This window comes from Rahnella bonaserana, assembly GCF_019049675.1.
Lineage (GTDB): Bacteria > Pseudomonadota > Gammaproteobacteria > Enterobacterales > Enterobacteriaceae > Rahnella > Rahnella bonaserana.
In genome coordinates this window covers 56769-98843 of record NZ_JAFMOW010000051.1, presented here as the reverse complement: position 1 = coordinate 98843, position 42075 = coordinate 56769, and the positions used below count along the sequence as shown (strand labels likewise).

The 42075-nt window shown below is 43.2% G+C and carries 25 protein-coding genes and 4 pseudogenes; 10 read left to right on the top strand and 19 right to left on the bottom strand.

What is annotated here, in order from left to right:
• Positions 1-189 precede the first annotated feature (189 nt).
• Positions 190-1875 carry an NAD-dependent malic enzyme gene (locus tag J1778_RS03835; protein WP_420804062.1) on the top strand — a complete coding sequence of 562 codons (1686 nt, stop codon included), beginning with the start codon at positions 190-192 and terminating at the stop codon, positions 1873-1875.
• Between the two features lie 1889 nt (positions 1876-3764).
• Here the strand turns inward: J1778_RS03835 and J1778_RS03830 are convergent.
• The 3 genes and pseudogenes from J1778_RS03830 to cfa all read right to left on the bottom strand — a co-directional run.
• Positions 3765-4219, bottom strand: a pseudogene (locus J1778_RS03830) (IS3 family transposase); the annotation flags it as partial.
• Positions 4220-4237: 18 nt separating this feature from the next.
• A complete protein-coding gene (locus J1778_RS03825) occupies positions 4238-4600 on the bottom strand; it encodes a helix-turn-helix domain-containing protein (protein WP_217172062.1) in 363 nt (120 codons plus the stop codon).
• A 178-nt stretch (positions 4601-4778) separates the two neighbouring features.
• Complete coding sequence (gene cfa / locus J1778_RS03820; RefSeq protein ID WP_217172061.1) at positions 4779-5927, bottom strand: cyclopropane fatty acyl phospholipid synthase; 1149 nt, start codon at positions 5925-5927, stop codon at positions 4779-4781.
• A 315-nt stretch (positions 5928-6242) separates the two neighbouring features.
• Here cfa and J1778_RS03815 point away from each other — a divergent pair.
• The 3 genes and pseudogenes from J1778_RS03815 to J1778_RS03805 all read left to right on the top strand — a co-directional run.
• Positions 6243-6428: pseudogene (locus J1778_RS03815) on the top strand (IS6 family transposase); the annotation flags it as partial.
• Positions 6429-6504: 76 nt separating this feature from the next.
• Positions 6505-7706: pseudogene (locus J1778_RS03810) on the top strand (IS3 family transposase).
• A gap of 872 nt (positions 7707-8578) precedes the next feature.
• Positions 8579-9367 carry a YoaK family protein gene (locus tag J1778_RS03805; protein WP_217172060.1) on the top strand — a complete coding sequence of 263 codons (789 nt, stop codon included), beginning with the start codon at positions 8579-8581 and terminating at the stop codon, positions 9365-9367.
• Between the two features lie 1159 nt (positions 9368-10526).
• On the opposite strand, the gene J1778_RS03800 is transcribed toward J1778_RS03805, so the two are convergent.
• Both J1778_RS03800 and aspT read right to left on the bottom strand, forming a co-directional pair.
• Positions 10527-12110, bottom strand: a complete 1584-nt coding sequence (locus tag J1778_RS03800) for a bifunctional aspartate transaminase/aspartate 4-decarboxylase (protein WP_217172059.1) — start codon at positions 12108-12110, stop codon at positions 10527-10529.
• Positions 12111-12128: 18 nt separating this feature from the next.
• Positions 12129-13814, bottom strand: a complete 1686-nt coding sequence (gene aspT, locus J1778_RS03795) for an aspartate-alanine antiporter (protein WP_217172058.1) — start codon at positions 13812-13814, stop codon at positions 12129-12131.
• 545 nt (positions 13815-14359) lie between these two features.
• Between aspT and J1778_RS03790 the strand changes: the two genes are divergently transcribed.
• Together J1778_RS03790 and J1778_RS03785 are read left to right on the top strand one after the other, a co-directional pair.
• Entirely contained in the window at positions 14360-16120 is a 1761-nt protein-coding gene (locus tag J1778_RS03790; protein ID WP_217172057.1) for an ATP-binding protein, read from the top strand.
• Between the two features lie 14 nt (positions 16121-16134).
• On the top strand, positions 16135-17448 hold the full coding sequence (locus J1778_RS03785) for a sigma-54-dependent transcriptional regulator (protein WP_217172056.1): 1314 nt from the start codon (positions 16135-16137) through the stop codon (positions 17446-17448).
• Positions 17449-18679: 1231 nt separating this feature from the next.
• On the opposite strand, the gene J1778_RS03780 is transcribed toward J1778_RS03785, so the two are convergent.
• Together J1778_RS03780 and J1778_RS03775 are read right to left on the bottom strand one after the other, a co-directional pair.
• Positions 18680-19807, bottom strand: a complete 1128-nt coding sequence (locus J1778_RS03780; protein WP_217172055.1) for an alpha/beta fold hydrolase — start codon at positions 19805-19807, stop codon at positions 18680-18682.
• A 100-nt stretch (positions 19808-19907) separates the two neighbouring features.
• Positions 19908-20105, bottom strand: a complete 198-nt coding sequence (locus J1778_RS03775; protein ID WP_120508645.1) for a hypothetical protein — start codon at positions 20103-20105, stop codon at positions 19908-19910.
• A gap of 360 nt (positions 20106-20465) precedes the next feature.
• On the opposite strand from J1778_RS03775, the gene J1778_RS03770 reads away from it, so the two are divergent.
• A complete protein-coding gene (locus J1778_RS03770) occupies positions 20466-21113 on the top strand; it encodes a DsbA family protein (RefSeq protein ID WP_217172054.1) in 648 nt (215 codons plus the stop codon).
• Positions 21114-21225: 112 nt separating this feature from the next.
• Here J1778_RS03770 and J1778_RS03765 read toward each other — a convergent pair whose 3' ends face one another.
• The 10 genes from J1778_RS03765 to evgA (J1778_RS03720) form a co-directional block, all read right to left on the bottom strand.
• Positions 21226-24768: an ATP-binding protein gene (locus tag J1778_RS03765; protein WP_217172053.1), complete on the bottom strand. Its 3543-nt coding sequence runs from the start codon at positions 24766-24768 to the stop codon at positions 21226-21228.
• Between the two features lies 1 nt (position 24769).
• Positions 24770-25459, bottom strand: coding sequence for an acid-sensing system DNA-binding response regulator EvgA (gene evgA, locus J1778_RS03760; RefSeq protein WP_217172052.1), 690 nt, complete (start codon positions 25457-25459; stop codon positions 24770-24772).
• 56 nt (positions 25460-25515) lie between these two features.
• Positions 25516-26427, bottom strand: a complete 912-nt coding sequence (locus tag J1778_RS03755) for a tetratricopeptide repeat protein (RefSeq protein ID WP_217172051.1) — start codon at positions 26425-26427, stop codon at positions 25516-25518.
• A gap of 43 nt (positions 26428-26470) precedes the next feature.
• Positions 26471-27184: a fimbria/pilus chaperone family protein gene (locus J1778_RS03750; RefSeq protein ID WP_217172050.1), complete on the bottom strand. Its 714-nt coding sequence runs from the start codon at positions 27182-27184 to the stop codon at positions 26471-26473.
• A gap of 19 nt (positions 27185-27203) precedes the next feature.
• Complete coding sequence (locus J1778_RS03745; RefSeq protein ID WP_217172049.1) at positions 27204-29618, bottom strand: fimbria/pilus outer membrane usher protein; 2415 nt, start codon at positions 29616-29618, stop codon at positions 27204-27206.
• Between the two features lie 72 nt (positions 29619-29690).
• Positions 29691-30365, bottom strand: a complete 675-nt coding sequence (locus tag J1778_RS03740) for a DUF1120 domain-containing protein (protein WP_217172048.1) — start codon at positions 30363-30365, stop codon at positions 29691-29693.
• A 265-nt stretch (positions 30366-30630) separates the two neighbouring features.
• Positions 30631-31359, bottom strand: coding sequence for a fimbrial protein (locus J1778_RS03735; RefSeq protein WP_217172047.1), 729 nt, complete (start codon positions 31357-31359; stop codon positions 30631-30633).
• 70 nt (positions 31360-31429) lie between these two features.
• Complete coding sequence (locus J1778_RS03730; protein WP_217172046.1) at positions 31430-32053, bottom strand: DUF1120 domain-containing protein; 624 nt, start codon at positions 32051-32053, stop codon at positions 31430-31432.
• Between the two features lie 203 nt (positions 32054-32256).
• Positions 32257-35844: a response regulator gene (locus J1778_RS03725; protein WP_217172045.1), complete on the bottom strand. Its 3588-nt coding sequence runs from the start codon at positions 35842-35844 to the stop codon at positions 32257-32259.
• Between the two features lie 4 nt (positions 35845-35848).
• On the bottom strand, positions 35849-36463 hold the full coding sequence (gene evgA / locus J1778_RS03720; RefSeq protein ID WP_217172044.1) for an acid-sensing system DNA-binding response regulator EvgA: 615 nt from the start codon (positions 36461-36463) through the stop codon (positions 35849-35851).
• A gap of 199 nt (positions 36464-36662) precedes the next feature.
• On the opposite strand from evgA (J1778_RS03720), the pseudogene J1778_RS24840 reads away from it, so the two are divergent.
• The 3 genes and pseudogenes from J1778_RS24840 to J1778_RS03705 form a co-directional block, all read left to right on the top strand.
• Positions 36663-36893 (top strand): annotated as a pseudogene (locus J1778_RS24840) (transposase); the annotation flags it as partial.
• 707 nt (positions 36894-37600) lie between these two features.
• Positions 37601-38650: a RepB family plasmid replication initiator protein gene (locus J1778_RS03710; RefSeq protein WP_217172043.1), complete on the top strand. Its 1050-nt coding sequence runs from the start codon at positions 37601-37603 to the stop codon at positions 38648-38650.
• A 616-nt stretch (positions 38651-39266) separates the two neighbouring features.
• Complete coding sequence (locus tag J1778_RS03705) at positions 39267-39962, top strand: SOS response-associated peptidase family protein (protein ID WP_217172067.1); 696 nt, start codon at positions 39267-39269, stop codon at positions 39960-39962.
• Here J1778_RS03705 and J1778_RS03700 read toward each other — a convergent pair.
• Both J1778_RS03700 and umuD read right to left on the bottom strand, forming a co-directional pair.
• A complete protein-coding gene (locus J1778_RS03700) occupies positions 39959-41224 on the bottom strand; it encodes a Y-family DNA polymerase (protein WP_217172042.1) in 1266 nt (421 codons plus the stop codon). The two genes, J1778_RS03705 and J1778_RS03700, sit on opposite strands and share 4 nt — an antisense overlap.
• The gene (gene umuD / locus J1778_RS03695; protein WP_101079546.1) at positions 41224-41646 is read right to left on the bottom strand and encodes a translesion error-prone DNA polymerase V autoproteolytic subunit; all 423 of its coding nucleotides are present in this window, start codon (positions 41644-41646) and stop codon (positions 41224-41226) included. Before umuD ends, J1778_RS03700 begins: the two co-directional genes overlap by 1 nt.
• Positions 41647-42075: the final 429 nt, after the last annotated feature.

Genomic DNA, 42075 nt, shown 5'->3' with positions numbered 1-42075 from the left:
TTAGCCCCCCCCCCCCCCCCCTTGCGTGATATAAAAACTGGCAATAATAAAAAAATTTCCGGCTGCTATGCGTCACCTTTTATATTTTTCATTCTTATTCGAATGTTTATAAGATTAAACTGCGAGGCATCCTGAAGCGAAAAAGTCACGCTGAGGGAAATCACTGAGTTTAAACTCTAAGGCTTAATGATGTTAAACAAACGCCCTCTCTACACTCATTACACAGGTTCGCTGTTACTCGAAAATCCACTGCTGAACAAAGGTTCGGCCTTCAGCCGCGAAGAACGTCTGGCGCTTAATCTGAACGGATTGCTGCCAAATCAGGTGGAAAGCATCAGCGAACAGACCGACCGTGCATACACCCAATTTTCTGAATTCAAACGTGATATCTCCAAACATGTTTATTTACGCAATATTCAAGACACAAATGAAACACTCTTCTATAGCCTGATCAATTCTCATTTGGAAGAAATGCTGCCGATCATTTACACCCCGACCGTTGGCGAAGCCTGCGAGCATTTCTCTGATATCTACCGCCGCGCCAGAGGGTTGTTTATCTCCTACCCGGATCGTGACCACATCGATGAAATGCTGCAAAACTTCTCCAAAAATGACATTCAGGTAATCGTCGTCACTGACGGTGAACGTATTCTGGGGCTGGGCGATCAGGGCATCGGTGGGATGGGTATTCCTATCGGTAAACTGTCTTTGTACACCTCTTGCGGCGGAATTAACCCGGCCAATACATTGCCGATCATGCTCGACGTCGGCACCAATAATGTGCAACGCCTCGATGACCCGCTGTATATGGGTTGGCGCCACCCGCGCATTACCGACTGCGAATATAATGAATTCATGGATATATTCATTCAGGCGGTGAAAACACGCTGGCCGGACGTGTTACTTCAGTTCGAAGATTTCGCGCAAACCAACGCAATGCCCTTGCTGGAGCGTTATCGTGAAGAGCTTTGCTGCTTCAATGATGATATTCAGGGCACTGCAGCTGTCACGCTAGGTTGTCTGATTGCCGCCAGCCATGCCGCCGGAACGCAACTACGCGACCAACGCGTAACTTTCCTTGGCGCGGGTTCTGCCGGCTGTGGTATCGCAGAAAAAATTGTTGCACAGATGATTGCCGAAGGCGCCACAGAAGATGAAGCGCGCAGCCAGGTCTTTATGGTGGATCGGTTTGGCCTTCTGACGGATGACATGCCGAACGTGCTCGGTTTCCAGCGTAAGCTGGTCACGCGTAAAGCCAACATTACCCACTGGAAAGTAGATGCACAAAACATCTCGTTGCAGGACGTAGTTCACAATTCTAAACCGACAATTCTGATTGGCGTTTCCGGGCAACCGGGACTGTTCACTGAAGAAATCATCCGTGAAATGCACCACAACTGTCACCATCCGATCATTATGCCTCTGTCGAATCCAACGTCCCGCGCAGAAGCCCGCCCCCAGGACGTGATTGCGTGGACCGAAGGCGCCGCGCTGATGGCCACCGGCAGCCCATTTGCGCCAGTTTATTATCAAGACCGTACTTACCCGATCCCGCAATGTAATAATGCGTACATCTTTCCCGGTTTAGGTTTAGGGATTCTGGCCGCCAAAGCGCGTCGCGTTACTGATAGTATGTTGCTAGCCGCCAGTCAAACGCTGGCGAGTCTTTCCCCGCTGGCAACCACTGGCAAAGGTTCACTGTTACCGGCTATCGCCGACATTCAGTATGTGTCGAAAGTGATTGCCGCCGAAGTCGCCCGTGTGGCGGTGCAGGAAGGTGTGGCGCCGGAAATGTCACCAGAGACGTTGCAAAACCGTCTTGATACTGAATTCTGGAAGCCAGAATACCGGTCTTACAAGCATTCGTCGTTCTGATCATTTGTTTGGCCGGAGAGATACCGGCCTTTTTGGATCTTGGTATAAGTCCTGGTAATAAATGTTAAAGTTCAGCATTCTGCTGGTTAGCAAAACCGACGCGCCCGACAACGGAAAATGCAGTGCTGAGTCTTAAATCTCCCCAGATTCATCCGAAACAGATTCACTTCAACACCTTCTTCAACGGCAAGCGTGATGCCTAAATTCCCAGCACTGAAACCTTCACACCACGCCAGCAAGGCGGCAACCAAGCGGATTTGTTATCCCGCGATAATCTTTACCAATGGCGTTAGGGGTATATCAAGTTGCAGATTTGGCACTTCACGATCAGTGTGCGCTATAAACATATTGCTGTGGGACCTCCGGGCGAACGTATGAGTATGCGGATAGGAATAACTTTTTATCGCCGCGATAATCTTGGGGATTATCGCTTAAGCCTGAGACCCACGATGGTCGATCAGTAAATTGGGCTTTGAGCCAAACAAATAAACGTCAGAGATAGCATAATGTGTAAACGTCGTTTCGCCTTCACGTTTCATGGATGTACTGCCATCAGCCCCCGCCAGCCATACGTCGGCGCCGCAAATATCTGGATAATCGAAGTACTAAGCAGTTTGACCGGATCCAGCATATTACCAGCAGAATCGCGACGCGCCGTCGTCCAATTCTGGCTGCCATGCCCCGTTTTAGTGTGCGCCTCCCCAGCATAGCTATAACAAAATGCCAGCAATAAAAAACATTAAAAACATTAAAAACATTAAAAACATTAAAAACATTAAAAACATTAAAAACATATAGTTAACAAGTTAGCGGCAATATTTTCACTCACTATTGTCTGCCATTTCGAAAGAACATAAGCACGCCTGCAGCAGTAGCGTGGCAGTTTTTGCCATCACCGTTATTTACCCCTACCCTCTTTTATACTGTTTACATATATACCCCCGGGTCCGCTAATCTACTTTTCCTTTTGTGAATAAAGCTACATCCATTGTTTCCCCTTTAACAAAATCACCGTATGTTGCGGTTTTTGCCAGCCTATCGTGTGGAGATTTTCTGTAGACGTCAAAGAGAGGGTTTTCTGGTTGCTGTGTTATAATGTATTTGGATTCAGCGGCTTGCATACCGTCTGGTCCGGTCGGGCGGCAGCGACGGGGGCGTTGCTGACCGCCCTATCTCCCCTCCGCCCGTTGGGCTTTTTCCTGTATACCGGCCCCCCAAAACGACCGATCACCATTTTGGTATTTATTCCGCTCGATAGCGCCAGTGGTTTTCAACATTTTGTGTTTAATGACTGGGAAATCGCTGACACTTCTATTCTATTGTGTGGATTAATCCACGCCGGTGCAGCTTAACCTCCGTTATTTCAGGCCTTCCTAGGAAAGTCTGCAACGGCCTGTAAAACCGCCATCCTCTTCGAATTTTGTCAAATAATCCCAGCTCTCATTGAAAATGAAACCATGCCGAATACTAGAAGATGTCCGCAGTATAACCAGTAGAAGGTTTGTAGCGGTAAAAAGCGTTTCTCTTTCATTTTAGTGTTACCCGTTAAAGTAAGCATAAATAGCGGTAAAAACAGCGTGGGAGTAATTTGCGAAAACGACCACTTTTAGCAGTGATGCGAAGCATTTAAACTGATCAGAGATAAAATCCCAACAAGTAGTAATGCCTTTCCCGGCATGACGCAGGCTAACATCAGAACTGAGATCAACACAAAGGCAATGCCAGCTAAGTCATAACTGGCAAGTGAGAGTGGCCAAGCGAAGATTGTGATAAGAAGAATGCTTTTCATCCAACAATAATGTGTCCTGGGATAGACCCAGGCGACCTGTTGACTTCATACTGCAAAGACGAACAATATGTTCAATGCAAACTAGGACTGATGATCATAATTTGTACAAACCCGGGACGCTCACGCCTATGTTTTGAGCAACTTTAAGGGCGGTTCTGCTTCGATTGCAGAGCTCACGGACGGCTTGAGCTCTTTCTTCCTGACTGAAGCATTTATTTGTAATTGAGCGGACAATCAGAGGGCGCCGGTTGGATATATTTCTACAATCCAGCGCTTACGTAATACGTCGCTGGGATATCCGATGGCTCGCCGAGCAAACGCCAGACAACCACCCTGCGTCAGATTATGTTCCACAGCAGCGATTTTTTTCATCTGTGAGTATCGCTGTCTCGATTTTAATTCTCTCGGTAATTCGTCAGTTTCTTCATAAATTCACACCCAGCGACCGAGCTGTTTTATGGATGGATATCCCAGTTCTCTGATGACCGCAGAGGCTTTTATGCCATATCGATAATAGAGTTCAACAGCCTCAACCCTGTCATCATATGAATGTATTAACTCTCTCCTGAGAGTCTAAAAAATCGTTCGCATCCCCACATCCTCTCTACTTTTATGTAGATGCTTTTTTTTCCATTTTGCAGGGGATATTTTAAATTTTTTAGTAAATGAACGCGTGAATGTTTGTGGAGAATCGAAACCGTATTTCAAAGAGACAGACAAAATAGAATTATTATTGAGAAGTTCCAAGGAAGCTTTCTCTAATTTACTGTCATTTATATATTTGGCGAGTGTTTTGTTAGTATACTCTCTAAATATACGCTGCAAATGCCATTTGGAATAGCCTGACTTTTTAGCTACTTCAGAAATATTTAACTTTTTCTCAATATTAGAATCAATCCAATCCATCAAAGATTGTACAAAAACTTGGTGATTCATAGTGATAAACACTCTTATTTGACTCTAAAAAAATGAATGTACAAATCTGGGGGAGAACTTACCCCAGACTTTATTATTCAACCTTTAATCACATAATTCTATGAGCTCAATGTGAACGAACGAGTGGTTCTACTCCATAAGTTTTTAAGCGTCATCGACAAAACTGATTAAATTCAAACTATCGTGTTACGCGAAGCCCACCTTCGATGCCATGTGTAAACACGAACTGCCATAACTGAATATTTCTCGACCTGAAAGCGCCTGCGCATGATTTAAGATAATAACTAAACATACGATAAAAGCGTTCAGAATATTTATCTTCAATTTCTGGCCAAAACATTTCAAAACGATCATGCCATGCCATCAACGTTTTGTCATAATCATTACCGAAGTTATGCAAATCCTCAAGGACGAACCAAGGTTCACTGGCTTTTGCAACGTGCAATATAGAAGGTAAGCAGCCATTAGGAAATATATACTTGTTAATCCACGGGTCGACATTGATACTTGTTTCATTCGAGCCAATAGTATGTAGCAAGAAAATTCCATTTTTTTTGAGGTTCTTACATACTATATGGAAATACTCTTCATAGTTCTTTGGCCCCACGTGTTCAAACATACCAACCGATACAATCCGATCAAACTGCATATTTAAGTCACGGTAATCCTGCAGGACTATTTTAACGTCCAAACCTTTGCAACACTCTTCTGCAAGTTTTTTCTGTTCTTGAGATATAGTAATTCCAGTTACTTTCACCCCATAATTTCTTGCAGCATAGCTTGCAAGTCCACCCCATCCGCAGCCAATATCTAGGAGGGTCATTCCTTCAACTAAGTTTAGCTTTTCGCAAATGAGTCTAAGTTTATTTTCTTGTGCTTGAAAAAGATCTTCTGCCGTATGCCAATAACCGCATGAATATTGCATCCAAGGGTCCAGCATTAAACTAAATAAGTCATTGCCAAGATCATAATGCTCCCTACCAACGATCCATGCCCGATTCCGGGATTGTAAGTTGAAAAACTTCGCACTCATTATGCGAAGAATATCTTTAACATCCCTGCTTAAAGCACTCCTTACGTCAGCTTTCATTATACGACTAATAAACTCATCAAGAGCTTCGCAATCCCACCAGCCATCCATATAGCTCTCTCCAAGACCTAGGGAGCCATCTTTTAATACTCGTTTATAAAAAGAATTATTATGGACTTTGATATCAAAAGGTCTTGTTCCATTAATTTTTATGTCCACCTCTGCCAGTAAATTATGGCAAATATGCTGCCAAGGTGTCACCTTAATGTTACTAACTTCGGACTTTAAAGAACTCATTATGTTATTCCAAAATAAGAAATCAATAAACAAGTACTATAAGTACGTGTTTAATATAATTTCATTGTTTTTATTAATATGTTCTGTTGATTATTTTACAAACTATTAACTATCATTTAATTAATCATAATATCATGAATGAACAAGTTGCAATCTTCATACGAAAATACAATAAGTATTCCTTATACGCTATAAGATGAAATATAATATTTTGTAGGACGAGTCTTACATTTGGAAGGAAAGTGAGGGCTTTAGGTTCTGTCGCAGTAAAACTGCCGACAGGTAACATGCTGTTTTTTTTCATGTTGACTGCTCATGCCTCTGATACGAAAAGCTTATAAACACCTGCATTACTCCATTGTTTTTTTTGCCCAATATGTTTGTTGATGTCTGGCTTGTACCCTCAGCCTATGTAATCTCGAAGAAATGATGGCTGAGCGCGGCGTTATCGTTATCCATTCTACGCTTCACAGCTGGATTATCCGCCTGGTGCCGCTAATGTATTGAAGTGGAATACTTAATCTGGCCACCTGAATAGAGGTGATATCATCGCCTCATAGTCAAAACAGGTGACATTATGACCCGACGTAACAGACGTAATTTTAGCCCCGAGTTTCGCCCCGAAGCTGCCCAGCTTGTACTCGATCAGCACTACACCGTTGCCGCCGCTGCAACGGCAATGAATGTCGGTAAATCCACGATGGATAAATGGGTTCGCCAGCTTAAAGAAGAACGAGCAGGGAAATCCCCAAAGGCCTCTCCGATGACGCCTGAGCAACTTCGCATTCGTGAATTAGAAAAACGACTGTAATGTGTTGAAATGGAAAACGATATATTAAAAAAGGCTACTGCGCTCTTGATGTCAGACTCCCTGAACAATTCTCGTTAGTTGAGAAACTCAGGACGCGGTTTCCTGTTGCCTTTATTTGCAATGTGTTCGGGATCCATCGCAGTAGCTATCGGTACTGGCTAAGCCGACCGCAGAAACCTGATGCAAAACACATCATTATACTAAGCCTGGTTCGTGAAGTTTATCATGTCAGTAATGGCTCTGCGGGGGCCCGGAGCATTGCCGGTATGGTCAACGCAAAAGGTGTTCCGTTGAGTCGCTGGCGGGCCAGTAAGATAATGAAAGAGCTGAATATTGTTAGTTACCAGCAACCGGATCATCGCTACAAAAAAGCCACAAAAGAGCATGTGGATATCCCTAATCATCTGGATCGCCAGTTTGCAGTAACGGAACCTAATCAGACCTGGTGCGGCGAAGTGACCTACATCTGGACGGGCAAACGCTGGGCTTATCTGGCGGTTGTTCTGGATGAATTTTCCCGCAAGCCAATAGGCTGGACGATGTCGTTTTCTCCGGACTCAGGTCTGACAGGAAAAGCATTAACGATGGCCTGGGAAGCCAGGGGGAAACCGGCTGACGTTATGTATCATTCTGACCAGGGAAGTCACTATACCAGCAGGGAATTCAAACGGTTACGGTTACTGTGGCGTTATCGTATAAAGCAAAGCATGAGTCGCCGTGGAAACTGCTGGGACAACAGCCCAATGGAACGATTTTTTCTCAGCCTGAAATCAGAATGGGTACCGAACAGTGGATACGCTAATTTTAGCGAAGCATATAGATCAATAATGAATTACATCATTGGTTATTACAGCCAGCTAAGACCCCACCAATATAACGGTTGCTTAACACCCAATGAATCAGAGCGATTGTTCTGGAAAAACTCTATAACTGTGGCCAGTTTTTGCTCACCACTTCATTCAAAATAGTTTGCATTGAATAGCATCCTTTCAAGCACAACCACATTTCTAAATCATTAATAGAATTCATAAAATAAAGCAAAATTTAGAAAAAATCGTAGCAATACGTACTTACCCGCTGCGTTCTCATCCCTCTCATCTATTGTCATTCATCGATTCATTTTCTACATTCCATTTAACTACATTAACTAATAAAAATTGAGTTTGAAATAACTTTTTCGCATAAGGTGCTGCAGAGTTTCTTTATGTTTACATTCTAACAAGACGTCACTTTTAGAGAGTTTTATATAAAGTTGATTCGGTATCCCGAAATTCGGGTTGGTAAAGCTAACGGCATTCCGAACAAAAAAATGAGGGGTGCGATTATATCTTCACAATTGATATTAAATTGACCAATGTCATGAATGAAATAAAATAAGTTCGAATATAATTTAAGGATCGCTCACAATGCGCGTATGAAAATAACGTATTGAGTTACATGATTGTAAAATTATTATATCCTTTAAAAGGAGGTGGAGTTATTTTTATCAAAAACCAACACTCGATTTAACAGCCATTTAAAAATAGCATTAAAAACCAAGGAAAAAATCTTCTAAAATAATTTATTTTATTTAACATTGAAAAATAGCACATGAAGACAATCAGTAAACTATTACTAAAGGCTTAACAACGCCATAAACTCTCGCTTTAACATTTAGTCCAAAAATCCAATTGTTATGGGTCTCCAGACATTAAATTTAAAAGGGGTACACTCATAGGATACAAAATTAATTCTTAACAATGACTTATTAGTCCGAGTTTTAGATGTAATTAATTGTGACATGTACATTTGAATATATGGCACTCCTTGCGAAATTAACTATTAAACTATCAAAAATACTATGAAAAAGTCCGCATCCTGCATATTCACTTCCATCAACCATCAAATACACTATGCAATGAGCTTTATTGGCGGGGGGGTTGAAGTAATTAGTTTTATATTCTTATTCAAAGCATTGATCGGATTTATGACCTCGAATTTAATATTCGGCATAAACACTTTCGCTAATGGCAAATTTGACTATATTTCATTATATCATATTGGCATCGTAGTTACCTGGATGCTAATTGCAGCAATTCATCAGTTATGCATGATTAAATTCACGAAATTCAGAAAGAGGACGCCTTGGCATGGGTATGCAATTTCATTAACCATAAATTGTTTTTTATTAACTTCTTTTATTTTTGTAGGGCAATACATGCTAACTTCTGGTGTCTTAGGTAGCCTGCCAACCCCCGCAATAACACCGCTTATAATAATAGGACTTATGTTTATGTATATCCAAAACTACTTAATTAAAAGTGGAGGAACAAACTATCCTACGACGACATCTGTCGTGACCACTGTATATGTCCTAATGACAACAAGTCTTGTGAATTATTTAAATCATAATATTTCAAAATCAAAGCGGCAGGCTTCACTTAGAGAAGGCTTGCATTATCTGCTTGTTCTTATCCATTTCTCAGCAGGTGCATATATTACTGCGAAATTAAGTTCGCACTTTGGATTTTATAGTTTATTTTTAATGTTGTTTATTCTTATTGCAGTAACAATGAACACATGGTTCGCTCACAGCCGGTTTATTTGCTCCGGCAGTGATGAAAATTTAAACGACAAACCACTCAAATAAATTAATTAGATGCCAGCCTTTGTGTTCTAAAAAAAATTTTAGAAAAAAATCTGGCATCTTCTCAAACCTTAAATATTCATTCGTGATTTATATATTCTCTAATAGAGAGAATAACAAATAGATTTCCTCAACCGCTTACCCTTGGCATATTCTTTCCATACGTAGTTTTGGTCAGGGCTCTTCTAACCGGCTTCAGTATTGGATTGCGCGTTTAGTTAATTATACCATTACCTGTATGCTCATCCTTTCTACAACCCGTCACAAATTGAGAGAATATATGAGAACGCTTCCTGGAGGGACGGTAATCATTATAATTTTTAGATATATAGCTGATCACTGAACTGGTTGAATCAGAGTTATTTTATGTCTTCACTGCGATTGTGCCACTTAAAACCATCAATAATCTTAAATCTACATCGTTATATCATCCAAACATTTCAGACACTTGGCCACGCATTAATACGAAATTCATCGCTCAAGTCAGACTGGAGGGCATCGTACACCTCGGCAGCAATAGTCTTGTCAACTGTGCTTACAACGTCGTAATTACCTTCTACCCAAGCCATTAGCTGATAAAATCGGAGCACATGCTTTTGATTAATATGAAATCCTTCAGAAGACAATAGATACCCTGTGCGACGATAATCAACATCCTTATGCTCTAAGGCAAATTCGGTGATAGGAACTCATCAATGTGCATTCGGCATTGTGCCTGCAAGCATAGTTCTATTGAGACCATCCCGGGAACCTGGAGACACAGCGGTGCGATAGAATGTCCGCATGACACCATGCCATTTTCACACTTCTTGTCTTTCTTCTCATGTACGGGGAGTTTGTTTTTTTGAGCTGTGCATACAATATATGATGCCGCAATAACTCAGACTATTACTGACTAAAAGAACATTTGTGGGTTATTGGTAGAATTAGCAGCACAAAGCCGCAAAAATGAAGACTAAATTGATTAAAGAGAGGTTACAGATTTTTTATCAGTAAGCGCCGAAACCCCTTCCTTTTGAACTGAATCGGAAAAAACAGGCAAGAGAAAATGAAAGTATTGGCGTTAAGTAGGGGGTTCTCACCGTGTGACATGAGCAATATGTGCGGATACTCAATAAATTAGGATGGGGCGAACAGGTTCGCCCCATGATACTTAGCGCTATCAGCTTTTTTTATATAACAGATAATATTCGCTAGCCATTTTCTTCAACATGCGCCCAATTTGGGCATATTGATATTCGTTAAGATTTGCTAAAGACACGCGACCTGATGGATGTTGGCTACCAAACCCTTTACCCGGCAGTAGCACGATCCCAGTTTCCGACGCAATGCGGAAAAACAATTCATTATGAGAGAAGTTATTACGTAACCACTGGGCAAAGTCTGAATCAAACAATTCGGTTGCGATGCTTTCTAAATCTAGCAAAGTGTAATAGTCAACAGAGTACGGATCTTGTGGGATTGATACGCCAAGTTCACGATAAAGGGTGCACTGACGCTTACGGATAACTTTCTTCAGTACATTTTTGTAAAGATCATCTTCATCCATTAACGCAAATAATGAAAACATCACCATCTGAATTTGCTGTGGTAGTGAGAGACCCGCAGTATGGTTGAGGGCGACTGCACGGCTATCGGCTACTAGTCGGTCGATAAAGTGCAGCTCTTCTACATTAGTAATAATTGAGTTGTAACGGCGATTTAACTGTTCCTTCGTTTCCGCAGGTAAGTTTTTCAGTTTTTCATCGAGCACATTGTCTTTATGGATCGCAATGGTACCCAGACGCCAACCGGTAGCGCCAAAGTATTTTGAGAATGAATAGACGAGAATCGTATTTTGCGGACAAACTGCAAAGAGAGATATAAAGTCATCGGCAAAAGTACCGTAAACATCGTCTGTAAGAATAATAAGGTCCTTTCGGTCATTATCAACAATGCTCTTGATTGTATCCAAACAGCGTTCATCGAGTCTAACCGAAGCAGGGTTGCTTGGGTTAACACAGAAGAAAACTTTGATCGCAGGGTCTTTCAACTTCTCAAGTTCAGCGTCAGTATATTGCCAATTATTTTCTGCATAAGAATTGATCTCTACAATTTCAAGACCGTACTCTTCAAGTTCCGGAATTTCAATATAGGGAGTAAAGACAGGCATTCCGATAGCCACTTTGTCACCCTTTTTGACAAGGTTATTCTCTTTAAGTGAATCGAATATATACGCCATGGCAGCTGTACCACCTTCAACGGCAAAAACTTCAATATCATCAGTTGAAGCATCACTTCCTGACATTTCACGCAGTAGATAATGTCGAACTATTTGTTCACTGATTTTTAACATACGTGAAGGAACCGGATAATTACAACCCAGGATACCTTCTACAAGTTCTTGAAGATAACCTTGTGCAGATAAGCCGAGCTGATCTTTAACATAGCTTATGGTACTGCGTAGGAAGTTAACTTCTGGAAGGTGTCCATTTTCGTTAGTAAAACGTTCGAAACGGTCCATCATTCCTTCACCATCTGGAATGCCACCAATGTCTTGCTTCATATAGGAATAAGAAAGCTCAGATTCACTGGTAGCAAATAAACCTAGCTGAAAGAAAGCTCGGCGTGGCAACGTGGCCAAAAAGTTAGGATTACCACGACCCGCATTTAACATAGTATGATTTTTATCGCTTGAAGCGTGCTGGATAAGCTCATCTTTGAGTTCAAATGGGCTAAGTTGAGCAAGTTTTTTTAAATCAGTCATAATATAGTCTCTTTATATTTAAACAAGTGCAACAATTAATGGGCCTAATAATGTTAAGAAAACATTAGCCAAAGCATAAGTGATCGCGAATGGAACTGTAGGTACTGAATTTCCTGCTTTAACCAATATTTCACCAAATGCTGGATTGGCACTTCGCGTACCCGATAATGCACCGGCGAAGATTGCGGTATTGTCATAACGTAAAATATATTTACCCACCAACATCGTTATGATTAAAGGAATGATGGTCACCACCACACCAATAAAGAATATTGAGATGCCACTGTGTGCTATTGTATGTATGGCTTGTTGACCAGACTGAAGGCCTACGACTGCGACAAATCCTGCTAGTCCGAGGTCTTTCAATAGGCCAGATGCTGCTGTGGGCATATTCCCCATCACCATATGACGGGTACGATACCAACCGAAAATCAAACCAGAAAATAGAGCGCCTCCCCCTGCACCTAGAGTTAATGGGATCGAACCAATATGAACAACAGCCAACCCAATTAATAAACCAACGGCTACACCGATACCGTGATAAATAAAATCAGTTTTCTCACTGACCGCGATGACAGGACCAATTTCCTGAGCGAGACGTAGAATATCTTCATTCAACCCATAGACAGTAACAATATCCCCAGCCTTAATGGTCGTTGAACTTGAAAGAGGGATACGTTTCTGCCCTCTTGCAAGATTTAAGAAATAGATGCCATGTCGTAGAGCCTTACTGGTAGTTTGTAGTTGCGAGATGGTTTTGTTTGCATAAATTTTGTTAGAAATGACGATATCCCGGGTGACTACAACCATTTCCATCCCGTCAGTATCGGTCGTTTCTGGACCAATTAGTTCATCGAGATGAACCATGCCAGCCCGTCTACCAACAATTAACAAAATATCTTCATTTTCCAAAACTAAATCGGAGCTTATGCCTAGAATGCCCCCACGACGTTTTACTCTTTCAACAGTAATTTTCCCTGCCAATGCAGAATCTTCAATTTGCGAAACAGTTTTACCCGCAGCATAAGCAACTTTAAAGACGCGTCCTACCAAATCGGGAAGCGCTGGTGTTTCACCAGGTTCGTATTTTTTTTGCCCACTTAACAAAGCGGCTTCGGCTTTAATCGCATCCTCACGCAATCCACGGCGCATAAACCATGGGAGTATGTTGACACAAATAATGATGGCCCCAAGGGAGCCGAAGATATAGGTGACCGCATAACCAATAGCTACATTTGACTGTAAGTGTTGAGAGATGTCTGGCGCTAAGCCTAATTTATCTATAGCTGAACTGGCTGTGCCAATAATCGCTGACTGAGTAAGTGCGCCTGCAGCGATGCCCGCTGCGGTACCTTTGTCGAGATCAAACATTCTGGCTAAGATCACAACGGTCATTAAACCACTGACAGCTAAGACAACTGCAAGAACAATCTCCTTAATGGATTTCAGCCCCAGTGAACTGAAAAACTGCGGGCCGCTTTCAAAGCCAACCGCATAAATAAACAGTGCGAACAATACTCCCTTGATACCATCATCAATAGTCACGCCGAACTGGCTTAAAATGACTGAAATGACTAACGCACCAGCTACACCACCTAATTGAAACTTGCCAAACTTAAATTTTCCAATCCATGTGCCCAGAGCGAGCGCAATGAATAGCGCTATCTCGGGGCTCAAATGGAAGATTGAGTGTATAAAATTCACGACCTATAATTCCTCATGAAGAATAAAGTATAGATTGATTTCACTTACCAAAATGATAAATGAATATTCTGATCCCAAGTCAATAATATTACTTAGCACACTTCAACCCTACAGTTGCTCTGCGCTTTTGGAGGCTGAATTATATTGCTCTCACAGAGCAAAAAATAATGACCCAGATCAATCAAAACTGCCTAGGTTGATTTTGTTAAGGTTAATTATTATAAGTTTCCGGATTCCCGAAAGATATTAGTAGTGATATTTCGGGAATCCGGAAATCTGTATTTTATATTTATTTATTTTCATAACTAATAATCGCATGGGGAATTTTATACTCCGGTTGTTCTTTTATACGCAGGTAGTGAGCATGACCAGATGTATGCTATAATTTCATAAATCTACATCACATCCGATCTATCGATACCCAACATGGGTTTGATCATCGAACGATTTGTTGAGGTTCCATGAGGCGTATCCTTTCGACATTTTCAGAGGCTCTCTCGCTAAAGAGGTCCATCAATCTTCGTCAAGCTCTGATTGTACTAATAATGATAATCATTACCTATTTTTCTTCTGCTGGGATTCTTATTTACACTGAGCTTAAACATCAAATTGATTTTTTGAGTTATCAAATCAATCAAAAAAGTCTTGAGTTAAAACTTCGGGTAAAGCGATACGAGTTTATTCCCTATTCACTTTCACTTGATGACAAGATCACGCATTTCCTCCTTAAACCCAAGAGAACCAGTAAAGAACAGGAAACGTTGAGCCATTATCTGCATTCAATACAGCAAAATACAGGTGCGTTGGCGGTCTATCTTCTTGATGATCAAGCATCTGTTGTTGCTGCCAGTGATATTGGCACCAAGGCTAGTGCGATAGGTAAAAATTTATCATATCGTCCCTATTTTAAAGATGCTAAACAGGGTGAGACCCTGGGCTATTATGCTGTCGGGACCACGAATTCAGTTTCCGGCTACTATCAGGCGCATGGCATTTTCGTTGAGGGGGTTAAAATTGGAGTCATTGTAGTTAAGATAAACTTGAATGAGTATCTTAACAATCGCACCGTTGGCTACCAGACCGTTTTACTGGACAGAGACAAGATTGTTGCCTGTTCTTCTAATCCTGAGTGGTTCTATCATGCACTTAAGACGTTACCGGAATCAGAGAGCAATAAAATCAACCTGGAAAAAAGGTATTACAATAACAATATCAAATATACTGAAGTCAAGCATAAAATGTTCCTTGGCGACAAAGCAGGGATAATTCATTTCAACAAAAAGTATTTTATTTATACTTATCAATGCATCCCTGAATTCAAAATGGTAATAGCTACCCTACTACCTCTAGAAACAGTTATAATGAACACGCTACCTGATGCGATTATTATAAACTTAATTTTAATTTTAATTGTCATCTTAGTATTTATCGCAAAACAAAGAAATCAGATTTCTAAACTTAAGCTTGAAAAGCAACAGGTTCTCGAGCACCAAAACGAAAGACTGGAATTTTTGATTGCTGAAAGAACAAAAGAGTTAGAAAATAAAAGCATATTTCTCGAAAATGAAATAAAAGAACGAATTAAGACTGAAGCTATTCTGAGAAATACCCAAAATGAACTGCTACATAATGAAAAACTTGCCGTCATAGGACAATTGTCGGCCGGCTTAGCTCATGAAATCAATCAACCATTATCAGCTATTAGCATGATGTCCGCTAACACATTAAAATTTATGGATATCGGTGAGATGGATGAGGCGAGAGAAAATATAAAACGTATTTTACGCTCTGTTAATTTTATTGGTCAACTCAGTAACCAGCTTAGAACTTTCTCCAGAACGGGAGATGATACCGTAAACCCTGTATCGGTAAAGATTAGCATTGATAATGCAATGCTGCTTCTGAGTCATAGGTTTAAAAAAATAGGCTGCACCTTTGTCAAAGCTACCCAAGACGTTTGGTGTATGTGTAATAATCTAAGACTTGAACAAGTACTGGTAAACCTCATCAGTAACGCCCTTGATGCTGTCATGGTTAATGATTATGACCGAGTCATTTATGTGAGGGCGTTTATTGCGGGGAATTATGCCGTCATAGAAATTGAAGATAACGGGCCAGGTATCCCCCCAGAGATCAACGAGTCTATATTTGAACCCTTCTTTACTACCAAGAAGACCCATGGTTTAGGATTAGGGTTGGCCATCTCTGCCGATATCATCAAGTCTTACCATGGTACCTTACGCGCAAGTAATGGTGAGCGCGGTGCATGTTTTACCTTACGCCTACCACTGGAAAAAAAATCATAGTAAGGAGTGAAATGATGAATAACGTCGATGTTTTGGTAATAGAAGATGATTTGGATGTTCAGCTTGGCTGTGTCCAGGCTTTAAAACTTGATAAAATTCATGCAGTGGGAGTTGGTTCAGTAGAAGATGCTCGCTATTTTCTTCCGGCTTTGCGTCATCATGGTGTCATTGTGACAGATATGCAATTACCTGGCATGAGTGGTTTTGCCTTTCAGAAAAGTTTTAATCAGACTGACCGAGATGTACCTATCATCATTATTACCGGTCATGGAGATATCGAAACCGCCGTTGAGGCAATGCATAATGGTGCCTACGATTTTCTTCAAAAACCTTTTAGCCCTCAACAACTCACGAATATCGTCAGACGAGCACTCGATAAACGTAGATTGACCGATGAAAATCGCCAACTCCGCCGCAGACTTATAGATGCCAGTGTGCTGGAGAGCCGCATTATAGGTAACTCGGTAGCCATTACAGAAGTAAGAGAAAAAATAAAAGATGTGGCAACGATACCCGCAAATATCATGATTTATGGCGAGACGGGAACGGGTAAGGAGTTGGTTGCCAAATGTATCCATGATCTCAGTGAACGAACCGGCCCTTTTGTCGCACTAAATTGTGGAGGAGTACCCGAACATTTATTTGATAGCGAGATATTCGGCCATGACTCAGGTGCATTTCTTGGTGCTTCCAAACAACGTATTGGTAAAATTGAGTATGCCGATAAGGGAACGCTGTTCCTTGACGAAATCGAGAGTATGCCGTTAAATTTACAGATTAAATTACTGCGTGTTTTGCAAGAAAGGTGTTTTGAACGTTTGGGCTCTAATCAATCCTTGGCGATAGACATAAGAATCATCACGGCAGGGAAAAGCAATCTTCAGGAGCTGGTCAACGCAGGACAGTTTCGTTCAGATCTCCACTTTAGGCTAAACGTAATTAATATTGAAATGCCACCATTACGTGAGAGAATAGAGGATATTCCCCTACTTTTCAGCCTCTTTGTCCATCAGGCTGCATTATCGTTTGGTCGTAACATTCCAGAAATTAACCGCTCCTTTTTACACGTGCTGATGTCAAAACAATGGCCGGGGAATGTGAGGGAATTGCGTAATCAAGCGGAAAGATTTGTACTTGGCCTACAGGACGTTAAAAGTGAAGATTGTATTGGAAAGTCCCTTGCAGATATTGTCGAAAGCTTTGAGCGCAGTATAATACTCGATGAGCTTAATCAACACGATGGAAATTTAACCAAAACGGCTGATGCGCTAAATATAGCCAAAAGCACGCTTTTTGATAAAATCAAAAAGTACTCTTTACATTATTGAATTTCTTTAATTGTTGATCACTGAATGCCTCGTAGCCACTCCTGTTGTTTAGAGTTAAGCATATCACCTCTATACATGTGGCCAAATTCAGTAAATTTCTTCAACCGCGCAAAAGAAGTCTCAGTGATTAATTACGTCCAGGAAGGTCAGACGACGTTTACGGGCCACCTTGTCAACCTTACGAGGATTTAGAATGAACAATGTGCATTTAAAGTTCTTGAAGGCGTGACGTTAGCATCTGAAAATCTCATCTGCTGCAAAAAATGCTCCCGCATGAGAGGAGGCACATCCGGCGTCCGCGGTTTGGGGTCGGTGTTTAACCATCCCCTCTCTTTGCATCTGGATGAGGTTGTAAAAGAATCCCGGGCTCTCTCGATATCGTCGTTTCCCTGAATCAGGGAATTGGAAAATCAGCCGATATCATTTTCTGCGCCATAGATATACTCTTTACTCGAGAATTATCTTTCCAAGTTTTCTGATCTTCTTTGATAATTCTCTTTTAATAAATCGAACTAAAAAACCTGACACTTCGCATTGAAAATATACTTATAAAAAACCCTCATCGTAGTAGGGATCGTATTGATATTTTGCAATACTTTGATAAAAAGAGTTTCTATTACCTAGCTGTAATTTAATTATTAGTCGATGACGACTGGCATAAAAGGCTTTCGTAGTTATTTTCAACCGTTCAACGGATTCATGCATAGTAAGACCATCAAATATACACATCATCACGTCATTCTCGCGTTTTGAAAGCTTGTGCTTAACTTTATAATTACACCGTAAATTATCGACAACAAGACAAATTAGAACATCATCCAAACCACTGTGCTTATCAATAAAAATAATATTTTTCAGTGACTTGAGAGCATAGTAATCCAGGTCATTGGAGATAAATGCAAAAATCTTTTTCCCATGGAGTACGTATTTTTTAACCAAGGAATAATCCGTAGTTTCGATATCTATGATGCAAAAATTTTGTCTAAGTAATTCCCCCCTTAATAACTTGCTAAAACACAAGTTGAAATAATAATTATTAGATATTATAGAATCAGAACAACACATACATCCCTCTACGCAAAGCTTACATAAACATTGCCGTAAGATTTACATACTTCATGAGCAAAAAGTATCAGAGCAGGATGCAGACGTTGTCAGGTTTTCCCTACAGAAGTAATCGTGTTGTTGAATAAATTCCACCTCAAGCCGACAAGGTTAAATTAAAATTTCATCAATGCTTGCTCATTTCTTGCAGGACGAAGGGCAATGAATCACGAAGGGATGGATTGACAACGCCGCTATGGTCTAACCCGATATAACGGTGCACCTCGGCACGCGTTCCCGCATGCTTAATATCTTGTGCAAATTTGACCTGCATATCAGTGGGTACATTCACGTCTTCATCACCTATACCAATAAAAACCGCATGATTAATCTTCAACGTTGGATAAACGAGATCAGGTAGCAGATTTGACAAGACATTATAAATATCTGGTTTAACGGTATTCTCCATGCTCAGTCTCTTCACTAAGACTTGCTCTGTTTGTTGATGAATACACTGTGTTAACGCGTCTTTTAATAAGGGTAAAGCAACAGGTAGAAAATAATTCTTTGCGTCAAGTCCGGAGGTTCGGTTTGCCGCAGAATGATACATATAGAAAATATAGGGGATCTTTGGATCACCGCTTGCTGGGCTTTCACGAGGTGAGGTCAACAGACTTTTAACGGCTGACATGTCTTGCGGAAAATAAGGGGTGCCAGTGAGCACGGTAGCGACGATATTGAGCGAGGGTGCGTAGGTGGGTTGATACCCAGCACTTGAAAAGGCAGCATGTGCGCCCTGCGACTGCCCAACCAATACCAGTTTATTTTGCAGAGGGAATGACGTAATGGCTGCATTTGCCGCATCCAGAGTACTCCACGCTTCGCTACGTGCGTGGAGATAATGATGCAAGCCTTTTGACCCCAATCCGGCATAATCGGGGGCTACGACGGCAAATCCTAAGGAAAGCCAAGTATTGAGATACTGACTGTCACGGGCCGTGCGCGCATTAAGTGAAGGAGCACAATCATGGGCCACCCCAACAGTACCGTGCAACCAAACAACGACAGGCCAGCCAACAGAAGGCGCGACGCCCTTTGGTATAAAGACAGCCGCACTGTCCACGCGTGGAGTGATACCGTCAATACCGTCGACAGAGGGATACTCGATACGATACTGCTCCGCAGCCTCAATGAGACCCCGGCTTTCAGGAAGACGTGTTTGCCAAATCATATCACCGCCCCTACCCGTTAACTGAGCGAAGGCAATCGGGCAAAAGAGCCAAATAAAAATCCCCCACCAGCGCACAGGCTTCATAAAACATAACATTTCAAAGCGTCCAGGTTAACAGAGTGTGATCAGGCATCTGGTTCACCTGGATGACTTAAACGAAGTTTTTATTATTTAAGACTGTGCACTACACTTCCACCGCCCGTTGTATTGCATCAGCGAGAGGGGCAATGCTTGCCGTTGCTGCCCGAAGTTGATGCTCAATGCTTTGGCCATCATTAGCATCTGCAAGTGTGGCTTTAATTAATTCAAGTGCAGTGTTGACGGCAATAACGCGCTGTTTTTGGATTTCAGATGTTTCATGAGGGAAATAATTTTCTAACATACAGCCTCCTTGTTGTGTGTTGCTCTTTTACCTGCAAAGCAAGGTTATCTTAGTTCTTCTTTCCTTAACCAATCTTAAATGAAACTCAGTAGACTCTCTTTGATGCATCATCTTTTCTTTAAGACACATACTCACATTGAATTGTTGGGTATTACATGCCCTTTATTGATTACCTTTGTAGGGATAAGACTACATACTCAGGACGCGGCACTCATATACCTTATCGGTAGAAAATTATATCATGATCACAAATCTGATATTAGTGTTCAGGAGAGCATTACGTGATTCTACGGCCTCCCGAACAGATATGTATTGAAAATACACCAACCAACGGCTTCTTTTTACTCATTGGATATGTGCATGCTTTATCAAACTCATATAAAATCTGCTCTTGTTTTTCTTACTATGCTCTCGCCATTCACGCATGCCTCCGAATTCAAATCTGGCCAAGAATATCAGGTCATGTCGCATAACGTGTCCTGGATGCCGGACACGGTAGAATTCTTTTCGTTCTACTGCCGCCCATGTTATTTATTCAATTATGAATACCATATCGGTAAAACCGTAAGCCAGAATATGCCTGAGAATACCCATTTTGTGAAATATCACGTTAGCAGCATGGGCAGCCTCGGCAATGAGTTAACCGAAGCCTGGGCTGTTGCAATGGTGCTAGGGATTGAGGATAAAATTGAGAAACCTCTTTTTGATGGCATCCAGAAAAACCACTCCGTCACTAACGCCAAAGATATTGAATATATCTTCAACATGGCTGGGGTCAGTACAGAATCTTATGAAAATGTTAAAAACACCTTACCTGTGAAGTCCCTTATTTATAAACAGAATGAAGCCGCTAAAGAACTGCGGGTTAACAGTACCCCGTCTGTGTATGTGTCGGGTAAATACTTTATCAATAATGGTGGCGTTGGGATATCTGTCGGTAATAGTGTCGAAAATTACACTGCAAGGTTCTCTTCATTGGTGAATTACCTCTTAATTACAAAGCCGTAACCTTCTGCATTTCCCTGGAAATCTTGCTGTCATATTGTCTCAACGTGTAGATAAGTATTGATAATCAGACTTGTCTACGCATTGAGCAATTATCAGGACAGCAATGATATTTTTATCCTCCCTCGTTTGATAGCCTCTTCATCACGCTCTCTATTTTCGCCAACATCACATGAAGCTGCTTGACCAACGTTGTAAAGTATTTCTTAATCTCATCAGGATCATTTTTGTCGATGGCTTTGTATTTCTCAAGTTGGTTGCAAAGCGCCTCTTCATTGAGTATCTGAGCTGTTCCGGAGAGGCGGTGAATCTTTTTGGCAATCACCTCGGGGTCTTCTTCTACGCGTGCTTGTAGTAGTGTCTGGAGGTCAAATAAAACATCTGATTGAGCTTGCCGCAAAAATTCGTAATAGGCTGCTCTGTCTTTGCCGAAAAGTTCATTTAATGCGGGAAATTCTTCCCGCTGCCGGCGAACAGGGCAGTTGAGAAGCAACTCATTTAACTTTTGCAACCCGAGAGGCTTGAAGGACAGGTCATTCATGCCGGCCTCAATACACCGTCTTCTTTCACTTTCCTGAGCATGAGCGGTAAGGCCGATAATGACTGCCTGGTTATCAAATTTACGAACCGCACTGACAAGTTCGGCGCCGCTCATCTTGGGCATATCGAGATCGGTTATGATCAGATCATAAGAAGTATATTTGATCGCGGCTAATGCCTCCTTCCCATCACCGGCTTCTTCAGCCAGATATCCTAAGATCATCAGCTGTTTTTTCAAAAGCAGTCTGTTATTGCGATTGTCATCAACGATTAATATAGTCAAATCACTCTGCTTTACCGCGCAGGGACAGCATTGTTCTTGTGGCAACTCATACGCTCTGTTCACTCTAAACTTCACCGGGAGCGTCAGCGTAAACGTGCTTCCGACGTTAGGTTCGGAAGAGACCTCGAGCTTACCTCCCATCATGTCGCTGAGATGGCGACAAATGGATAACCCTAACCCCGACCCTGTGAACTTGTTGCCAGACTCCGTCTGACTGAAGGGTAAAAACAGTTTATTTTGTTCTGCGCATGAAATACCCACACCTGAGTCGATCACTGCGACCACCAGTATGGCATGCTCTACGTCCAGATACTCGATCCGGCTGGTGACGCAGACAGATCCCTTTTCCGTAAATTTGACGGCATTACTCAACAGATTGACCATGATCTGACGCAGGGGTTGCGGGGCAAGGTAATATTCAAACGTATCATCGAGTGGTTCAGGGCATGACAACTGGATTTGTTTCTGTTCAACCAGCCCATCAAACATATGGGTTATATGCTCAAACATGAACCCCAATGTCTGCCATTGATTGTTGATGGTGTACTTTCCAGACTCAATTTTTTCAATATCAATGACATCCCCGACAACATCAAGCAATCCAAACGCGACCGAATAAGCCAGTCCGAAATCGTCGTCCTGTGCGTATTTGTGTTTTAAGATCTCGAGAAATCCCATCACTGCGCTCACCGGCGTCCTTATTTCGTGGCTCATTCTGGCGAGGAAAAGCCGTTTTGCCTCATTTGCACGAATAGCATTTTCTTTTTCCGACTGCAGACAATGCAGTAATTTTTTATACTCCGTCATATCTTGCCAGCCGCAAATAAAGGTTGTGGTTGACTCACCATTCCGCCTGAAAGGCACAAACCAATGCTGTACATCCCGCGTTTGCCCACGAAGACCGAGTAGCAGTTCAGTCGTGACAACTACATGAGGAAGCAGACCAGCCTGAAAATGATTTTTAATTTGCGTAAACACCTCAAATAGGGGATGACTGACGGAAATGGTATCAGCGGCGAAATGGGATCCTATGGAATGTATGTAAGCGGCATTAGACTTTAATATCTGTCCATTCAGATCGACCATATACAGGGGGAAAGGAAGCAAGTTAGAGAGTTCATGGCTGTAATTGAGTTGGTCTAAAAGATGTCTTTCAAACACCTTTCTTTTACGCACTTCACGTTGCAGGTACACGGCCCAGACCAGACTGCTTGCGATGAGCAGTAACAAAAAAGCCGAAACACTATAAAATTCCCTACGATAAAGATTCCAAGTATTAATACCTGGGTCTGTAACACGGTTCCACTTATCAACCGAATAGAAAATTTGTTTTGAGGGCACGCTTTCTAACACTTTGTTAATGATAGTTTGCAACTCAGGTTTATTTTTATTGATGGCAAAGGCGATATTTGCCGGGGGAGCGTCGGGGATATCGGCGTAATTCATTGTTCCCCGGAAATAGTGGTCTATAAAAAATCGTGCTGTGACTTTATTCGCAACGGCGATATCTGCTTTATTCTCAATCAGATAAGTCAATGCCTGAGTTGAGCTACCGACAGGAACAAATATTGCCTGTGGGTATTTTTTTTGTAAAAAATGATATAATGCGAAATGGTTAGGTACAGCGATTCTGGTGAGTGTTGCACTGCCGGGCTGGGTTTTTTTATTATGTCGGGATATAAAAACGTAGGGTACTGAAAGATAACTGTTCGAAAAAAGGGCGACCTTCTCTCTCTCAGAGGTTGCCGTAGCAGCCGGGATCATTTCCCATTGACCATTTTTTATCCTATCGGCCATGTCATTTTCAGTATTCACATAATCCACATCAAATTTCAGGCCCGTTTTCAGTGAAATTAGCTGAATAAGGTCACCCGCCACGCCGTTAATATCCTCAGTGGTACTCATCATGGTTAAGGGAGCATAATAAGGGTTAGCTAAAACCTTAATGGTAGGATTATTTTGTACCCATTGTTTTTCTTTCTCTGTGAGAGGCATTTCACCGGCTGTCAGCAGCAACTTATTGGTATCGAGCCAATAATCGAGGAGATTATTTTTTTGTCTTAATGACAGACGATGGCAAAAGTCACTGACTTTAGTGTATAGAGAGGTGTTATGGGAATTGACAAGAAAATACTTTACAGATGCCTGCTTTTCCCACGCTTTTTTTATTTCAAGAGTATGTGAGAAATCATTGGTAAGGTAATACCCTGCATCAAGGTTATTACCAATATACATATCATTCTCTCCGCGTTCGACGGAACTCAATGCAGAATAAATGTTACTAAATTTTTTCACACAAGCTTGGGGGTAGGTCTTTTTGATGAAGTCAGTGTATACGGGATCGGATAATGTGGCGATCCTTTCATTCCCCCTCTCCTCCGGCAAGGATACCAGATGTTGCATGTTGGTAACGGCAACCATCTGCGTTTTTAATATCGGTATTCCTTGATAGAGAGTCTTTTCCGCACGAGAGATTTTTTCAGATGAGTCAGAAAATGATGTCAAAATTATATCTGCCTCTCCATTTCCTAATGCTGTCAGTGCCAGCTCCCTGCTGTTATATATCTTGATTTTGCTTCTTATATTCAGGTGATGTGTTAAAAGTGCAATATATTCAGCATCGAGTCCACGAAAGGCACCATAATTATCGAGAAAACTCGAGGGCATCGTCAGGGGTCGGTAAACCCCTACAGTCAGCGAACCAGGGTTAAGCGGTACCGCTGAAACAGACGGCATGAAATCCAGTTCACTTTTTAATGCCACTTCATTTCCGGCAAATGTTATCCCTGTCCAAAATGCACAGAAAATAAAAATCCAGGGCAGAATATTTTTCATATCAAGTTATATTATTTCTGGCTGCAAAATTCACTAACTCAATTAATGAGCTGCAATCGAGTTTTTGCATCAATCGAAATTTATAAGTGCTCACAGTTTTAACATTAATTTTCATGGTTTGTGCCATTGTACCAATGCTCATCCCTTTCAAGAGATAATGCAATACCCTAACCTCTTGCTCTGATAAGCTTTCAATCTTTGTTTCTTCTGAAGATATATGTCCAACAAAACTATTCAAAATGAAGGGGAAATAACTATATCCATTTCTGGCCGCGTTAATTGCGCCGATGATATTATCTATGCCATTCTTTTTGCTGACAAAACCATTCGCTCCTGTTGCCAGACACTTTTTGCCGTAGAAGACATCATTTTTAGCTGAAAAAGCAATGAGGATACTGTCAAGCCCAGCGATTCTGGCAGACCCAATCACTTCCAGGCCACTGATCCCGGGCATATCGATATCAATAATGGCAATGTCTGGCCTCATCTTCAGCAGTTGCCCAAGTCCCTCCTCGCCCTGTCCACACTTATTTATCACATCTATACCATTTTTATTGAGCAACGTTTCCAATGCCAACATTGCCATAGGGTGATCGTCGATTATGATGGCCGTGTCGATGCGTGTGGAATGGGCATTTCCCCCACCCCGCAGCTTGCAGTTACTCTCTGTACTCTCATTAATTTGTGACATATTCAGTCCGGATTATTACGGCAACCTTTTGGCAGCATTCCCAACGCACGCAGACTTTATTCCGTAGGCGCTTGCGCGTTAAAAAGGTTTACAGTTGGGAGGATCATTTGCTGATACAGTTCCCTTTCATTTATTTCATCGATATCCTGAGAACTAGGTATTTCTTCCTCAACAAGAACCTCCGTCTGGCAGGTAATACACGGTGCCTGAGCTTCAGCTTGGTCAACCTCGATTGGAGGAGCTGATGCAGCATCTTCTCCTTTGCCCAGCCCACGACTCGTTAATGCTTGGATGCTTTCTTGCGCTAATACGTCACCTTGATGTGCAGCCAACGTGAGCCATTCGAGTGCAAGGGCATAATCCCGCGGTCCGCCTTCACCTTCTCCAAGCATAATGCCCAGACTATATTGAGACAGCATATGGCCGCCTTCGGCTGCTTTGCCTAACCATATCCGTGCCTTTTCCGGAGACATATCGACATCCTTACCCTCTCTGTATGCAATCCCCAGCCGATATTGTTCTTCTGGTGTACCCTGCTCGGCGGCAGCGCTAAACCACTTTTCGGCCTCCGCCTGGTTTTTTTGAACACCCAGGCCATTGCTGTACATCACGCCGAGATTGAACTGCGCGTCTTTGTAGCCACTGTTTGCAGCCCGGATAAACCAGCGAAAGGCTCGTTGATAATCCTGCAAATTTGCACTCCCATCCGCGCTCAGCACCCCAAGATTGTAGGCCGCTTCAGCATCTCCTTGTTTTGCCGCTTCCATCAACCAGCGCTGCGCCAGTTCGAGGTTACGCGTTTCTCCCTTGCCGGAGGCATACATGACGCCCAGCCTGACCTGGGCACGCACATCTCCGTTTGCAGCCGCAGACTGTTCATCTGTTCGCAACGTCTCTGCGTTGACTGACAATGTCGGGAGGAGAAAGAAGACGGTAAGCCACCCCATCACTACGATTTTCTTTTTCATTACTTTTCTCTCTAATAACAATAGGGTGGAAACTGATAATCCGTTATTGCTTCACAGGAATCGTGACATCATTCGCCATACGAAAACCGTATCGGCTTAAAGGCGTCAGCTTTAGCGCTTTCACAGTTCCTTCCACATTCACAGTTTTTACCTCGCCAGAACGAAGATAGAACTGGCCGATCCCATTCCCTTTACCATCCGGTAATGTCGTGAAATTAGGCGACATACGAATGACCTGTTGTCCCTTGTTGGTGAGGGTCAACTGGTTACCGGTTTGCTTGACCGACATGTTTTCCCAAGGTTTCTGACTCTCAACCATTCCTTCAGGGATCACCAACATCGCGACTTCCTGACGTATAGGCATCTTAGTGACATTTTGTTTCGCCGCGCCTACCCCCTGAAATGAAGCTTTGAGCAGCAATTCATGCGGGACCGCGGTACCTTTTTTGAGTACAAAGTTAATTTGCTGACTTTCCTCAGGTTCAATACGGATGATAGGGGGAGAGACCAAGATATCTTTAGCTATAGGTTGGTCGCCTGGAATGTCCTCTACCTGTGTGGACAATAAGATAGGCTCCTTCGACATGTTCTTCACACTAAAGACCTTACGGCCATCGCCGGCATCGAGGATCACGGTCATTGTTTCCAGTTGGAAACTGGCATGAACAACAGGCGTAGCCAGAAGGGTGGCGAGGGCAAAAATCACTTTTCCGGCATGGCGTTTAGTTTGTTGCACTGCATAAAACGGATTAAACATGAAAACTCCAGGGGTTGGTTTACTTACAATACGCATCGGCTTCTTCGTAAAGCGCGTTAGGGTCAAAATATTCAGGAACTTTAAAACTCAGACGGCAATCACTCTGGTTGGGAATACGAAGAAAGAGCTGTTTATCAATTTGATCGTTACTTAACATTAGATTGCCCTTACCCATCACCACTCCGGCGAGCACACCTTGCTTATCCAGCGCGCTCGCACCTGTAGGGGCCATTTCACCATTGAGCATCTTGACAGTGAGGAGAAGTTGCTTGACCACGGCGGCTTTGATTTCGCGTGTGATGACCGTCCCCCGGGAAACAGCGACGTCAAAGGAGGTACTTCCCAGGCGAACATTTAGCGGCAAGTCTTTCGTGTTAAGCTGTATGGTGGTTTTCTTGTTCACCGGCATTGAGGGTATCGCTGCCGTGCCAAAATGATTGGTGATGGTTGTGCCGCTGCCCATGGCACTCACTCTTACGCCGGGCTGTCCGGGCACACTCACAATCCCAAAAGTGTCGCTGAGGGCATAAGGAGACGTGGCGAATAATCCGTCGGCATACGCGGTGGCGCCTGAAGCAGAAAACATCATGGATCGGGAACTGTCATCCCCCCACGTTCCGTTGGCAGATAACTGGCTGTAAGCAGTTGTTGCCCGTACTGAACCGTTAAGACGACTTTGATCCCCATTATGACTGGCACCCACAGAGTAGCCCCAGAGGTCATCCGGATTATGAGAAAAGGTGGTAGTGTAGTTATTTTCACCCTGATAACGCTGCATCTGGCTGCTCAAGGAGGAGCGTCGTCCAAGCGGCACTGACGCACTCAGGAACACACGATTATCCCTGTCACTGGCGGCCTGGAAACTGAGATTCATGGTGACAAGACTAAATTTTCGACCGTAGCTGAGGGTATGCAACAGGGTGGCCTGTTTCTCGCCGTAAAACTGGTTGTAACCAAGCCCATATCCAAATCGTCCCCACACTGCATCAGCCCAACTGAGGGAGAGGGACGTCGAGGTCGAAATACCGGTATCCTGTGTTTGCCAGTTCTGCACCTCTTCTGTCTGAGTTTTAGGCTCACTGCGTTGCAACGACGACTCAAGCGTTGGATATTGCGCACTGCGCATCAGCGTGGTGAGTCCCAGAGAGATTGATCCGAAAGCCAGTCCCAAACCCGTGTCTACCTGCAACCCTTGCTCATTCCGGCTCCTGGCTCCCGTCATCCCCACTCCGACGGTTACAGGGCGATCCCCTGACCAGTAAAGATTGATCCGGCTACCCGCGGCCTGATAGAGGCTAGAGAGTTGGGTCCCACCTGAGAACTGCGCCCCCCCAACAGAGATGTCCCCTTCACCACTGACAAACAGCGGTTTATCGCTATCGTTTCCGCTGCTTCGGTCACGATAGGTTCCTAGCGCAAACTGATAGCTGAGGGGGCCTCTTTCATTTTTGTTAAGCGTTGAGGTATTGACCTGGAATCGTTGCGTCTGGCCATCATTTTGCAAAATGCTCACATCAAGCGGCTGTCCGCTTGTGACACCATTTATTCGATCTAACTGAAATGGACCGGCTGAGACTAAGGTGCGGTATAGCAGACGCCCGTTCTGACTCACTTCGACCGTCGAGGGGGCTTGTGTCAGTCCGGTTATAGGCACTAACAAACGCCCCCCATCTTGTGAGGCAGCGTCGCTAAAGAGCTGCAAACCATTGAGCGGGGTGCCCCCAAACTGGGCTCCCTGCGTATTAATCTGCCCCATCTCCAGAATCGCTTTTAAGGGTTCAATAGCACGGCTTAGGGTCGTCTCGTTGAATTCGTATTTAGAGCTGTCGTTACCCGATGTAAAGCTGCTGTTGTTTCGCAAGACCCAGTTGCGCAGGTTCATCCCCGTTTCAAACTGTCCCTGATAGAACTGCTGCGAATCACGGTTTTGCATACGCATGCCGTAGACACGGTAATTGTTGAGCAGAGCAAATCCACCTGAGGTGAGGTTGCTACCACGTAATTCATCGTCAAAAGCCTCTTCCGGCACGACAACATCAATGCTGAACCTGGCTGGATGGGGCGTGATACGTGCCTCGGGGATCAGCGTATTCAACGCGACACATCCTGGCCCTTGAGGTACAGCTTTTAAACGTAACAGTTTCAGCAGTTCAGGTGTGGCGCAGACCTGGCCGTGGTCGCCCGTGGTAATGGTGGTGGAATAATTACCAGCACCGTTGACATTCATCACGACGTCATGCTGACCGGGATAAAATTGATTGCCGTTTTTGAAAAATTGAGCGACTTCTGGGCCATAACCCAGAGACTTCAGGGAATCCAGATCAAAATCAACTACACCAGTAGATTTGTTGACGGAGTCAATTTCACTTGACCGCGCAGCCGTCGCCCCTGACAGGGCAATCAGAATTCCGATAACGAGCGGAGAATAACGCATAATAAAGACCTGCCAGATTCCTTCCGGAGGAAATTAGCTTTCGCCACATCCAGAATAATTACTAATGAATAATCAAATACCAAAAGAGAAAATCATCTCAGCCTGACCATTAAGCTCAGCCCCATTAACCAAAGGACCATTGGTAAACTGCAAACTATTTAACAAAGGAGAAACTGTAATATCAGCAAAAAATAATTTCCCATTGCTGGCTTCACCATTACTTTCCGTCCATCCATAATATTTTTCGGTTGAGACATCCCATTTGGCGGCCGGTACCCCGGGGACGGACGCATCGCTGGTTTCATAGACCTTGGCGGATTTACCATCAATACTGGCATTGCTCAGAGTGATTTGATATTGCCCCAGATAACCTCGCCCGTTGACCATGCCCAGGCCAAATTGGGTACTGTCTCCTGCTGATGCACTGTTACTCTGGATATCCCGCACCTGAAGAATCAGCGTTGTCGGTGCGTCACACACGACTGCCCACCGTCTTGTCATCGGCGGTAGCGATGTGGTTTGCTGCAGGTGAAACTGACTGGCATGAAGCTGTGCGTAAGCATATTCTCCCCCATCCGGGGCCTGAATATCGCAAGAAGGTGCGGCTTGTATCTCAATGGGCGGGATCTCCATTTGAGCAACACTTCGCGCTTTGGCGTTTGCAGATGTCCCGATGACTAAAAGAGTCAAAAGAATTTGCACAGACCAGCGGTAACTGAAATGACATATTAATTTAATGGTAATCATGCATATAGACCTGCGTTTTACTCAGCGACAGAGGGTAAGGTCGCGTGACTCACGTCGGAGAAACAAATAGCGTTATTCTTGTACGAGTTATCTTGAAGGGATAATACTCTTATAAGACTTACATTCTATGAGAATGCCATTTCAATCTGGTAAGGGATTTCCTACTCATGTAGGGAATTCCAACATAAGGCGAGAATAGATTTAGCGAGAAAGCCACCCAGAATTTACTAGCCCGGGTGGTGCAAATCAATTACAAGAAATTTTATTAAACACCGAAATTAAAGGTCAACATGACATTGCCGGTATAGTCAATACCATCTGAAATATCAACACCCTGCTTTTCAAGTTCATCTTTGGATAAGATATATGTAGTGCTCCAACCATAGTTTATTGTTGTTTTATTAATTAGTGATGCCGAGAACTCTTTTGCCGAAATTAAGTCAAGCTGAGATGAATCCACAAATTTTTGCTGTGTTTTAGTCCAGCCGTTGGTAGCGTCTTTTATCATCCAGTGTTCGCCAGCCCACGTACCATTATCATTAGTACCATCATTGGCCCGAGAGAGATAAGCTGCGTTACCATCCGCCTGAACATCAGACCACGCGTATGATATTCCACCGATAGTTTTATCGGGAGCATTCACATCTACTAGATTGAACGAATGAGCCCTAAAGTTGCTATTCATCCCAGGAGGCTGAATAAAAGGATTCTGATACGTATCCGTCGCCTTAAAGGTCAGATAGGTTGCAGCATCACAATCTACGGTTAGCGTGTTAGAAATGCTAGGCAGGCCGTTATACCCCGCTGACTGAGGAATCACCGAGGGAGATACCGCCCCTAGGTTATAAATCAAATCCGCCTGGTCACCGCCGTTGACCGTACAGGTTGGCGGCTTGATGTCGCCGTTGATTTTCAAATTCGCCACCGGTGCCGCCGTCACGCATGCACTGGCCAGCACGGAGGCCACTAAAATCCCAAGGGTTTGCTTATTCATATTGCTTCCATCATCGTGTTTATTATCAAATTAACCCGCCCTCTCAGGCAGGTTCGCAAGAATGACAGGCTTAGACACCGAAGGCGAACGTCAGCACCGCGTGGCCGTCCAGCTGTGCCGTGCCGTCGCTGCTCTTCATGTCCGCGTTGAGCGTAGGCTGTACTGCGAAGTCAGCGGCAAACACCTGAGCGGCGGCCAGTGTGTCTTTGTCAGTCGCCCAGGACACCGTCTGCGTTTTATCGATAACGCCACTGGTCGCGTAAGTACTGCCAACCAGAACGCCGACTGATGTATCCGCGGCACTTTCATTCGCTTTGACCGTCGCATTTTCCATGGTTACTTTGTAAAAACCGACCTTGGTGTCGTCGCCATACAGACCCAGACCAAAGTTGGTGTTACCGGCGGTCAGCTCGGTACCCGCGCGCTCATCGGTGGCGTTGAAAGCCAGATAGGTCTGTGCGTCACAGACCACCTGAATATTTTGAGACTGCGGTGCCATAGTCAGGTTGCCACTCGCCGGGAACAGACCCGGAGAGACATCAAAGGTGTACAGCACGTCGGCTTCATCTACGCCGTTAACCGTACAGGTCGGCGGCGTGATGCTACCGGTGACTTTGAGGTTAGCAACCGGCGCGGCAAAGGCAGAGCTGGCAACGGCGGTCAGGGCGAAGGCTAACAGGGATTTCTTCAACATGGGGTTTATCTCACTAAGTGTAAAAGGCACGCGCCTCCTCCGTCCAGGAGGAAACTACAATCCGCCGCAAAGGGCGACGGTAAGCCGCGCATAATAGAGAGAGGTAAAGCAGACAGATATCAGAGGGCATTTACAAGCAGGGAAATGATTACCTACAGGCGTAGGCTGACTCATAAAATAATGAAACAAATCAATAGGTAAATTTATGAAGAATGGGTACTGATTTCGTTTATAACTTTCATAACCACTCTTTCTAACGTATCAAACTGACTTATCACAACGTCAGTCTTTGAATTGTATACCGCCATGGATTCAAAAAACAAAGCTGCGTCTATAATAGGTTTAATATTAAGCAACTGTGCGGCACCATAAATCTTGTGAGTGGCTTGTCGGAGTGCGTGCAAGTCATGGGTTTCAACAGCTGATTTCGCTGCAGCAATATCCTTTAAGGTTTCGCTTTGGAATGTTATCAGTATCTTATTGACTAAATTAGGGTCCTTTTGCGCATTTTCGAAGATTATAGATATATCAAAATATTCATTAGGAACCCTTGGAGATAATGAGAAAGATAACTCTTCAATGGACTTTTGTAATAACCTTCTGTTAATGGGCTTAAACAAACACTTATTCATTCCGGCTTCAAGACAGGATTGAGTATCATTGGCTTGTACGCTGGCCGTTAACCCCCAAATCGCCATTGAACTGTTGAACTTGCGGATTTCACGGGTAAGTTCTAGGCCACTCAGTCCTGGCATATGCAGATCGGTAATGAGCAAGTCGTAATGTCTGCGCTTCACCTTGCGCAATGCATCTTTGCCATCAACGGCGGTTTCAACATGATAGTTTTGCTCGTCAAGCTGACGTTCTAATAATATCCGATTGGTAGGGTGATCGTCGGCAATCAAAATATTAATCAACAGATGGGGATTTTTGCCCTCTTCGTCCTCCACTTCAGGTTCAAAGTGGGTATGCCTGATCGCAACGGGAAATGATAACTCGACGTGTGTTCCCTGCCCCTTAACGCTTTCAAAAATAATATTTCCTGACATCATGGAGATGAGCTTTTTGCAAATGACCAGCCCCAATCCTGAACCACTAATTTTTGTGCCATTTACTGCCCGCTGATATTTTTTAAACAGCTTTTCCTGCTCGCTGTCAGAAACGCCACATCCTGTATCAGAAACTGAAATACCTAATCGAAATTTATCTGAGGATTCAGTTATGATGTTTGACACAATTTCAACACTTCCAGTATCTGTGAATTTTACAGCATTGCTTAAAATATTACTGTAAATTTGCCTGAACGCCTGAGGGTCAATAAATAAATCAATCTCACCATTAAATCCATGCTTTAAATTCAATGATATATTTTTTATTTTTGCTTCGGCTTCAAACGAACGTGTCGTCTCATTAATCAACTGAAAGAGGTCAACCCATTGGGGTTCAACTGAGTAATTTCCGCTTTCAATCTTATCCATATCAAGTACATCCCCTATCAATCCAAGTAGCGATCGCGCGGATGTGTAAGCAAGGGCCAAGGCTTCAGTACTTTCAGATTTAGTAAGGCGTCGGTTGGTTAATAATTCAAGAAATCCTATAACTGAACTTACAGGCGTTCTGATTTCATGGCTCATGTAGGCTAAAAATTGACTCTTTGCTTCAGTGGCGTGTATCGCTTTATTTCTTTCAGCTTCCAGCTCGGCGATAAGATTTTTCGACTCAGTCACATCCTCCCATCCGCAGATATAAAAATCATCCTGTGCAACTAAGTGTTGGCAAGCGGCAATCCAATGTGAAACCTGTCTCGTTTCCTCACCCTGGCGTATAACCATTTCTTGCGTCACCATTTTTTCGTTGATATTGCTGAGAATAAAATGTTGTAATTGTAAAAAAACTTCATGTAATGGAGATTGGTCATCGGTTAATGTATGGGGGACTACTCGCTTAGAGCGTTCTGTGAAAAAGAGCCTAAAGGATTCATTGTAACTAAGGATCTCCCCGCGCGGGCTTACCAGATAGACTGGTAAAGGCATAGAGTCTGTTAATGTCTGCCTAAATTTCAGAAGATTTTCTAAATGCTGCTGGTGTTTTATCTTCCTTTGGATATTCTTTTGTAAAAATATCCACCCTGTTAGCCCAATGATAAACAACGACAATGATATAAAAACAAGAAAATAGATTTCTTTTTTATACAATTCCCATGTGGATATTCTTATCTCAGGAGTTTGCAACCATTTTTCCGTAATCCTTGAAATCTCGCTTTCCGGAATGTTATTTAATACCTTGTTTAATATACTTTTAAATGCCATGTTATTCTGTGGAAAAGCGAAACTTATAGACGCATCACTTATATCGGGTAAAATAGAATAATATAATACATTAGAATAGTAATGCTCAATCATAAAACGAGCCGTAAGTTCGGTAGTTACTACTGCATCAAGCTTACCTTCAGCAACCGATTGTAGTGATGAACTGGAATTATCGACAGTGATCCACTGAACCTCAGGATAACGGTTCCTCAGCTCTGCTTCCTGTGCGTAATGTGAAGGCATACCTACCTTCATTTTACGCTCTAAGTCTTTTATTTTTAAAGTTTTTTTATCTAACTTTGAAACAAACACCACAGGCGAAGTGAGAATTGTATCACTAAATGCAATATGCTCATTGCGGAATTCATTGAATGTGGCAGCCAGGATGAGGCTATTATTTTTTATCTCTGCATCTTTAAATAGTTGCTTGTTAGAACTCACATCCATGATATCAAAATCAATCCCGGTTTGCAGATGAACAATATTGAGGATGTCGCCCATTATCCCTCTGACAGTCCCATTATCATCCAGTAATGTAAAAGGAGGGAAATACGGATTTACCAGTACTGGGAATTTTTTATTTTGTTTTATCCAGTTCAACTCTTCCATTGTAAAACGGCAATTTTTTTGCGTGAAAAAGCAGATATCACCACCGATCCAGTTTTTTAGAATTTGGGTTCTGATATCATTGCTCAATGACGCAATAAAACGCTCAATCAATCTTGCTTGCAAAGGTTGATTGCTTTTAGAAATAAAGTGGGTTTCTGCCACCGGCTCTCGATAGTTTTTTATTAAATTTAGAGAGTTTGGAAAAGACTTAGACATAAATGCGGCTATAATTAAACCATTCCCAAAAAAATAGTCTGCTTCATTATTATCTACTTCTGATATGGCCTGATAATTATTTTTGAAGGATGTGATGTTTGCATTCGGAAAATGTTCTTTAATGAAACTATCAGATGGGCTATTCCCTGCTCTGGCTACGCTCACATGATGATTGCTACCAGAGGGAAGCATGGTGTTTTTTTTTGAGGAAATGAGCGCTGGAGAACTGCTCAGAATTGGCGATGATTTCAGATATTTTTCATTTTCCAACTCCATCTCAGTAAAAGATGATAGAACCATATCGGCTTGATTACTTTCCAATGCAGCAATTGCCTTTTCTTGCGTAGGATATTCATGAATAATGACCTTCAGTTTCAGTGACGTTTCCATTAGATGGAAATAATCTGCCAATATACCCTGAGCACGTGAAGATGAATCTTTGGAAAGTAACGTTGAGATTTCAAAAGGAGATGTAGCAATTATAAAATTCTTTTTATGCTCAACCCAACGTGACTCTTCTTCATTGAGATCAATCCTGTTTGTATAAGTTAAATTGCTATTTTTTATTTGACTGTAGGATACATATACACCCTCAGCATAAGCATTTGATAATGCCATTATTGAAAAAACAGAAAAAACCCATAGCACAATACGCATCGATCTACCCTATATTATTATCTTTAGAGAATGCAAAGAGCTCTATAAGTGAATTACAGTCTAACTTTTCTAATAGTCTTTTCTTATAGGTGCTAACTGTTTTATTACTGAGTTTCATTTTATCCGCAATTTTATTGTTATCTACACCCTGGAGAATATAAAGTAAAACGTTGAATTCCTGGAGCGACAACGAGTCTAGCCTTTCCTCATCTGACGACCTTTTCCCAATATATTGTCCTAAAAATAACGGGAAATAGCTGTAGCCATTTTGTGCAGCAGTGACGGCACCCATAAGGTTGCTCAGACCCTCTTTTTTACTCACAAAACCACTTGCCCCCGCTTCTGAACTGCGTCTGCTGTAAAACCGTTCATTTTTGGACGACACTACAATGATAATGCCTTCATAGCCTCTCTTTCTTAGACGTTCAAGTATTTCCATTCCATTTACAATAGGAATATCTATATCAATTACCACCAGATCAGGATTAGTGGATTCTACCGTTAGTATCGCAAACTCACCGTCCTCCAACTCCTTTATGACACTAAACCCACTGTTTTCCAACAACATTTTAATAGCAAGACGAGCCATTGGATGGTCGTCAATAACAATTGCTTTCATAGCTATACCTTAGTATCCATTCTTTACAACTTACGTTTGTACACGGAGTATGCATGAAGGTTTCTAAATGTAACTGACACAGCTTGTTGAATTTTCATTTTTCACCGTATATAAATCGGTGCCCCGGACCCAAAATCCTGCTCCATTCAGAAACAGAATTCCGGCATGATAAACACTCCTCTGAACGGAGGTGGTGCCGATGAAAAAGTCACGATTCACCGAAGAGACAGATTGTCTTTTCCCTAAAGCAAGCCGAGCTGGGCATCTGTACCGGATGTCTGCCGTTGGCAGGCCATTTTCTGATGCCACGTAGAGAACGTGGCATCAGAAATACGGCGGAATCTCCCCTTCTGAACTCAAACACATGCGGCAACTGGAGGAGGAAAATCTGCGGCTGAAGAATTTGGTTGCAGATCTCAGCCTCGACAAGGACTTAACTAATTGATTCAGCACTGTGAGTGCTCCTCTTTATTCATATGTTATCCACTTTTCCACAGCTCAGATCCAATAATAAGATCCTATATAGATCATATAATAGATCAAAAGAGATCCCCGCACCTTCGCAAGCCGCGTTCTATAAGGCCTCAAGGCACATTCCTAACCACTATGATAAGTAATTTAACCACTGTAAAGGGCATAAAAACCGCTATAGACAGTATTCTAACTTCGCTGGTGAGTGGTTCAAAACCACTACAGTGAGTAAATTAGCAATCGAGCTGTGGATAGTGTTCTTGCAAAATGATTTTTTAAGCCACTGAAATTTAAAATTAATCCTTAAGGTGATTGATGTAGTAAAAATTATGCTCACAGTTTATTCAAAGGGTAGGTTCTCGGTTGTGATCACTGCTTAGATCTTTATCGACAAACTTAACGCTCTGTTTTTAAAGTTATCCTTTGCTTCGATCCAATAATAAGATCCTTATAGAACCTATAAGACCCAAAGAGATCCCCGCTCCTCTGCAGACTTTGTCCTATCTGGGAAAAACTAAGATCGTTAACCGCTGTAGTCAGTAAAACAACCACTGTGAAAAGCAAACTAACCACTATGACCTGTGGTAAAACCGCTATAGTGAGTGTTAGTATCCACTGTATTGTGTATTACGAGTCTCTTATCCACATTCCTTGTGAGAGCTGATAATGTCTGAAAATGAGCCTAAAAACATAGAGATAGCAAAAGCTTTCTCTGAAACCGATAAGCGAACGGGTGAACTTGTTACTCTGGTTCCTAACAGCAATAACACTGTTCAGCCTGTAGCATTGATGCGGTTGGGCTTATTTGTACCTACTTTGAAGTCTACTGCCCGCGGCCGTAAGGGTCAGATGAATTCAATGGATGTCACTTCTGAGCTGAAGCAGCTGTCGATTGTGAAGTCTGAAGGATATGAGAACATTAAGATCACCGGTGCACGGCTTGATATGGACAACGATTTCAAGACCTGGGTTGGGATCATCCATGCTTTTGCCAAGCACAAGGTCCTGGGAGACTCTGTATACCTGCCTTTCGTTGAGTTCGCTAAATTATGTGGCATTCCCTCAGCACGCTCCTCAGCGAAGCTCAGGGCGCGTCTGGAAGCCTCTCTTGAACGTATCGCAACTAACACGTTGTCTTTTTCGAACAAAGAGGGGGACTATTACGTTACCCACCTTGTTCAGTCAGCAAAATACAGCCCGAAGAAGGACGCCGTAGAGCTGCAGGCAGATCCGAAGATTTTTGAACTTTATCAGTTCGATAAAAAAGTTCTTCTCCAGCTTCGTGCCATCAATGAACTCTCCCGCAAAGAGTCTGCTCAGGCTCTCTATACGTTCATCGAAAGTCTTCCGACTGATCCCGCTCCGATTTCCATGTCCCGCCTGCGTGCTCGTCTTAATCTGACATCACGAGCAATCACACAGAACGCAACTGTTCGTAAGGCGATGGAACAACTTAAGGCTATCGGCTATCTCGATTATACGGAGGTCAAACGTGGTAAAACTGTGTACTTCTGTATCCACTATAGGCGGCCAAAATTGAGGCCTGCTCAGATCCCTACGGGTATTGGTGACGATGTCTATGACGTCCGGGACGATGAAAATATCATTGATGTCCCCGCTGAGAAGGATAGCGATTCGGCAGCGCCGCGTGAGATGGTTATGCTGACCAAAGAAGAGCTTGAGTTGCTTGAACAGCTTCGCCAGGCGAAGAAATAGTTTCATTCCCCTGTCATTCCCTGAAGCCGAAAGTCTGCTGAAAGTTGATAGCAGGCTTTTACCTTAACCACTGTGGTAAGCAAGCCAACCACTGTAGTGAGCAGACTATCCACTGCAAACAGCAAGCCGGGCATTATAAAATTCAGCTAACCACTGTCGTCAGTAATATCTACTCACTGTAGTGGTTATTTACTTGTTTCGACATTACCCCCCTAGTAGTCACTAACCCGCAATCCTATATAGCCGCTGAGTCAGTGGTCACTAACTTATGACGATCTGTCGCTATTTGCTCTCTGTAGTGGTTAATACTCATCATAGTGGTCGTTACTGACTACAGTGGTTTTTTACTCACTCTAGTGGATAACACTCGCTGTAGTGGTTGCTACTTACCATAGTGGATATATGCCCACTCAAAGAGAATGCTCTCCATAGTGGATGTGTAAAATGCCTAGTTGTAGGTAAGCGATTGTTGTAGGGGGGATTTGAGACACTGTCACTTCTGCTGTGATACTCGTGAAACACTCCTTATGAGATCTCTTAGGCACTGTGTGCTGGCACTTATCCTCAAAACGGTTTGATCAACTATTTTGGGCGCTTAGCAGTGCCGCTATTTGAAATCCTCTCAGCATGTGTACCGTCTATATATATCGATGTGCTTTCCCCTGACAGAGAATTCGCAGGCGGCATCGATGACATCCCTATTGGCCGTTATAACGTCGCTCCCGGGACGCGCGTGCTCATACTCAATCACCGCGATGATAAAATCTTTCTCGATCCTGTTAAATGGGGCTATCAGCCCGCCTGGGCAAAAGAATCAAAGCGACCACCGATGATTAACGCGAGTATAGAGACAGTGGCAACGAGCAGGATGTTCAGACCCCTGTTCGAACATGGCCGTGCGTTAGTGATGGCCGATGGCTGGTATGAATGGAAAAAAGACCCTGTTGATCCGAAAATTAAGCAGCCATACTTCATCTACCATAAATCACATTCTCCCTTATTTTTTGCTGCGATAAGCCGTTTTCACCCTGATGCCTTAGAGGTCCCGGAAGATGATGGCTTTGTGATCGTCACAGCTGCGAGCGACGAAGGGCTACTGGATATCCATGACCGCCGGCCACTGGTATTAGAGCCCTCAGATGCACTGGAATGGTTAGACTGCGATACTTCCCCGCAGCGCGCTCTTGAGATTGCGCAGATGCAATCGGAACCCCCTTCTGAATTTCAATGGCATCCGGTAAATAAAAAAGTTGGTAGCATACGAAATAATGGTTTCGAGCTAATCGAGCCTATTGGGGATCCAATAATTTAAAGTTTGACGCGCATGAGTTCACTGAAGCGTGTTGTATATGCGGGAGAGAGCATCTGACGCTTCATTTCCCAGGATTTTTGCACGCCCTGGCCAGCGAACCACACCCGCCCTTTCCCGCTATGATTGATTTCATCGAGAACCGCCATGAGCTGCTCACTATTTGAGCGCGGCTGGTACTCGTCGAAAAGACCCAACTGGGCGACACCCTGGCTGTAAAAATCCCCCAGCATCACGCCGCATTTCTGAAAGCGATGGCCATCTTGCCAGATTGCATCCAGACATTTAGTTGCCGCAGCCACGATATCCCTGGTGTCCTGAGTAGGTATCTGAAGCTTGGTTCCCGCCGTTTTACCGTAATAGACTTCATTCACAGCAAATGGACTTGTTTTGATGAATGCAGAGATATGCCGGCAGTATTGATGCTCACCCCGGAGTTTCTCTGCAGCCCGCACGGCATGACTACATATCGCTTCGCGCATCAGATCGTATTCTGATACGCGATCACCGAATGACCTTGAGCAAACGATTTGTTGTTTGGTCGGTGCGAACTCTTCCAGTTCTAAACACGGTTCTCCACGGAGCTCCCTTACCGTACGTTCAAGCACAATGTTGAAGTGCTTGCGGATCAGAGGAGTTGGGGTATCTGCAAGCTGCAGGGCAGTTTTAATCCCCATATCATTTAACTTTTTCGAAATCCTGCGTCCGACACCCCAGACTTCCCCGACTTCAACGAGTGCCATCAGTTTTCGTTGACGTGCCGTCAGCGAAAGGTCAACAACGCCACCCGTCTTTGTCCATTTTTTTGCGCTGTAATTGGCTAATTTTGCTAAAGTTTTGGTGGGTGCAATGCCGACACCTACAGTGAGTCCGGTCCACTGGAGAACTTTGGCTCGCACTTCCCTTCCGAACTCCTCCAGATCCTTGCAGTTACTGACTCCCTGCAAATTCATGAATGCCTCATCAATGCTGTATATTTCTACAGCCGGAGACATCTCCTCTAACACCGTCATTACCCGTGTGCTCATATCTGCATAGAGCGCGTAGTTACTGCTGAATGTCACGATCTTATGCTGCTCGAAAAGCGCCCGCATTTTGAAGAACGGATCGCCCATCTTTATACCGAGTTTTTTTGCTTCGGCGCTGCGTGCGATTACGCAACCATCGTTGTTACTTAAAACCACGACAGGCCTTCCCTTCAGGTCAGGCCTGAAAACAGTTTCACAGCTTGCATAAAAACTGTTCACATCAGCCAGGGCGAACATTACTGAAATCCGTTGATGCTGAAAGTCACCACGCCAAACACTTCCAGTTCATCTCCGCCGTCATGCAACACAATGGGAGGGAAGTCCGGATTCATTGGCACCAGCTGAACAACCGGGTGTAAGCAGAGGCGCTTAACAGTGTATTCACCTGCAAGTGAAGCAATGATGATATCGCCGTGCTTTGCCTGCAGGCTCCTGTCCACAACAAGCATCGAACCTTCGTAAATGCCCGCATCTACCATACTCATCCCTGTGGCCATCACAAAGTAAGTGGCGGCTGGATGATTTATACAGAGCTCGTTTAAGTCAATGCCCTTCTCAATATAATCCTGCGCCGGCGAGGGAAAACCAGCCTGAACTTTATCTTGAAAGAAAGGGGTCAGCAGCTTCAAAGGCTCAGGTGTTGGGTAAAAGACATTCATGATTGACACTCACTAAATACTGTTTATGTATACAGTATAATCATGGGTTCTTTAGCTTGTGAAGGGCTGATGCTTAGAAAAGTCTTAGGCGCCTGATCAGCAAGGAAACAAAAATTGTGCCCCCCTATTCCTCCAGTTCCCAACGCACCCTCTGTCTTACTTTAAATATTTCTGGAATATGACGGAGCTTTTTCTCACTGATGCAGTCATGGGGGATTAAATTAAAGTGGTATTTCTTACGCATGCATACGGAGGGTTCTTGTTGATGAGATGTAGAACTTGATGCCTGGACGTACTCTCTGCCGGCAATGTTCTGGTTAGAATCTCGCGGTTCGACTTAATTTACTCTAAGCCCAAAGTATGCGGTTAGGGCTCAGGTCGGCAATTGCTTTATAGTTAACTTTATGTTTAAAAAGGATAAAATTTATT

What these genes read in the sequence shown, in the direction of transcription:
- J1778_RS03835 (WP_420804062.1), top strand. Translation starts at nt 190, where the DNA reads ATGTTAAACAAACGCCCTCTCTACACTCATTACACAGGTTCGCTGTTA.
- J1778_RS03825 (WP_217172062.1), bottom strand. Translation starts at nt 4,600, where the DNA reads ATGAATCACCAAGTTTTTGTACAATCTTTGATGGATTGGATTGATTCT.
- cfa (WP_217172061.1), bottom strand. Translation starts at nt 5,927, where the DNA reads ATGAGTTCTTTAAAGTCCGAAGTTAGTAACATTAAGGTGACACCTTGG.
- J1778_RS03805 (WP_217172060.1), top strand. Translation starts at nt 8,579, where the DNA reads ATGAAAAAGTCCGCATCCTGCATATTCACTTCCATCAACCATCAAATA.
- J1778_RS03800 (WP_217172059.1), bottom strand. Translation starts at nt 12,110, where the DNA reads ATGACTGATTTAAAAAAACTTGCTCAACTTAGCCCATTTGAACTCAAA.
- J1778_RS03790 (WP_217172057.1), top strand. Translation starts at nt 14,360, where the DNA reads ATGATAATCATTACCTATTTTTCTTCTGCTGGGATTCTTATTTACACT.
- J1778_RS03785 (WP_217172056.1), top strand. Translation starts at nt 16,135, where the DNA reads ATGAATAACGTCGATGTTTTGGTAATAGAAGATGATTTGGATGTTCAG.
- J1778_RS03780 (WP_217172055.1), bottom strand. Translation starts at nt 19,807, where the DNA reads ATGAAGCCTGTGCGCTGGTGGGGGATTTTTATTTGGCTCTTTTGCCCG.
- J1778_RS03775 (WP_120508645.1), bottom strand. Translation starts at nt 20,105, where the DNA reads ATGTTAGAAAATTATTTCCCTCATGAAACATCTGAAATCCAAAAACAG.
- J1778_RS03770 (WP_217172054.1), top strand. Translation starts at nt 20,466, where the DNA reads ATGCTTTATCAAACTCATATAAAATCTGCTCTTGTTTTTCTTACTATG.
- J1778_RS03765 (WP_217172053.1), bottom strand. Translation starts at nt 24,768, where the DNA reads ATGAAAAATATTCTGCCCTGGATTTTTATTTTCTGTGCATTTTGGACA.
- evgA (WP_217172052.1), bottom strand. Translation starts at nt 25,459, where the DNA reads ATGTCACAAATTAATGAGAGTACAGAGAGTAACTGCAAGCTGCGGGGT.
- J1778_RS03755 (WP_217172051.1), bottom strand. Translation starts at nt 26,427, where the DNA reads ATGAAAAAGAAAATCGTAGTGATGGGGTGGCTTACCGTCTTCTTTCTC.
- J1778_RS03750 (WP_217172050.1), bottom strand. Translation starts at nt 27,184, where the DNA reads ATGTTTAATCCGTTTTATGCAGTGCAACAAACTAAACGCCATGCCGGA.
- J1778_RS03745 (WP_217172049.1), bottom strand. Translation starts at nt 29,618, where the DNA reads ATGCGTTATTCTCCGCTCGTTATCGGAATTCTGATTGCCCTGTCAGGG.
- J1778_RS03740 (WP_217172048.1), bottom strand. Translation starts at nt 30,365, where the DNA reads ATGATTACCATTAAATTAATATGTCATTTCAGTTACCGCTGGTCTGTG.
- J1778_RS03735 (WP_217172047.1), bottom strand. Translation starts at nt 31,359, where the DNA reads ATGAATAAGCAAACCCTTGGGATTTTAGTGGCCTCCGTGCTGGCCAGT.
- J1778_RS03730 (WP_217172046.1), bottom strand. Translation starts at nt 32,053, where the DNA reads ATGTTGAAGAAATCCCTGTTAGCCTTCGCCCTGACCGCCGTTGCCAGC.
- J1778_RS03725 (WP_217172045.1), bottom strand. Translation starts at nt 35,844, where the DNA reads ATGCGTATTGTGCTATGGGTTTTTTCTGTTTTTTCAATAATGGCATTA.
- evgA (WP_217172044.1), bottom strand. Translation starts at nt 36,463, where the DNA reads ATGAAAGCAATTGTTATTGACGACCATCCAATGGCTCGTCTTGCTATT.
- J1778_RS03710 (WP_217172043.1), top strand. Translation starts at nt 37,601, where the DNA reads ATGTCTGAAAATGAGCCTAAAAACATAGAGATAGCAAAAGCTTTCTCT.
- J1778_RS03700 (WP_217172042.1), bottom strand. Translation starts at nt 41,224, where the DNA reads ATGTTCGCCCTGGCTGATGTGAACAGTTTTTATGCAAGCTGTGAAACT.
- umuD (WP_101079546.1), bottom strand. Translation starts at nt 41,646, where the DNA reads ATGAATGTCTTTTACCCAACACCTGAGCCTTTGAAGCTGCTGACCCCT.